Annotated in this window: 46 protein-coding genes (1 of these 46 cut by a window edge); 9 read left to right on the forward strand and 37 right to left on the reverse strand. The window is 63.0% G+C overall.

The window, feature by feature from the left end; all coding sequences use genetic code 11:
• Both C9427_RS24525 and C9427_RS24530 read left to right on the forward strand, forming a co-directional pair.
• Positions 1 to 852, forward strand: the 3' portion of a protein-coding gene (locus tag C9427_RS24525) for a vWA domain-containing protein (protein WP_107651647.1). 282 nt of this gene lie to the left of the window's left edge; only the last 852 of its 1,134 coding nucleotides appear in the window; its start codon lies off the left edge, out of view; it ends in the stop codon at positions 850 to 852.
• Entirely contained in the window at positions 852 to 1,739 is an 888-nt protein-coding gene (locus tag C9427_RS24530; RefSeq protein WP_167434471.1) for an amidohydrolase family protein, read from the forward strand. The genes C9427_RS24525 and C9427_RS24530 overlap by 1 nt, the downstream gene beginning before the upstream one ends.
• A 39-nt stretch (positions 1,740 to 1,778) precedes the next feature.
• Here the strand turns inward: C9427_RS24530 and C9427_RS24535 are convergent, their stop codons facing one another.
• From C9427_RS24535 to C9427_RS24565, 7 genes are all read right to left on the reverse strand, one after another.
• Positions 1,779 to 2,186: a carboxymuconolactone decarboxylase family protein gene (locus C9427_RS24535; RefSeq protein WP_107651649.1), complete on the reverse strand. Its 408-nt coding sequence runs from the start codon at positions 2,184 to 2,186 to the stop codon at positions 1,779 to 1,781.
• Between the two features lie 44 nt (positions 2,187 to 2,230).
• Positions 2,231 to 3,727, reverse strand: a complete 1,497-nt coding sequence (locus C9427_RS24540; protein ID WP_107651650.1) for a sugar ABC transporter ATP-binding protein — start codon at positions 3,725 to 3,727, stop codon at positions 2,231 to 2,233.
• Positions 3,727 to 4,782 carry an SMP-30/gluconolactonase/LRE family protein gene (locus C9427_RS24545; RefSeq protein WP_107651651.1) on the reverse strand — a complete coding sequence of 352 codons (1,056 nt, stop codon included), beginning with the start codon at positions 4,780 to 4,782 and terminating at the stop codon, positions 3,727 to 3,729. Before C9427_RS24545 ends, C9427_RS24540 begins: the two co-directional genes overlap by 1 nt.
• The gene (locus C9427_RS24550; RefSeq protein ID WP_107651652.1) at positions 4,779 to 6,902 is read right to left on the reverse strand and encodes an ABC transporter permease; all 2,124 of its coding nucleotides are present in this window, start codon (positions 6,900 to 6,902) and stop codon (positions 4,779 to 4,781) included. The genes C9427_RS24545 and C9427_RS24550 overlap by 4 nt, the downstream gene beginning before the upstream one ends.
• An 84-nt stretch (positions 6,903 to 6,986) precedes the next feature.
• Positions 6,987 to 8,012 carry a sugar ABC transporter substrate-binding protein gene (locus tag C9427_RS24555; protein ID WP_107651653.1) on the reverse strand — a complete coding sequence of 342 codons (1,026 nt, stop codon included), beginning with the start codon at positions 8,010 to 8,012 and terminating at the stop codon, positions 6,987 to 6,989.
• A gap of 59 nt (positions 8,013 to 8,071) precedes the next feature.
• Positions 8,072 to 9,058, reverse strand: coding sequence for an ABC transporter permease (locus C9427_RS24560; RefSeq protein ID WP_107651654.1), 987 nt, complete (start codon positions 9,056 to 9,058; stop codon positions 8,072 to 8,074).
• Positions 9,059 to 9,349: 291 nt separating this feature from the next.
• On the reverse strand, positions 9,350 to 10,783 hold the full coding sequence (locus tag C9427_RS24565; RefSeq protein ID WP_107651655.1) for a DHA2 family efflux MFS transporter permease subunit: 1,434 nt from the start codon (positions 10,781 to 10,783) through the stop codon (positions 9,350 to 9,352).
• Positions 10,784 to 10,962: 179 nt separating this feature from the next.
• On the opposite strand from C9427_RS24565, the gene C9427_RS24570 reads away from it, so the two are divergent.
• Positions 10,963 to 11,964, forward strand: a complete 1,002-nt coding sequence (locus C9427_RS24570) for an ornithine cyclodeaminase family protein (protein ID WP_107651656.1) — start codon at positions 10,963 to 10,965, stop codon at positions 11,962 to 11,964.
• Entirely contained in the window at positions 11,961 to 13,442 is a 1,482-nt protein-coding gene (locus C9427_RS24575) for an HAL/PAL/TAL family ammonia-lyase (RefSeq protein WP_107651657.1), read from the forward strand. Before C9427_RS24570 ends, C9427_RS24575 begins: the two co-directional genes overlap by 4 nt.
• Positions 13,443 to 13,473: 31 nt before the next feature.
• Here C9427_RS24575 and C9427_RS24580 read toward each other — a convergent pair whose 3' ends face one another.
• The 14 genes from C9427_RS24580 to C9427_RS24645 form a co-directional block, all read right to left on the reverse strand.
• Positions 13,474 to 14,274: a 3-methyl-2-oxobutanoate hydroxymethyltransferase gene (locus C9427_RS24580; protein ID WP_107651658.1), complete on the reverse strand. Its 801-nt coding sequence runs from the start codon at positions 14,272 to 14,274 to the stop codon at positions 13,474 to 13,476.
• Between the two features lie 35 nt (positions 14,275 to 14,309).
• Positions 14,310 to 14,624, reverse strand: a complete 315-nt coding sequence (locus tag C9427_RS24585) for a MocE family 2Fe-2S type ferredoxin (protein WP_107651659.1) — start codon at positions 14,622 to 14,624, stop codon at positions 14,310 to 14,312.
• Positions 14,625 to 14,656: 32 nt separating this feature from the next.
• Positions 14,657 to 15,745 (reverse strand): fatty acid desaturase family protein, encoded by a 1,089-nt coding sequence (locus C9427_RS24590; RefSeq protein WP_107651660.1) that lies wholly within the window; start codon positions 15,743 to 15,745, stop codon positions 14,657 to 14,659.
• A gap of 87 nt (positions 15,746 to 15,832) precedes the next feature.
• Positions 15,833 to 17,014 carry an aldose 1-epimerase family protein gene (locus tag C9427_RS24595; protein WP_107651661.1) on the reverse strand — a complete coding sequence of 394 codons (1,182 nt, stop codon included), beginning with the start codon at positions 17,012 to 17,014 and terminating at the stop codon, positions 15,833 to 15,835.
• Positions 17,015 to 17,024: 10 nt separating this feature from the next.
• Positions 17,025 to 17,807: an ATP-binding cassette domain-containing protein gene (locus C9427_RS24600; RefSeq protein ID WP_107651662.1), complete on the reverse strand. Its 783-nt coding sequence runs from the start codon at positions 17,805 to 17,807 to the stop codon at positions 17,025 to 17,027.
• A 3-nt stretch (positions 17,808 to 17,810) separates the two neighbouring features.
• Positions 17,811 to 18,815: an ABC transporter permease gene (locus C9427_RS24605; RefSeq protein ID WP_245437162.1), complete on the reverse strand. Its 1,005-nt coding sequence runs from the start codon at positions 18,813 to 18,815 to the stop codon at positions 17,811 to 17,813.
• A 61-nt stretch (positions 18,816 to 18,876) separates the two neighbouring features.
• Positions 18,877 to 19,818, reverse strand: a complete 942-nt coding sequence (locus C9427_RS24610) for a sugar ABC transporter substrate-binding protein (protein WP_107651664.1) — start codon at positions 19,816 to 19,818, stop codon at positions 18,877 to 18,879.
• 67 nt (positions 19,819 to 19,885) lie between these two features.
• On the reverse strand, positions 19,886 to 20,800 hold the full coding sequence (locus C9427_RS24615) for a sugar phosphate isomerase/epimerase family protein (RefSeq protein WP_008876802.1): 915 nt from the start codon (positions 20,798 to 20,800) through the stop codon (positions 19,886 to 19,888).
• 42 nt (positions 20,801 to 20,842) lie between these two features.
• Positions 20,843 to 21,931 (reverse strand): Gfo/Idh/MocA family protein, encoded by a 1,089-nt coding sequence (locus C9427_RS24620; protein ID WP_107651703.1) that lies wholly within the window; start codon positions 21,929 to 21,931, stop codon positions 20,843 to 20,845.
• 35 nt (positions 21,932 to 21,966) lie between these two features.
• A complete protein-coding gene (locus C9427_RS24625) occupies positions 21,967 to 23,037 on the reverse strand; it encodes an ABC transporter ATP-binding protein (RefSeq protein ID WP_107651665.1) in 1,071 nt (356 codons plus the stop codon).
• A 3-nt stretch (positions 23,038 to 23,040) separates the two neighbouring features.
• On the reverse strand, positions 23,041 to 24,126 hold the full coding sequence (locus tag C9427_RS24630; RefSeq protein WP_107651666.1) for an ABC transporter ATP-binding protein: 1,086 nt from the start codon (positions 24,124 to 24,126) through the stop codon (positions 23,041 to 23,043).
• Positions 24,123 to 25,082, reverse strand: a complete 960-nt coding sequence (locus C9427_RS24635; RefSeq protein ID WP_107651667.1) for a carbohydrate ABC transporter permease — start codon at positions 25,080 to 25,082, stop codon at positions 24,123 to 24,125. The genes C9427_RS24630 and C9427_RS24635 overlap by 4 nt, the downstream gene beginning before the upstream one ends.
• Positions 25,079 to 25,939: a carbohydrate ABC transporter permease gene (locus tag C9427_RS24640; protein ID WP_107651668.1), complete on the reverse strand. Its 861-nt coding sequence runs from the start codon at positions 25,937 to 25,939 to the stop codon at positions 25,079 to 25,081. Before C9427_RS24640 ends, C9427_RS24635 begins: the two co-directional genes overlap by 4 nt.
• A 79-nt stretch (positions 25,940 to 26,018) precedes the next feature.
• Entirely contained in the window at positions 26,019 to 27,632 is a 1,614-nt protein-coding gene (locus C9427_RS24645; protein WP_107651669.1) for an extracellular solute-binding protein, read from the reverse strand.
• 354 nt (positions 27,633 to 27,986) lie between these two features.
• Here C9427_RS24645 and C9427_RS24650 point away from each other — a divergent pair, with 354 nt between their 5' ends.
• Positions 27,987 to 29,018, forward strand: a complete 1,032-nt coding sequence (locus C9427_RS24650) for a LacI family DNA-binding transcriptional regulator (protein ID WP_107651670.1) — start codon at positions 27,987 to 27,989, stop codon at positions 29,016 to 29,018.
• Between the two features lie 58 nt (positions 29,019 to 29,076).
• Here the strand turns inward: C9427_RS24650 and C9427_RS24655 are convergent, their stop codons facing one another.
• Positions 29,077 to 29,970, reverse strand: a complete 894-nt coding sequence (locus C9427_RS24655) for a heme/hemin ABC transporter substrate-binding protein (RefSeq protein ID WP_245437163.1) — start codon at positions 29,968 to 29,970, stop codon at positions 29,077 to 29,079.
• A gap of 239 nt (positions 29,971 to 30,209) precedes the next feature.
• Between C9427_RS24655 and C9427_RS24660 the strand changes: the two genes are divergently transcribed.
• Positions 30,210 to 32,330, forward strand: a complete 2,121-nt coding sequence (locus C9427_RS24660) for a TonB-dependent hemoglobin/transferrin/lactoferrin family receptor (RefSeq protein ID WP_107651672.1) — start codon at positions 30,210 to 30,212, stop codon at positions 32,328 to 32,330.
• Positions 32,331 to 32,332: 2 nt separating this feature from the next.
• Positions 32,333 to 33,418 carry a siderophore-interacting protein gene (locus tag C9427_RS24665; protein ID WP_107651673.1) on the forward strand — a complete coding sequence of 362 codons (1,086 nt, stop codon included), beginning with the start codon at positions 32,333 to 32,335 and terminating at the stop codon, positions 33,416 to 33,418.
• On the opposite strand, the gene C9427_RS24670 is transcribed toward C9427_RS24665, so the two are convergent.
• The 14 genes from C9427_RS24670 to C9427_RS24735 all read right to left on the reverse strand — a co-directional run bounded on the left by C9427_RS24670 (position 33,415) and on the right by C9427_RS24735 (position 45,642).
• Positions 33,415 to 33,837, reverse strand: a complete 423-nt coding sequence (locus C9427_RS24670; protein WP_107651674.1) for an aconitase X swivel domain-containing protein — start codon at positions 33,835 to 33,837, stop codon at positions 33,415 to 33,417. The genes C9427_RS24665 and C9427_RS24670 overlap by 4 nt on opposite strands.
• Positions 33,834 to 35,081 carry an aconitase X gene (locus tag C9427_RS24675; RefSeq protein WP_107651675.1) on the reverse strand — a complete coding sequence of 416 codons (1,248 nt, stop codon included), beginning with the start codon at positions 35,079 to 35,081 and terminating at the stop codon, positions 33,834 to 33,836. The genes C9427_RS24670 and C9427_RS24675 overlap by 4 nt, the downstream gene beginning before the upstream one ends.
• A gap of 77 nt (positions 35,082 to 35,158) precedes the next feature.
• Complete coding sequence (locus tag C9427_RS24680) at positions 35,159 to 36,223, reverse strand: ABC transporter ATP-binding protein (protein WP_107651676.1); 1,065 nt, start codon at positions 36,221 to 36,223, stop codon at positions 35,159 to 35,161.
• Positions 36,223 to 37,011, reverse strand: a complete 789-nt coding sequence (locus tag C9427_RS24685; RefSeq protein WP_107651677.1) for an ABC transporter permease — start codon at positions 37,009 to 37,011, stop codon at positions 36,223 to 36,225. The genes C9427_RS24680 and C9427_RS24685 overlap by 1 nt, the downstream gene beginning before the upstream one ends.
• Entirely contained in the window at positions 37,011 to 37,880 is an 870-nt protein-coding gene (locus C9427_RS24690) for an ABC transporter permease (RefSeq protein ID WP_107651678.1), read from the reverse strand. Before C9427_RS24690 ends, C9427_RS24685 begins: the two co-directional genes overlap by 1 nt.
• Positions 37,881 to 37,945: 65 nt before the next feature.
• Positions 37,946 to 39,007 carry an ABC transporter substrate-binding protein gene (locus C9427_RS24695; protein WP_107651679.1) on the reverse strand — a complete coding sequence of 354 codons (1,062 nt, stop codon included), beginning with the start codon at positions 39,005 to 39,007 and terminating at the stop codon, positions 37,946 to 37,948.
• A 39-nt stretch (positions 39,008 to 39,046) separates the two neighbouring features.
• Positions 39,047 to 40,039 carry a PfkB family carbohydrate kinase gene (locus C9427_RS24700; RefSeq protein WP_107651704.1) on the reverse strand — a complete coding sequence of 331 codons (993 nt, stop codon included), beginning with the start codon at positions 40,037 to 40,039 and terminating at the stop codon, positions 39,047 to 39,049.
• A gap of 38 nt (positions 40,040 to 40,077) precedes the next feature.
• Positions 40,078 to 41,115: an ADP-ribosylglycohydrolase family protein gene (locus C9427_RS24705; protein WP_107651680.1), complete on the reverse strand. Its 1,038-nt coding sequence runs from the start codon at positions 41,113 to 41,115 to the stop codon at positions 40,078 to 40,080.
• A gap of 1 nt (position 41,116) precedes the next feature.
• Entirely contained in the window at positions 41,117 to 41,842 is a 726-nt protein-coding gene (locus C9427_RS24710; protein ID WP_107651681.1) for a GntR family transcriptional regulator, read from the reverse strand.
• 203 nt (positions 41,843 to 42,045) lie between these two features.
• Positions 42,046 to 42,606, reverse strand: a complete 561-nt coding sequence (locus tag C9427_RS24715) for a hypothetical protein (protein ID WP_107651682.1) — start codon at positions 42,604 to 42,606, stop codon at positions 42,046 to 42,048.
• Positions 42,607 to 43,051: 445 nt separating this feature from the next.
• On the reverse strand, positions 43,052 to 44,401 hold the full coding sequence (locus tag C9427_RS24720; protein ID WP_107651683.1) for a PAS domain S-box protein: 1,350 nt from the start codon (positions 44,399 to 44,401) through the stop codon (positions 43,052 to 43,054).
• A gap of 353 nt (positions 44,402 to 44,754) precedes the next feature.
• Positions 44,755 to 44,958, reverse strand: coding sequence for a DUF2934 domain-containing protein (locus tag C9427_RS24725; protein WP_107651705.1), 204 nt, complete (start codon positions 44,956 to 44,958; stop codon positions 44,755 to 44,757).
• 78 nt (positions 44,959 to 45,036) lie between these two features.
• Entirely contained in the window at positions 45,037 to 45,243 is a 207-nt protein-coding gene (locus C9427_RS24730; protein ID WP_107651684.1) for a hypothetical protein, read from the reverse strand.
• 99 nt (positions 45,244 to 45,342) lie between these two features.
• Positions 45,343 to 45,642: a DUF1236 domain-containing protein gene (locus tag C9427_RS24735; protein WP_107651706.1), complete on the reverse strand. Its 300-nt coding sequence runs from the start codon at positions 45,640 to 45,642 to the stop codon at positions 45,343 to 45,345.
• A gap of 252 nt (positions 45,643 to 45,894) precedes the next feature.
• Between C9427_RS24735 and C9427_RS24740 the strand changes: the two genes are divergently transcribed.
• A complete protein-coding gene (locus C9427_RS24740) occupies positions 45,895 to 46,215 on the forward strand; it encodes a DUF982 domain-containing protein (protein ID WP_107651685.1) in 321 nt (106 codons plus the stop codon).
• A 28-nt stretch (positions 46,216 to 46,243) separates the two neighbouring features.
• On the opposite strand, the gene C9427_RS24745 is transcribed toward C9427_RS24740, so the two are convergent.
• Complete coding sequence (locus C9427_RS24745) at positions 46,244 to 46,573, reverse strand: hypothetical protein (protein ID WP_107651707.1); 330 nt, start codon at positions 46,571 to 46,573, stop codon at positions 46,244 to 46,246.
• Here C9427_RS24745 and C9427_RS33860 point away from each other — a divergent pair.
• Positions 46,572 to 46,793 (forward strand): hypothetical protein, encoded by a 222-nt coding sequence (locus tag C9427_RS33860; protein ID WP_146172585.1) that lies wholly within the window; start codon positions 46,572 to 46,574, stop codon positions 46,791 to 46,793. The two genes, C9427_RS24745 and C9427_RS33860, sit on opposite strands and share 2 nt — an antisense overlap.
• Positions 46,794 to 47,304 lie beyond the last annotated feature (511 nt).

Genomic DNA, 47,304 nt, shown 5'->3' on the forward strand with positions numbered 1-47,304 from the left:
ATCAAGGATGATGGCGGCGCCAACGAGGACCAGATCGAAGCGAAGCAGGATGAAGGTGGCGATCTGTCCTCGGCCGTCGAACAGTTGAGCACACGTGACTTCCAGCGCGACGATGCCAAACTGACCACCTTTCGCCGCAAACTGGCGTCCGCCTTGCCCGCCCGCCGCTCCTTCCGCACCGTGCGCGCCCATTCGCGCGGCAAGCTCGACCTGCGCCGATCGCTGCGCGAAATCGTCAGCGCCGATGGTGACGTCCCCTCGCCGCTTTTGCGCCGCCGCCAGACCGTGCCGCGCAAGCTGCTGCTGCTGATCGATGTCTCCGGTTCGATGAAGCTGCACACCTCGGACTACCTCAAGCTGGCGCATGCCGCCGTGCAAGGCGCGGACCGCGCGGAGATTTTCACCTTCGGCACCCGGCTGACCCGCATCACCGGGGCGTTGCGCATTCGCGACTGCGACCAGGCGCTGGCCCGCGCCGCCGCGCAGGTCGACGACTGGGATGGCGGCACCCGCATGGGGCCGACACTGCTCGCCTTCCTTTCGGTGCCGCGCTTTTCGGCCTTCGCGCGCGGCGCGGCGGTCGTCATCCTCTCTGATGCACTGGAGCGCGGCGACCATGCCGAGTTGGAGACCGCGATGCGCCGTTTGAGCGCCCGAGCCTTCCGCTTGTCGCTGGCGACGCCGCTGGCCGGCGACCCGCGCTTCCGGCCGGCAACTGCGGCCCTGCGTGCCATCCTGCCGGTGCTAGACGATCTCGTCGATGGCTCGTCGATCTCGGGTCTCACCGATTTCATCCTGTCGCTCGCCCGCCCCGCCGCGGCGGCCGCGGCAATCTGGAAAAGGGTTTCATGATGCAGAAGGCGATCGACGCGCATTTCCACATCTGGCGCCAAAAGGACCAGCCCTGGCTGGTCGGCCCGATGGAACCGCGCATCTTCGGCCCCTATGAGCCGATCCGCCGCGACTATCCGATCGAGGAATTTTTGGCCGACCAGAAAGGCGCTGGCGTCGAAAAGGCGGTCTATGTCCAGACCAACTGGGCCAAGGAGGATTTCGAAAAGGAAGTCGCCTTCCTGCAAAAAACCGCCGACGAAACCGGCTGGCCGCATGCCATCGTCGGCTATGCCGACATGACGGCGGACGATGTGCGCCCCCAGATCGACCGGCTGAAAAAATACCCACTGCTGCGCGGCGTGCGCATGCAACTGCACTGGCATGAAACGCCGGCCTTCCGCTTCGCCACCTCAGCAGACCAGGTCATCGACCCGAAGGTGCGGGCCAATGTGGCGCGGCTGAAAGATTATGGCCTGTCCTTTGACCTGCAACTCTTCCCCGCCCAGATGAAGGACGGACTGACGCTGGTTGGCGAGAACCCCGACACCAATTTCATCCTCACCCATGCCGGCATGCTGACCGGCATGGAACCGGAAACCATGGAAGCCTGGAAGGCCGGCCTGCGCACGCTGTCTGCGGTACCCAACTTCTACGCCAAGCTGTCCGGCCTAGGCACCTTCGTCCACCGCAACGACCCGTCGCTGATCGCCTATATCGTCGACAACGCGATCGATATTTTGGGCAGCGACCATCTGATGTTCGGCTCGAACTTCCCGATCGAGAAACTGTGGACCAGCCACGCCGAACTGATCAAGGCGCATCGCGCGGCGGTGGGCAAGCATGGCGGGGCCGCCGAAGCGGATATCTTCTGGAACACGGCGGAGAAGGTGTATCGGCCGGTGTGATTGCCTCCCCTTCTCCCTTGTAGGAGAAGGAAGAACGCCTCACTTCACCTCGAACTCCGGGTCCACCGGGATCTGCATCGCGGTAACCATCTGGTTGGTCTGCCCGGCCAGCCCGATGATCGAGACCAGCTCGCCATGCTGCGCGTCGGTCATGCCTTTGGCGCGCGCCGCAGCAGTGTGCGAATGGACGCAATAGGAGCAGCCATTGGCGGTCGAGACGGCGATGTAGATCATCTCCTTGGTCAGCGGGTCGATGGCGCTCTCGGCGACCATCACCGCCTTGAGCTGTTCCCAGACCCGCTTCAACGAGGCCGGATCATTGGCCAGCCCGCGCCAGAAATTGTTGACGAAGTCGGATTTGCGCGTCGCGCGGATGTCGTCGAACACCGCCTTCACGGCGGGAATCTTTTCCACCTCGGCATCGCTGAGAAGTCTTGTAGTGGCCATGGTGGACTCCTTTTCGTTTTGATTCTGCGTGCGAGGAAATGCAGCTAATGCACGGCCGCGTACATGATCTTTTCCTCCGTCGCCTCTGCCGGCGAGAATTCCTCGACGATGCGGCCCTGCCGGCAGACCAGGATGCGGTCGGACAGGTTCATGATCTCGGGCAGATAGGACGAGATGACGACGACGGCGAGGCCTTCGTCGGCCAGCCGGTTGATGATCTGGTGGATTTCGGCGATCGCCCCGACATCGACGCCGCGCGTCGGCTCGTCGAAGATGACGATGCGCGGCTGCTGCACCAGCCCCTTGCCGATCACCACCTTCTGCTGATTGCCGCCAGACAGCTCGACCACGCGGGCATTGTCGTTGATCGCCTTGATGTTCAGCGTCCTGGTCCATTCGGCCGAGAGCGTCCGCATCTCATGCGCGTTGATGACCCAGGCTTTTTCGCGCCCCGCCGCCAAAAGCCCGCCGAACAGGTTCTCGGCGACGCTCATCGTTTCGAAAATACCTTCGCTCTTGCGGTCCTCGGTGACATAGACGATGCCGTCCGCCACAGCCTCGCTGGGCACGAGATAGCGCACGGGCTTGTCGTCGAGTTCGATCGTGCCGCCGCGCAGGAAATCGCGCTTGTGGATACCGGAGACGATCTTGAAGGTCTCGGTGCGGCCCGAACCGATCAGCCCGAAGACGCCGGTGATCTGGCCCTCGAAGATCGAGAAGGAGGTGTTGCGCACGACATTGCCCATCGAAATGTCCTGCACCGACAGCACTTTCTTGCCGGCCTTGCGCAACCTGGCCTCGTCGCGCTGCTGGTAGAGCTGTCCCGACAGCGTCCGCCCGACCATCGCGGCTATGATCCTGTCGCGGTCGAAGGCCGATGCGTCGTCGGTGATCACCAGTTCACCGTCGCGCAGGATGGTGATGCGGTCGGCGATCAATAGCGCCTCTTCCAGCGCGTGGCTGATGAAAACGATCGAAACGCCGTTGCCTTTGAGCCGGCGGATCAGCGCGAAGAAGTGCCGCTTCTCCTCTGGCGTCAGGGTGGCGGTCGGCTCGTCGAAGATGATGATCTCGGCATTGTGGTGGACGGCGCGCGCGATCTCGACCATCTGCCGCTTGGCCGCGCCCAGCGTCGCCACCATGGCATTGGGATCGACAGGAAAGTTCAGCGACTGCAGAAATTGCTGCGCCGAGATGTAGGTGCCGCGCAGCCGGTTGAGGAATTTTTCCGTGCCGAGATAAAGGTTCTGCGCCACCGTCATCGACGGCACCAGGCTGGTCTCCTGGAAGACCATGGCGATGCCGGCTTCGAGCGCCGCATGTGGCGAGGCGTAGGCGATCTCCTGCCCCTTGTGGATCATCTTTCCCGAGGTTGCGTCAACGACGCCGGCGATGATCTTGGTCAGCGTCGACTTACCCGCACCGTTCTCGCCGAGCAGCGCATGGATCTCGCCCTTGCGCAGATCGAAGCTGACGTTCTTGACCGCGGGCACGCCGCGATAGGTCTTGGTCACGTTTTCAAGGCGGACGATCGGTTCCATCAGAACCCTCCGGACGCAAGATCGATGGCGAGCAGGCAGTCGCCGCCCTTCGAGGCAATGAACAGCCGGCCATCTCTCTCCGTGGCACTGCAAATGCCATGGCGCGTGCCGTTGGCGCGGCTGTGCAGGCTGAATTGCGGCCGCATGTTCCGGTCGAGCTTGACCACCAGCCCGTAGGAACGGCTGGGCGACCATGGCTTGTGGATGCCCATGGTGCGGATGCCGCCGCATTGCAGCGGCTCGAGGAAACTGCGGTTGGAGGCCAGCGCCGGCGCGATCCAGAATTCGGGCGGCACCTCGGCGATCATATCGTCGCGATAATGTGTTTCCTGCAGCACGAACTCGATCAGCCGGTTACGCGGCGCAAACAAGGTCAGCCAGGCGCCGCCGTCGGCGGATGATGACAGCCGGGAGGGATAACCGGGCAGATGCGCCAGTACCGTCGAGCGGCTGCCGATCGTGCCATCGAAACGAAGGAGCTGATGGTGCCAGCTTTCGCTGACCAAAACATCCTTGCCCACCGGGTGCAGCCCATAGGGAAAGGCGATGCCGCCGGCGATCTTGCGGAAGTCGCCGCCTTGGGGTTCGCGCCTCCACAACGAGCCTGACGCGCCCTTCTTCATCAGGTCGGCGGCCCATTGCGCCGGCGCATGCTCGGCCGAACCATTGGCCAGCCACAGCGTTCCGTCCGCCGCATAGGCAAGCGCCGTGATGCAGCGGATTTCGGCGGGAAGCACTGTCTCCTTGCCGGCGACCAGCAGCTTGCCGCTTTCGAGGCCGACCGTGAGGTCGCCGGAATGCGACACAGCGAGCGCGGTGACGGGAGACGGGAATGTCTCGATCACGGCAGGTTCGGCTCCTCCGGCAATCGCAAAGACGCCATTGCCGCTCGAAGCCAGCAGGCGGTCGCCCGTGGCGGCCAGATTGTCGGGCTCGATCAGTACGGAAAAGACCGGCGCATCGTCCAGCACCGTGTTCGGCCGAAAGGCGCCGTCGAGCGGCGGGATGGTCACCGCCTTGCCGCGAAAGATGTCGAGGATCGGATCGAGTATCATGATCTCGTCCCCCAGTAGGAGGCCGGGCTGGTCCAGTTCGGATCGGCGCCGGGAATTCTGTAGCGGCCGATGCGGTTGTTCAGGATGCCGCCGACGAAGAGATAGCCCTTGTGCTCGCGCATCGAGGTGACCATCGGGTGCGCGGCGCCCGAAAGGTCCCCGAGCGCCTCGACGATGCCGCCCGTCTCGTTGAACTTGACCACGCCGCCGGTGTTGATGTTGGGAAACAGCCACTCGTCCTGCGGCAGGCGACGCGTCATGCGCTTGCGCATGTCGGGATGGCGCAGCGAGAGATCGAAGCTTGGCGTGCGCATGCCGAGCCAGGCCATCCAGTAATTGCCGTCGGAGGCACGGTTGATGTTGTCGGGATAGCCCGGCATGTCGCGGATCACGCACTCGGCGGTGCCTGCCTTCGGCCCTTCCAGCCAATAGCGATGCACCCGGCAGGCCCAGCTTTCGGCGAAGAACAGCGACGTGCCGTCATGCGCCATGCACACGCCGTTGGTGTAGCGATAGCCGTCGAGCAACGTTTTCGTCGAACCGTCCTTCGGATCGTAGACGAGCAGCCGCCCGGTGGCGCGGTTTTCGATCGAATCCAGCGCCCAGTCATGGGCGTCGTAGCGCTTGGTCGAGTCGGTGAAGTAGATACGGCCGTCCGGCGCAATGTCGCAATCGTTGGGATCGCGCAGCCGCGCATCGTCGACGATCGAGGTCCACGAGCGCGACGTCTCGGCCGACAGCTGCTTCACCTCGCGCTGCGGCGACACCGAATAAAGCCCCATGGCGCCGACGCAGCTGATCAGATTGCCTGATTTGTCGAAGGCCAGACCCAGCGGAAAACCGCCAATATGAGCAAACACTTCCGAGCGCTTGTAGTCAGGTGCGAAGAAGCGAACGATCTCACCGTGACGGGTGCCGCAGTAGAGATGATCGTCGCGGTCGAGGATGACGTCCTCCGGACCCTCTAGCTCGCCGAGCCCTATATGGTCGGCACCCGACAGCCGGTTGTCGAGTTCGTAAGGCGTGCCGGAGCCGGCGGCGGCCGACTGCGTCGCACCCATCCTGAGATAGACCGGCGCGACATAGACCTCGTTCAGCACCTTGTCGCGGTTCTTCAGCCAGCGGATGTCGATGGTGACCGCGACGGCCAGCATGATGCCCAGCACCATCTGGTTGGTGCCGGTGCCGTAGCCCAGCCGGATCAGCCCATTGGTCATGGTCAGCACGATGATCGCGCCCATCAGCCCCTTGACCACCGAGCCGCGCCCGCCGCCCAGACTGACGCCGCCGACCACCGCCGCCGTCAGCGCCATGATCTCCAGGTTGAGGCCGGTTCCCGGCCCTGCCCCGCTCAGCCGGCAAGCGATGAGAAAACCGCCGAGCGACGCGCAGAAGCCGGAGAACACATAGGTCATGAACACGGTGCGGCGCACGCGAATGCCGGCATTGTGCGCCGAGCGCCGCGACCCGCCAACCGCCAGCACATGCCAGCCGGGCCGTGAACGCGTCAGCGCGATATGGGTGATGACAGCCAGGATGATAGCCGCCCATACGGCGACCGAAAGACCCCAGAAGGTGCCGTCGCCGATGAAATCCAGCACATCCGATGTGGCGCTGGAAAGCTGCACGTCGGCGGCATAAGTGGTGACCAGTATGTCGAACAGAGCCCGACCGAAGATGAAGGTGACGAGTGTCGTCAGGAAGGCGCGCAGCCTGAAATAGCCGATGAGGTAGCCGTTGATCGCCCCGAACAGCAGTCCGGTGGCGATCGACGCTGCAAGCGCCAGCCATACCGACTGTTCGAGGATGAAGAAGACATAGACCGCCGAAAAGCAGGAGAGCGCGAAGATCGAACCGACCGAAAGGTCGATGCCGCCGCCCAGCATGACCACGGTCATGCCGGTGACGAGCAGCGAGAATTCGCCGAGCTGGCGGGTCGAATCTTGCAGCGCCGTCAGCTTGAAGAAGCCTGGAATGAGCGAACCGAACACGCCGAGCGTCGCCACCAGCGCCAGGAACGGGATGGCGTTGTCGGTCCAGCGCTTGGTCAGGATCTCGCCGACCAGATGGTCGGGCACGAGATTGTAGCGCCAGGACTGGAGGCGTTCACGAAAGGACATCGGGCTACTGCTGTGATTGCATGAGGATACGAGGTGGCTGGATTGTTCCGGCCACCTCGTTGAGGCTTGTCTTGAACCTGCGGTTTACTTCGCCGCCGCTTCGGCCTGCAGCGCCTTCAGGTCCCAGCAGCTGTCGGGCTTGAGATCGGCTTTGGTCGTCGCCTTCTCCAGCGTGTAGATATAGGTCTTCGACGTGCCGGCCGGCTGCCCGCTCTGCAGCAGGAACTTGATGATGGCGTTCATGTCGCCCGACTGACGGGCAAGGTCGGTCATGACAACCGCGCCATAGGTGCCGTCCTGCAGCTTGTCGCAGTCGGCGGTCTTCTCGCCGCCGCCGGTGGTGACCAGGAACACCTTGCCCTCGAGCTTGGCGTCACGGATAGCGGCGGCTGCGCCGGTAGCATCGCCGTCCCAGAAATCGATGATGGCGCAGATGTCAGGGTTCTGCTGCAGCATCGTCGTCGTCACGTTGCGCGAGGTCGTGGCATCCCAATTGGAATCCGGCTTGGCCACGACCTTGAAGTCGGGGTTCTTTTCCAGCACCTTCATGATGCCGGCATATTGGTAGAGGCTCGACGAATTGGCCTGGTCACCCTGCACCAGCCCGAGCTTCTTGGAAGAGTTCGGGCCGCAGCCCTTGATCGCAGCTTCGGCCTCGAGCTGGCCGAGCCGGTCCCAGTCGCTGCCGACAAAGGCATCGGCGGGAAAGTTCGCTGGATTGTCGACCAGCAGCACATAGGTGCCGGCGGCCTGTGCCTTCTTCATCAGCTTGGCATAGGAGTTGAGGTCCGGCGAATGGATGATCAGCACGTCCGGCCTGGTGTCCGACGAGATCGCGTCGGTGATCGCCTGCGCGCCCGCATCGACCACCCAGTTCGGATCGCGTGTTTCGAAGGTGCCGCCCCAGGCATCGACCTCCTTCTTCAGGAAATGCGCCCAGCCCTGTGCCAGGTCGAAGCCCATCGCCATCGGGATCAGCATCACGCGCTTGCCCTTGAGCGCCTGCGAATAGGCGGCGGGACCAGGATCCTCGGCGGCAAAGCTTGGTGCGATGAAGGCCGAGACGGCGAATACTGCCGCTGCCGCCATAAATGTCCTGATGATTTTCATGTCACATCCTCTGGTTGGTTATGATTGTTCGCGGCCGGCCCCAACCGTCCGCGTCGGTACTAGATATCGCCCTGCTGGGCGGTCTGCTCGTCGCGCGGATTGATGAAACCGTCGACGATGATCGCACCCAGCAGGATCGCTGCCTTGATCAGGTTCTGGTAAAGCAGCGGTATGTCGATGATGGTCATGGCGTTCAGCAGGATGCCGATCAACGCCGCGCCGACCAGCACATTGCGCACCCCGCCCCGGCCGCCCGAAAGCCCGATGCCGCCGATCACCGCCACCAGCACAATGTCGTAGAGCAGCGTGGAATTGACGATGCGGGTGTTGATCGAATGCAAGCTTGCCGCCGTCAGCAGCCCTGCAACCAGAGCCACGAAGGCCGAAAGCACGTAGCGCAGCACCAGCATCGGGCGCACCGGAATGCCGATGTTGCGCGCAGCAACCGGGTTGTCGCCGGCGAAATAGATGTAGCGGCCCCATTTGGTAAAGCGCAGGAACAGGAAGAAGACGAAGGCCAGCCCGGCGAAGATGAAGACCTCGATCGGGATGTCGAGGAAACGCAGGCCACCCAGAAGCTCGACCCAATGTCCCTGAGGCACCGGCACGGCGTCCTGCGAGATCAACTGCGAACGCACATAGCCGAAGACGAAGGATCCGGTGGCGAGCGTGACGAAGATCGCCGGGACGTCAGCATAGGCGACAAGAAAGCCATTCAAGAGCCCGATGGCGAGAACGCCAGCGAGCACATAGGCGAAAGCCAGCCCGTCTGGCATTCCTGAATTCAGCAATTGCAGATACCAGGCAACCGACATCGCCATGATCGCCACGGCGGACAGGTCGATGCCTCTGCCGATGATGACGATCGCCATGCCAAGCGCCAGGATGCCCAGCACCGACACCGAGCGCACGATGGCGACGAGATTGTTCGGGTCGATGAACCCCGGCAGGCCGATCGCGGCGGCCGCGAACAGCACGACCGCAATGGCAAAGACAATGCCTTCCTGGTTCAGGCTCCTCCAGTTCGGCCAGCCGATTGCATTCATTGCCCGGTGTCGCTCTCGCCCAAGATGGCTACGCCCTGCTCCCTCTGCGGCCATCCGAAATGGAAGCTAATCGGCTCAAGACCAATTCGTCAAATGAATCCGCGTCCAGAAGCGCGGCGCGCGGCGATATTCGCCAAGTGGATGCATCGATTGCCCAGGTTGGCGCAATGGCCGGAAACTCCAACACTTTTGGCAATTGATTATCAGGATCGAAACAACGCGCGAAACGCCTGCTCCAGAACGAAAGGAGCATGGGGAATTTATGTCTGCGATTGGCGGAAAATTTCGATTTCAGTTCCGCGGCAGATGGCCCGAAACCTCGGCGCCCGCGGCCGGCGGCAGCGTCAGGAAGCGGAACGAGGCCACCAGTCCGACGGCACCGATAGCCAGAAAGGCGAGACGGAAATCCACGAGCTCGAGCACGGGCCCGCCTCTGGCGATCTGCGACAGGTTGAGCAGCGCCGCCGCCACCGCCACGCCGAACAGCATCGCCACCTGCTGCAGCATGCTGGACAAGGTCGCGGCCGAACTGCGCTGCTGTGCTGCCACGTCGGCGAAGGCCAGTGTGTTGAGCGCGGTGAACTGCATCGAACGCGTCAGCCCGGCGATCAGCATCAGCGCCACCACCAGCACCTGCGGGGTCCGCGGCGAGATCGCCGCGCAGGCCATGATCGACAGCGATGCGATCACCCCGTTGACGATCAGCACCGGACGGAAGCCGAAACGCCTCAGCGTTGGCGTCGTCACCGCCTTCATGCCGAGATTGCCAAGGAAATAGGCCAGGATCATCAGGCCGGCATCGACGGGGCTGAGGCCGAAGCCGACCTGGAACAGCAGCGGCAACAGGAACGGCGTGGCGTTGATGGCGACCCGGAAGATCGTGCCGGCCGTCAGCGTCGATATGGCGAAGGTCTGCACCTTGAAAGCGGAGAGATCGAGCAGCGGATGTTGAGTACGCGCGAGATGCCGCACCGCCACCCAGCCGACGAGGATGCCCGCGCCAACCAGTGCCACGGTCGGCAAGGCGCCATCTTCCGGATGCGCGATGCGCTCGAGGCCGTAGAGCATTGATGCTAGTCCCACCGACGTCAGCAGGAAGCCCGGCCAGTCGAGCGGCCTGGTCTCGGCTTCACGGTCGCCGGGGATGAAGCGGGCGACCAGCGCCAGCCCGGCCACGCCGAGCGGAATGTTGATGAAGAAATTCCAGTGCCAGGAGAGATAGGTGGTGATGAAACCGCCAAGCACCGGCCCGATCACTGGCGCGAACAGCGCCGGCCAGGTGATCAGCGCCGTGGCGTTGAGCAGCTCGGATTTCGAGGCGTTGCGCAGCACCAGAATGCGGCCGACCGGCGTCATCAGCGCGCTGCCCAGCCCCTGCACCGCACGTGCGGCGACGAACTGGGTGAGGTTCTGTGAGATGCCGCAGGCAAATGACGCCAGCGTGAACAGGGCGATGGCGATGAGGAAGATATTGCGCGCGCCAAAACGGTCGGCGAGCCAGCCGGACAGCGGCACGAACACCGCCATGGTCAGCATGTAAACGGTGATGCCGATGCTCATCGCCACTGCCGGCACGCCGAAGGATTGGCCCATCTGCGGCAGCGACGTCGAGATGATCGTCGAATCCAGGAGCTGCATGAAGAAGGCAACGGCGACGATCAGCGCCACACGGCGCGCCTGTGTCGCGCTTTCGGGCAAGGCTTCGTTCTCGGGAATGGCGGTCATGAACGGAACTGTACGAACTCTTCCCATGCCACTGGGAACCAACAAATTGTCCGGCAAATCGATGACGGACCGGTTTGAACAGCATTTGGGCGCTTCGTCCAGAGAAGGACCAACAAACTTTCGTGTCGCGTCGCGGCCTGTTATGGGATGGCTGGGGCCTCCTTGGAAACCGCGCACGCATGAAACCAATCTACATCGACTACCTCAACGCCCTCGACATCGAAGCCCTTGCAATGACCGATGCCGAGATCATCGCTGCGGTCGAAGCCGGCCTGGTGGCGCAGGGCAACGGCCAGACGGTGATCGAGCCGCGCGTCCATCTCGAGCCGGACCCGTCCTTCCACGGCCATTTCAATGTCTTGCGCGGCTACGTCGCGCCGTTGGATGCGGCCGGCGTCAAGATCGTCGGCGACTATGTCGACAACTATTTGCACGGCCTGCCGTCGGAATTCGGCATCCTCAATTTGTTCGATCCGCGCACCGGCACGCCGCGCGCCATACTCGACGCCACCGTCATCACCGATATGCGCACCGGCGCCGTCACCGCCATCGGCGCTAAACATCTGGCGAAGAAGACGTCGAAGGTGCTTGGCCATATCGGCGCGCGCGGCACCGCCTATTGGAATGTGCGCCTGCTCGACCATCTCTTCGACTTCGACGAGATCCGCGTCCATTCGCGCCGGCCGGAAAGCCGCGACGGTTTTGCCGCGAAGCTTGCGGCCGACCTCGGCAAGAAGGTCACGGCGGTTGCCGACTGGAAAAGCTGTGTCGAGGGCGCCGACATCGTCGTCGAGGCCTCGCGCTTGCCCGAACCGCAGCCGCTGCTCAAAACCGAATGGATCAAGCCCGGCGCGCTGGTGGTGCCATATGGCACGATGAGCGCGGTGGAGCTGTCCTTGACCGATATCATGCAAAAGATCGTCGTCGACGACTGGGGCCAGTGCAAGGGCGGCAAGTTCGGCTCGCTGCGTGCCCATGTCGAGACCGGACGACTGAGCGAACAGACACTGCACGCCGAACTCGGACAGATCGCCGCCGGCCTCAAGAGCGGGCGTCAAAGCGACGGCGAGACCATCCTGTTCTGGCATCGCGGCCTGTCGCTGTCCGACATCGCGCTCGGCAAGGCAATGCTGGCCAAGGCGCAGACACAAGGCATTGGCCAGAGACTGCGCTTCGCATGAGCGCGCTCGTCCTGACCGGCGCCGGTGTCAGCGTCGAGGATGTCACCTCGGTCGCCCGCGACGCGCGGAAAGTGGACGTCGTACCCGACGTCATGGAGCGGCTCGACAAAGCGCGAAAGGTGCTCGATCGGGTCGCCGCTTCCGGCCAGCAGATCTACGGGCTCAACACCGGGCTCGGCGCCAACCTCGGCACTTCGGTGGAGGGCGACGCCAGCGCGTTCCAGCGCCAACTCCTGGAGGGACGCAGCGGCGCGGTTGGCGAAGTACTGCCGGTGGAGACCGTGCGGGCAACGATGTTCGCCCGGGCTGCGATGCTGTCGGCCGGCGGCTCCGGCCTGTCGCCTGCCGTGTTTGACGGGCTGGTCCAGGCGCTCAATGCCGGCGTCCATCCGGTGATGCCGTCGCTGGGCTCGATCGGCGCCGGTGATCTGGTGCTGATGACCGCGATCGCACGCGTGTTGATCGGCGAAGGCGAAGCCGACTACCAGGGCCGGCGCATGCCGGCGGGCAAAGCGCTGATGATGGCGCGCCTGGTGCCCGTAAGCCTTGCGCCCAAGGACGGGCTTTCGCTGATCAACGCGTCCGCCGTTTCCACTGGCAGCGGCGCGTTGGCTGTGGCCGACGCACTGTCCGCCCTCGCGCAGCAACAGCAGGCCGGCGCGCTGACCATGGAAGCGCTCGGCGCCAATCGCACAATCCTCGATCCGCGGCTGCAAACGGCGCGACCTGCTGCCGGCCAGCAACAGGCCGCAAAATCGCAACGCGATCTACTGGCGCGCGAAGAGACGCTGACGCCGAAGACCCTGCAGGATCCGCTATCGATCCGCTGCATGCCGTCGATCCACGGCGCGCTGATCGAGGCGATCGGTCAGGCAAAGCGTGCCGTCGAGATCGAACTCAATGCCGCCGCCGACAATCCGCTGGTGCTCGGCGACGACGGCATGGTGCTGTCGACCGGTAATTTCCACACTGCGTCGCTGGCGCTCGCCTTCGAGACGCTCGGCCTCGCCATCGCCCAATGTGCAGCGGCTTGCGCCGCCCGCTTCATCCAGCTTACCGGCTCCAGCCGCAACGGGCTGCCTAAATATCTGTCGCCGGTCGGCGGCGCCTCGGCCGGTTTCGTGCCCTTGCAAAAGACTGTGGCGGCGATCCTGGCCAGCATCCGCCACAAGGCCAATCCGGTGATGCTTGACTTCTTGCCCGTCTCGGAAGGCGTCGAGGACCATGCCACGCAAACGCCGCTGGCGGTTGCGAAGTGCGCCGAGATGATCGTGCTGTGGCGGCGGCTGATCGCCTTCGAGCTGATGGCCGCGGCACAGGCCGTCGATCTGCGTGACGGTTTGGTGCTGGCGCCGGGAACAAGCGCGATCCATGCCGCTGTGCGCGCGCACGTATCGAGCCTTAGGGAAGACAGGCCCCTCGGACCGGATGCCGAACCGCTTTACGCCTCGCTCGCCGGCGGCGCCTGGCAGGCGTAGCAGCGACCGACGGGCAACAACGTAGGGGCGCTCAGCCCGCGCCGACCTTCTTCATGAACAGGCTGAGTTCGTTGGGGTCCATGTGCACGATGTGCCTGTCTTCCGGGTAGGCGCCGCTGTTGACGTCGGCGACATATTCGGAGAATGCGGCGACGCGTTCGGCTTGCAGGCGATCATACTCGGCGGCGAAATTGCGGTAGACCTTCGAATGGCGGGGCATGTGGCCGCGGTTCTGGCCGAGTATGTCGTCGGCGAACAGATATTGCGCGTCGCAGCCAGTGCCGGCCCCCATCGACAGCATGATCAAAGAAGTGCGCTCCGAGATTGCCTTGGCCACCTCGACCGGCACCACTTCGATCTCGGCGCCAACAGCACCGGCGATCTCCAGTTGCTTGACAGCCTCGAATATCTGCATGGCGGTGTCGGCGGTCTTGCCGACCGCCTTGAAGCCGCCGGTCCAGGTCGCGCGGGATGGAATGAGCCCGACATGGCCGATCACCGGAATGGCGTCGTCAGCCATCCGCTTGATGGTGGCGTAGCCGGCGCTGCAATAGACCGCATCAGCGCCGGCCTTGTAGAGCCGGAACGCCCAGCGGACAAAGTCGTCTGATGTGCCGATCTCGTAGAAATTGTCCCCCGGCATGGTGAACAGGCTGGGCGCGGCATCGCGGTACTCAGGGTTGAGCACCAGCTCCGGTGGCACCGAGACGATATCGACGCCGGCCCGCTCGGCCGCCTCGGCCTCGTCCATCGTCAGCACGCGCAGCATCGTCAATTGCCGCTTGCCCTTGATGGCGCGCAGGTCAGCGATCGTGGGTCTTTTCCGGCTCATCGTTTTTTATCCCCTTGTGATTGCTGTGAAGTGGCTCAGCCGATCTGGATCAGCACCTTGCCGGCCTCGACCTTTACCGGGTAGGTCATCAGATTGACGCAGACGGGCGCCCCCTTGGCCTGGCCGGTCTTGTAGTTGAAACGGCCATTGTGCTTCGGGCATTCAATTATGTCGTCCATGACCAGCCCGTCGGCCAGATGCGCCTTCTCATGGGTGCAAAACCCGTCCGTGGCGAAGAACTCGTCGTCCGGCGAACGGTAGATCGCAAAGGTGCGGCCACCGTAATCGAAGCGAATGACGTCCTCTTCCTCGACATCGTCCACAGCGCATACCTCCACCCAATCGGCCATCTCTATCTCCTGAATCACTGCTTCCGCGCAACCTATTCCGCGGCCGCCGACATGTTCACCTCGTGGAACTCGCCGCGATAGGGCCGTGCCGTCGGCGGCAGCTCGCGCTTGAGGAAGTGGTCCTCGTACTTGAGCTGCTTCAGCAGGACTGGCCAGACCTCACGATAGGCATGCCAGGTCGACGGGTTCGGCACGGGCAAATCGTGCTTGATCAGCTCGTGCAGCCTGGGCAGCGCGTGATAGGGCACCATCGGGAACATGTGATGTTCGACATGGTAGTTCATGTTCCAGTAGATGAACCGGCTGATTGGATTCATGTATACGGTGCGGGTGTTGAGCCGGTGGTCCACGACATTGTCGGCAAGGCCGATATGCTGCAGCAGACCGGTCATCACCATGTGCCAGCTGCCGTAGAGGCGCGGCAGGCCGATCAGCATCAGCGGCAGGAACGACCACATATAGAGGGCGAGTGCTATCGTCACGACATAGATGGCGATATGCCAGCGCGCGGCGGTGACGACCTTCGGCAGCTCCATCTCCGGAATGAAGCTTCTCTCGTCGGGCGAGATCTTGCCGAACGCGTTGCGCACCAATGTCGGCAGCGAATAGCGGAAATCGAGGATGCCTATGAAGGCAAGTGCTGCACGCAGCAGGTCCGGCGGCCGCATCACCGCGATCTCGGCGTCGCGCCCGACGATGATCGTGTCGGTATGGTGGCGGGCATGGCTCCAGCGCCAGGTCACCGGGTTGCGCATCAGCATGAAGCTGGCGATCTGGTAGACCACATCGTTCATCCAGCGCGTGCGAAAGGCAGTGCCATGGCCGCATTCGTGCCAGCGCGAGTCGCTGGAGGAGCCGTAGAGCACGCCGTAGACGAAGAAGAACGGCACGCACCACCAGCTACCCCAGAAATAAATCCCGCCAGCGGCCGAACCCAGAATGGCCACAATCCAGATAATCGTGTCGCGGATCGCTGGACCGTCGGAGCGCTGCATCAATTCCTTCATCACCTTGCGGGGGACATCGGTGTGATACCATTCGGCCGAGGCCAGTCCGGTTTCGATTGCCCTGCGCGTGCTTTCGCCGACCAGGCTGTAATCGCGCTTTATCTTGTCAGCCATTGTGACCTCCAAATCCTGATGGCTGCGAGCCCTCCCCGCTCCGGCCAACCTCGCAACTGGTGTTTTTTTGCATCGTCTTCATCACCATCACGACCTGCCACCGAGCACCGGAAAATTGCCTGACGGCTGCGGATAGTCCTGCTGCGGCTGCCTGGCGATGCCGGCGATCCGGCGCTCCGCCGCGGTAATCTCGTCAGCGCCGTTCAGAACGCGGAACACAGCATCGTAGGAGCGGCTCTCGCCGTGCTCCAGCCAGATCATCTCGCCGCGTTCGCGGGCGGCCAGATTGCCAAGCACATGATGCGTCGAGGGTTCTATCCCCAGCGCATACTGTCCGGCCTGGAAGTTCTGCCACTCATAGGCACAAGGCAACTGGTCCTTGCGGGTGACGACTTCAAGCCCGAGGCCAAGGCGATCGTTAACCACCGCCACCGGTACCTCGCCCTTGGCGTCGGCGCCAAGCTCATGCTGCCAGACCTGCTCCTGGAAACCCAATTGCGGTGCCGGCATCGTGCGGTAACCGACCTTCTGCGCCTCGTAGCGGTCGCCGGCATGTCCTGCCCACACAACATCCCGGATCGGCGCCAGATAGCGCGATCCTTCGTCGAGCACGGGATGGCTGACATTGATGTGGTAAAAGTACATATGCGGCGTGCGGTTGAAGCCGTGATTGACGACACGGTCCGACAGCCGGATCTCGTTGCCGCCGACATCGGCCTCGATCCGCCGCAGCAGATGCAGATCCTCGCCGAACACCGTCGATTGCTGGACGATGGCCTCGGCCCATAGGACGCAGCGATCGCCATCCCAGGCCTCGCCATACCCGGTCAATCTGGCCGGAATGGTGCTGATACGGCCGTGCAGCGAATGGCGCACCGTCTTCTTCGGCGGATAATTGTAGCTGTCGGCCGGCACCTCGTTCATGACAAGGATGTGGTCGAGGCCGCAAGTGAGCAGCAGGCCCGAAAACGACCGCGCCCAGGCCAGCCCCTCCTCGCCCTCATACTCATGCAGGCCGGGATGGCGAAAACCGCTCGGCGAATGCCAGCCGATCGCCTGGCCCCTATAATCGCAATCAGCGATATCGAGCGCCCGGTCGACGAGTGCCGTGAACCGCAATCCCGAGCCGGTGCGGAACTCCAGCATGCGGATGCCGCGCTCAAGGCCGTCGCCAAGCGTCATCAGGCGCACCCCGGCAAATTGCGACAGCATGCCGGAGCGTTCCGAAACCTGCCGGCGCGATAGCGTCCTGCCGTAAAGCTCTACCATGTGACGGCCATCACTTTGTTCTCGTCTCTCGCAGCAGGGCCGACATGTCGGCGCCAGTGATGATGCTTTCCACGGTCAGCAGGTCGGTATCGGCGACCGTCTGCTCGGCGACGATCTCGCCGCGTCGCATGACGATGATGCGGTCGGCGACCTGGAAGACGTGGTGGATATTGTGGGTGATCAACAGCACCGAATGGCCGGCATCGCGCACCTCCTTGACGAAGCGCAGCACGCCATGGGTTTCCTCGACGCCGAGATTGTTGGTCGGCTCGTCGAGGATGATGACCTTAGCGGCGAACTGCATGGCCCGCGAAATGGCGATCGACTGGCGCTCACCGCCCGAAAGCGTCGAGACCAGCGCGTCGGCGTCGAGCTTTTTCGAAATGCCGACGCGCTTCAAAAGCGCCGAAGCGGCATTGCGCAATTTGGCGAGAGCGAGCGGCGCGAACACGCCCAGCCATTTCAGATTGACCGGCTCGCGGCCGAGGAAAAGATTGCGCGCGATGCTGAGATCCGCCGCCAGCGACGTGTCCTGGTGGATGGTCTCGATGCCGAGATCCATCGCGTCGCGCGTCGAGCGGATGGACACCTTCTGTCCCCGGACATAGATGTCGCCGCGGTCGACGGGAAACACGCCGGAGATCGCCTTGATCAGCGTGGATTTGCCGGCGCCATTGTCGCCCAGCAAGGCTACCACTTCGCCCTCATTGAGCGTGAAGGACGCGCTCTTCAGGGCACGGACGCTGCCGAAGGACTTTTGCAGATTCTGTAACCTGAGCACTTCCTGGACCATCGGTCAGCTCCTTGCTGCGTTTTTCTGCAGCAGAGCGTGCAGGATGAGCATGGCGAGGATGATGACGCCGACGAAGATGTTGTAGGCAAGCCCCGGCACGCCGATCAGCACGATGCCGTTGCGGATGGCGCGCAGCATCAGCGCACCGACGATCGTGCCAAGGATGGTGCCGCGCCCGCCGGTCAGCGCCGTGCCGCCGACCACCACCATGGCGATCACTTCGAGCTCGTAGCCGGTGCCGGCCACCGGCGAGGCAGCCGAGATGCGGAAGGCGCTGATCATACCGGCCAGACCCGCCAGCACCGAGGTCAGAATGAACAGCCAGATCTTGACCGCATCGGCCGGCACGCCACGCGCCACCGCCGCGTTGCGATTGGAGCCGATGGCGCTGATCCAGTTGCCGAGCTTGGCGTAGCGCAGAATGTAGATGGCCAGCAGCGACAGGCCGACGAACCACCACAGCGAGGTGTAGAAGCGGAACGAGCCGATATTGAAGCTGCCCGCAAGCAGTGTGACGAAGAAGCCGGGCTGGTCCCAGGATTTCAGCGGAAACCCCTGCGTGATGTAGAGCGCGGCACCTCGCACCACGAGCAGCATCGACAGCGTGACCAGGAAGGAAGAAATGCCGATCTTGGTGACGATGAGGCCGTTGATCGCCCCGATCGCCACGCACAGAATGAGCCCGGCGAGCAGCGCGACACCGATGCTGACCTCGCCATTCTGCACCAGCAGCATGACCACCACCGGCGCCAGGCCGAAAACGGCGCCGACCGACAGGTCGAATTCGCCTGCCGTGAGAAGCAGCGTCATACCGAGCGCGATGATGCCGAGTTCCGGCAGGAACGCCATCATGTTGGAGATGTTGAGCGGCGACAGGAAATTGGCGTCGGCGATGGCGAACACCGCCAGCAGCACGATGAGGATGATGAGCGAGGAGAATTGCGGCGAGCGGATCAGGCTCGACCTGCGCTTGGCCCCGGGCATTTCCTCTTCAGCGGCAATAGTCATGACTGCTTGAACCATACGTCAGAGCGACGCCCGCCGCCTGCGCGGCGGGCGTCAGTTTCCATCACTTGTTGTAGAGTTTCAGGATCGGTTCGACGCTCGTCGCGTCGTAGAGGCTGAACGTGTGGATGTCGTAGCCGATCGGCTCACCCGAGGCGGCGAGCCCGAGCAAGGCGACCGGCATGAAGCCTTGCGCCGACGGAAACTGCCAGGCAGCCGCGTTAACGAAGCCGGCCTTGACGGCTTCCGCGGTCTCCTTGGAATTGCCCCAGCCGACTACCGGAATCTTGCCGGCGGGCACGCCGGCGCCGTCGAACACGCGCTTGACGCTGGCCGCCACGGAATCACCGAGCGCGATGATCGCCGGCGGATTGTTGGCCACCATATAGTCGGTCATCTTGGCGATGATGCCGGCCGGATCGGTGCCGCAATCAACGACGTCGTATTTGATGCCGAGCGGATCGAATACGCTGGCGATGCCTTCGGTCTCGAGCTGCTGGTAGCTGGCTCCCGGCACTTCGACCGGCAGGAACACCTTGTCGCCCTGCTTCACCATCTTGTGGTCGACCAGATATTTGGCCCAGATAACGCCGGCCTCCTTGAGGTCAGCGCCGACATAGGCCTGCCGCCCGGTCGCCGGATCGTCGGTGTTGAAGAACACGATCGGGATGCCGGCAGCCTTGGCCGCCTTGACCTCCTCCGTCCACAGGCCGGGCTGCGCCGAGGTGGTGGCGATGCCGTCGGGCTTGGCCGCAAGGGCCGAGTTGAACGCTTCCTTCTGCGCCGCCATGTCGCCGCCGCTAAAGGAGATCTTGCAGGTCACCTTGAGCTGGTCGCAGGCCTTGGTGGCACCGGCATTCCAATCGAGCCAGAACGCATCCGACGGGCCGCCATGCGACAGCAAATAGAACGTCTTCTGGCCGTCCTGCGCCAATGCCTGTGAGCCGAACGCGACGCCGGCGAATACAGTCGCGGCCGCCGCCAGTTTCAATCCGAATTTCAACATTTCGTTTCCTCCATTGCTGCTTCCTCCCGAACAAGCGCCGCCGCAACGCGGCGACGCAGACCTCCCGTCAAAGGCCGTTGGCGCGGAACTTGCCGTCGAGGAATTTCTTGGCGCGCGGCACATCGTCTTCCGAAAGATGCTCGATGATGACCGGGATGTTCGGATGCTTCTCGGCCAGCCGCTGCAGATAGAGGTCGTAATTCAGCGAACCGAGACCAGGCGCCGGCAGCTCGATCTCGCCGACGCCACGGAAAGTATGGCTCTCGAGCGCATCCTCGTCGCCGATGTCGGCGTGCTTCTCCGACTTGTCGCCGCCCGAGCGCTTGACGTCCTTGGCGTGGGCGATTTTGATCTTGTCGGTCAGCGTGTCGAACACCTGGTTCAGTATCTGGTCCATCCTGTCGATGTTGTGCGTCTCGAAATAATTGGTCGGGTCCATCAAGAGGCCGAGACCGGGATGGTCGACCTGCGCGAACATCTTCACCGTCTCCTCGACCGAGCCGACGACATTGTTGACATAGGTTTCGAGCAGGAACACCGCGCCGTGGTCATAGGCCGTCTGGGCAAGGTCGGCGATCACCTTGCGGCATTCCTCGAAGCCTTCCTCGGTCTTGTTCTTGGGGTGGTGCACCCAGTCGGACTCGGTGTTGTAGGTGCCGGTTTCCGAAATCACGTAAGGCGAGCCGAAATGGCGGGCGTTGCGAATGATCTCTTTGAGATAGCCGACGCGCTTCTCGCGCTCTGCCTTGTCCGGATGGATGATGTTGGTGTAGCCCGACACGCAGCACACCGGCAGATTGTGGTCGCGGAAGACGTCGCGGACTTGTCTCGCCTTGTCCTTGGTGATCTGCCCGGCAGACAGGTCGACATCTTTAAAATGCAGGTCGAGCTGCACCGTGTTGAAATCGAGCGCGCGGATCTTCTCCGCGGTTTCCTTGAGGCCGTACGGGAAATAGCCCGTAAAGATACCTGCCTGCATCATGGTGTGAATTCCTCCCTGTAAGCGATTCGAGTTGCTGGTGATTCAGTTTGTCGAGATTTCGGAAAGCTTGACCGTGCGGCCCTTCTCGATCGAGCGGTAACCCGCTTCGATCAGGGCCATGGTCTTGACGTTGTCGGCGACGGAGAGTGCCGGCGGCTCACCCGTCTTCACCGCATGCTGGAGTTGCTCCATGACGCCGATGAAAGCATGCGGGAACCACATCGTGTCCCAGCTTGGCGTCACCCATTTCCCGTCCGTTGTCTCGGTCGAGGCGTAGGTCAGCGTCGAGGCGGAGCCTGTCGGCCAGCCGATCGTGCCCTTGGCGACTCCCTTCGTGCCATCGACACGCCAGTTGATGTGCTGGTCGTCCTTGTAGCCATCCTGGCGCGGACCCGACCAGACATCCTCCAGCGACACGGCGAGCACGCCTGAGGGAAAACGCATAGTCGACACGGTGATGCCGTCGGAATGATCGAACTTCGTACGCGGATCCTTGCGGGTCAGCGTCGTGATCTCGTCCGGATCGCCGAACAGGAACCGCAGCACGTCGAGATGGTGCACGCTCATATTGGCGAGCGTCAGCCTGTCGTATTCCTCCAGGAAGGTCTGCCAGTGCGGGATCGCGTGCATGTCGATCTGCGCGAAGACGACGTCGCCCAGCGCGCCGCTCTCCATGATCTGCTTCAGCACCCGCATCGACTGGTCGTAGCGCATGTTCTGGTTGACCGAGAGGATCTTGCCGGCCCTGGCCGCCTCGTCGCGCAGTTCGATTGCGTCCTTCAGCGACAGCGCCAGCGGCTTCTGCGCCAGGATCGCCTTGATATGCTTCTGCTTCAGTGCATGGCGGATCAGCGCCGGCTGCTGGTCGGGCGGAAAGGCCAGGTCGATGATCTCGACATTTCTGTCCTCGATCAGTTGTTCCGGCGTGTCGTGGACGGTTGGGATGCCCCAGCGCTTCGCCACCTTTTCGGCGCTGGCCTTGGTGCGCGAGGCGATCGCCACCACTGGAAAGCCGGCCTCCTTGTAGGCCGCCAGATGGCACTCGGCCATGATCATGCCGGCGCCGACGCAGCCGATCTTGTATCCTTTCGTACGGATCTTGACGTCCGGCTCGAAACCTTTGCTCGCCATCTCTTCCTCCCGAAGCTCGTTTCTTACGGCCGCCGTCATCGTGCCAGCGCTCCCCCGCTTTGCCCGAAATAATGCACGCGGGCGGGCTCGCAGGATATCGCCACCACGGCGTCCGGCCTGATGTCGGGCTGACCACGCAGCAGCGCCCTCAGGCGCGCCTGCCCGGCAGCAAGGGTCACCACGGTGTAGCCGCCGAGCGGCTCGACCTCGAACACCCGCGCCGGGCGGCCTGCACCCGCGCGTCCATCGTCCGACCAGGGTCGGACCTTGATGTCCTCGGGCCTCAGCCCGATCTCCATGGCATCGGCCGGAGCGGCCTTGTCGGCGATGCGGATCGTGCCGTCCGCCGCCTCGACGCCGCCCTCGCCGCGCACCGATTTCAGTATGTTCATCATCGGCGAGCCGAGCATGCGCGCCACATAGGTGCTGGCAGGCCGGTCATAGATCTCGGCCGGAGCACCGATCTGTCTGATCCTGCCATTCTCCAGTATGGCGATGCGATCGGCGACCGACATCGCCTCTTCCTGGTCATGCGTGACATAGACCAGCGTCTTGCCTAGCTCGCGCTGGATACGCTTCAGCTCGACGCGCGTTTCCTCGCGCAATCTGGCGTCGAGCGCCGAGATCGGATCGTCCATCAGATAGGCGGCGGGATCGCGCACCAGCGCACGCGCGATTGCCACGCGCTGCCGCTCGCCGCCCGAAAGCTGCGCCGGCGGCTTGTGCAGTATATGGCCGATATGCAGCTTGGCCGCGACATCGGCGACGCGCTTTTCGATCTCGGCCCCGGCGACCCTGCGTTCGACCAAGGGAAAGCGCACATTCTCCAGCGCGCTCATATGCGGGAACAGCGCCAGGTTCTGGAACACCATGGCGACGTTGCGCTCGGCCGGCGACACGCCATTCACAGGCCTGCCGCCGATCAGGATCTCGCCCGTATCAGGAGCCTCCAGCCCGAGTATCAGGCGCAGCAGCGTCGACTTGCCCGACAGCGGCGGCCCGAAGAAGCAGAAGAATTCATTGTCGTTGACGGTGAACGAGGCATCGTCGACGGCGAGCGTGCCGCCATAGCGTTTCGTCACATTGCTGAAGACGATATTGGCCATGGCTCAGCCCGCCTTGATCGCTTGGCCGGTAGCGGCATCGAAGACGCGCACCGAGGACTCGGCCGGAGCGACGATCGCGGTCTGGCCGATCGCCAGCCCGACATCGTTTTCGAACACCGCTTTGACCGCGCTCTCACTCTCGCCAAGATGAACGATGGTACGCGCGCCGATCCGCTCGACGAAGCTCACCGGCATCGACAGGCCGCGGTCGGAGACAGCCACCTGCTCCGGCCGGAAGCCGTAGAGCACATCTGCGCGCGCAGCCCTCACCGCCGGAGCAATCGCATCCGGCAGGGGTGGCGTGACGCCCAGCGGACCGAGATCGACAACCAGGCCACGGTCGCTTTCGGCCGGTCGGCCCTTCAGCAGGTTCATGCCCGGCGACCCGATGAAGCGGGCGACGAAGACATTGGCCGGATTGTTGTAGACCTCGAACGGCGTGCCGACTTGCTGCAAGACGCCGTGGTCCATCACCGCGATGCGGTCGGCCATGGTCATGGCTTCGAGCTGGTCGTGGGTGACATAGACCATGGTCTGCTTGAACTGGCGCTGCAACTGCTTCAGTTCGGTGCGCATGACCGCCCGGAAGGCTGCGTCGACATTGGAGAGCGGTTCGTCCAGCAGGAAGATCGCCGGCTCCATGATCGCCGAACGGCCGATCGCCACGCGTTGCAAGATGTTGACCGACAGCCGGTCGGCCTTGCGGTCGAGTAGCGGCGTCAGTTGCAGCATTTCGGCGATGGCGCCGACGCGGCGGTCGATCTCGGCTTTCGCCGCGCCGCGCATCCTGGGCCCATAGGCGAGGTTCTGGCGCACCGTCATATGGGTGAAGATCGCATAGTTCTGGAAGACGAAACCGACGCCGCGCCGCCCCATCGGCACGCCTTCCATGTCACGTTCGCCAAACAGGATCTTGCCGCTGGTTGGCTCTTCCATGCCGGCAATCATGTTCATCGTCGTCGACTTGCCGCAGCCAGATGGCCCAAGCAACGCCATGAACTCGCCGTCGGCGATGGCGAGATCCATCGTCTTCAATGCGGTGAAGTCGCCGAATTTCTTGACCAGGTTTTGCAGATGGATGGCGCTCATGCGGGCACCTCCCGCGCCCGGGCCATGCGCTTCATCGCAAAGACCGCGGCGATCGACAGCACGATCAATATGGCCAGCGCGATCGCCGCGACATAGCCCCAGATCAGGTCCTGCGTGGTGAGCTTGTAGATGTAGACGGAGATCGTCTCGGTGGCGACGCCGGGACCACCGCCGGTCATGATGTAGAGCGTGTCGAAGATCTTGAAGTTCTCGATCATCCGGATGGCGAGCGCGATGATGACAATCGTCTTCATCTTCGGCAGCACAATGGTGATGAAGCGCTGCCAGGGATTGGCGCCGAGCAGCGTCGCTGCCTTGATCTGGTCTTCGGGCACGCCGACCAAGCCGGCAAGCAGGATGAGAAACATCAACGGCGTCCACTGCCAGATGTCGGCGACCATCACCGCGATCAGCGCCAGCGTCGGGTCGGAGAGCCAGGCGATGGTGACCGGCATGCCCGATATTGCCGACAAAAGGTCGTTCACCGGGCCGCCCGACTGGAACAGCATGAAGAACATGTAGCCGGCCACAGCCGGCACCACCATCATCGGCATCAGCAGGATCGAATAGAAGATGCGTTTGCCGGGAAACTCGTCGGCAAACAGCGTCGCCAGCGCCAGCCCGAGCAGGAACTCGACGGGCACGCAAACGATCATAACGATGGCCGTGCGCCTCAGCGCGCTCCAGAAGCGTGCATCGACGGCAAGGTCTGTGTAATTGGCGAAATTGTTCCACATCGACCAGGCGTTCCACCAGCCGGTGCCCGACAGCGGCGACCAGTCGGTCAGGCTGATGTAGAGCTGCATCAGCAGCGGGAAGACGGCGATGAACAGCACCAGGATCTGTGCCGGCAGCGTCAGCCGGAAGCCGAGCTTTGCGCCTTCGTCCCGCAAGGCCGGCTTTGCCTGGACGGTCCTCATCACGTCCTCCGAAATCGTCGCGGTCGCCGCGCTCATTGCTTGAGCGCCCCGAAGGTCAGCCCGCGCACCAGATGGCGCTGGATGGCGATGCCCATGATGACCGGCGGCACCGCGGCAATGAGGCCCAGCGCTGCCTTGGCGCCGTAGAGCTGCCCGGTCATCGAGGAAGATAGCGAGGCCATGTAGACCGGGATCGTCACCCATTCGCGCGTCGTCAAAAGCAGCGCGATCAGATAGTCCGACCAGTTGAGGATGAAGACGAAAAGTGCCGCACTTGCCAGCGGCGCGCGCATCATCGGCAGCGTGATGCGGGTGAAGACGCGCCATCGCGAACAGCCCTCGACCAATGCCGCCTCCTCGATCTCGCGCGGCATGTCGTCGAAGAAGGTCTTCATCAGCCAGAAGGCGAAAGGTAGCGTGACAATGCCGTAGATCAGCGACAGTCCCCACCAGCTGTCGGTGAAATTGAGGAAAGCCCACATGATCATCACCGGCGTCATCACCGCCATCGGCGGAAACAGGCGCAGCTGGATCAGCGCCAGCGGCAGGTTCTGGCCAGAGCCGAAGCGCGACAGCCCGTAAGCTGCGGCCGTGCCGGCCGACATGGCGATCACCGTGCCGAACGTGGCCGACAGCAGCGACGACAGGATCGGCTTCAGCGCGGTGCGGTCGAGCGCGACGATCAGATTGTTGGTCGATTCACCGAAGACGAACTGGAAATTGCCGAGCGTCGGGTTCTTCGGCCACCAGGTCAGGTCGGCGCCGGTCGCCGACCATTCCGCGATCGGCTTGAACGCCATCGACACCATCCACAGGATCGGCACCAGCGTCACCGCCATGGCCGCGAGGATGGCGGCATAGCGGAATATCTCGAAGGGAACGGAGCGCTTCATCTTGCAGCTTTGCTGGATTGATCGTTGCGGAGGGGAAGAGCAATCACTCCTCCCCTCCATTGCGATCCTGGGAGAAGGATCAGCTGATCGGATCGAGAACGGTGGGCCATGCCTCCTTGTTGGTCTTGATGGCTTCGAGAAGCTTTTCCTCGCCGGTGCGCCGCGCGATCTTCTTCCACTCGGCCTCGGTGTCGGCCATCGCCTGTTCGGCGGTCTTGGCCTTGGTCAGTGCCGCGACGAGGTTCTCGTCGAGCGCATTGTGGAAGGCGGTGGCGCCGGGATAGTTGATGGTCGGCACGGTGCGGGCGACCGTCTCGCGCACCACGTCCATGTGGTAGGCGTGATAGGTCTGGCGGACCAGCGGGTCGGAGAAATCCGACAGCCGGAACGGATCGAAATAGCCGCCCGGATTGGCCGTCATCCAGGCATAGATGCGGCTCGATCCCAGCCATTGCAGGAAGAGGTAGCAGGCCTCCGGATGCTTGGCCTGCGAGGACACCGAGGCCGACAGATTGAGCCACAACACCGAACGGCTGATCAGCTTGCCGTCGATCTCGCGGCCAGGCGGCAGCATCGAGCCGATCTTGCCGGTGACCTGCGAATCCTTGTTGCCGGCATTGTCGAGGAATTTCGGCAGGTTGGAGAAGGCGCAGGTCATGGCGGCACCGCCCTTGGCGAAATTGCCATACTGCTCCGGCCAGCCCCACGAAATCGCATCCGGCGAATGATGAGCGAGCGACTCGACATATTCCGTCGTTGCCGCGATGCCCTGCTCCGAATTGATCAGCGGCTTGCCGGTTTCGTCGAACAGGAACTGGTTGGGCGAGGCCATGGAGACATAGCGCTGGTACCAGTTGGTATAGCCCCAGCCCTGGTTGCGCAGATCGGTCGAGCCGAACAGGCCCTTGTCCGGACGCTGGAAGAAGGCCGCGATATCGCCATGCTGCTTCCAGGTCTTCGGCGGCGCAAGCTCGTAGCCGTATTTATCCTTGAAGGCCTTCTGCTCGGCCTCGTCGCCGAACAGATCAGTACGATAGACCCAGGTCTGGAAATCGCCGTCCAGCGACACGCCATAGGTCGAGCCGCGATACTGGTTGAGCAGCGACACCCCCTTGGCGCCGTTGACATAGCCGCGTTCGGGATCGTCCCACTCCGGCTTGTGCTGGGCGACGAAGTCGTCGAGCTTGAGGATACCGCCGGTCTCGGCGAGGTCGCCGAGGCGGTTCCACTCGACCGCATAGATGTCATAGGCCCCACCCTTGGTGGAAATGTCCTGCATTGTCTTGGTGAATTCCTGGCCGTTCGGCACGCCGACGATCTCGAGCGGAATGCCGGTTTCCTTTTCCCACAGATCCTTGATCGAGGGTGCGCCGGCGGGGAAAGGCTGCGTCAACTGGCCGATCGAACCGTCGGACAGGCCAAGCACGATCTTGGCCGGCGCCTTGCCGGCGCCTTTCATCGCCTTGGCCGCCTCGATGGCGCGACCTTCCGGGGTGTCGGGGCCATACTGATAGCGCTCCGAGCCGTCGAAGCCCGTCGGACCGCCGATCATACCCGGCGCCAGCGCATCGGCGGCATAGGCACGACCTGGACGGATGAATTGCGGGGCAATACCTGCAGCGGCCACGAATACGGCCGCCTTTCCACCGGACGCCAGCAAACGGCGCCGCGACATGCGGATCAAATTTGACATTTAAAGTCCTCCCTCAGGCCCTGTTCCTCCACGGCCCTTATGATGGATATTGACGGCAGTGTAGGAAGCCTGTCAACATCATAAATAATCAAAACACGTCACAATATCGCAAATGAGGGAGAGAATGCAGTCTGTCGAGGTTCCCACATCGCACCCATTGCTTGGATTTGAGGGAATTCAACACCGATCAAGCTCTTTTCCACGCTGGCTGGCGATTTGGTTTAGCCCGGCGGCTTGCGCATCGGCCAAGGCCGGTTACATCATTTCCCATCAGAATCGCTGCCGGCGACGAGCCGTTCTCCGGCTTGGAAGGAAATCTGCGCGATTTTGATGCTTGCAATGAGGTAGTCGACTGTGCGGTCCACCCTGACAGACATAGCCCGCGAAGCTGGCGTCTCCGCCGCCACGGTTGACCGTGTGCTGAACAACCGTCCGGGCGTGCGGGCGCGCACGCGCGAGATCGTGCTCGAGATGGCGCAGCGGCTTGGCTACATCGCTGAGAACTCGAACAGCCCGATCCAGCGCCCCACCTTGCCCGGCGCTGTCATACGGCTTGACTTTGCGCTGCCCGCCGGCACCAATTCCTTCATCAAGATGCTGCACCGGCATATCGAGGCGCAGGCGCAATCGCGACCCGATCTCGATGTCCGCGTCGCCACGATCGAAGGCTTCAATCCGGATCGGCTTGCCCGACTGCTGCACGATCTGCACGGCCAGACGCAAGGTGTCGGCGTTATCGCGCTCGACCATCCGACGGTCCGCGAGGCGATCCGCTCGCTCTCGGCCAGCGGCGTCAAGGTCGTAACCATCGCCTCCGACATTCTGCATGTGCCGAGGGTTGCCTATATCGGTATCGACAACCGCGCCGCCGGCCGGCTCGCCGGTTATCTGCTCAATCGCTTCATGGGCGCCGGGCACCCTGGCAAGGTGGCGCTGTTCGCCGGCTCGCTGTCCTATCGTGGCCATGAGGAACGCGAGATGGGCTTCCGCCATATCCTGACGGAGGAATCCCCCAATCTCGAGATCGTCGAGATGCGCGAAATGCTCGACGATCGGGAGAAGGCCTATTCGGAAGCGTCGGCCCTGCTGGAACGGCATCCGGATCTGGCCGCGATCTACAATGTCGGCGCCGGCAATACCGGCATTGCCAGGGCGCTGAAGGAGCGCGGCCGCGCGCTGTCTACGGTCTTCCTAGGCCACGAGGTGACGGAGGGCACCAAGGACCTTCTGCTCGACGGCACGCTGGACGCCGTGATCGACCAGAACCCGCGCGTCGAGGCCCGCGAGGCGCTCAATATCCTGACCCATGCCGTCAGGGGCTTGCCCTACGAACTGCACCAGCCGCGGCTGCAGGTGATCTTCAGGGAAAGCATTCCGGAGATCTGAGCACAGGTTCCAAGAGAAGCCGCGCCAGAGCACGGCTGTGGAGTCATAAGCGCGTCTCCTAATCCTCGTCCGCCACCTCCGGATACAGCGCCTGCGCCAGGTCGCGGATCGCATCGGCGGTGCGCGGGCCAAAGCCGATCATATAGGCGCCGTCGAGCACGATCAGCGCTTTGTTCTGCGCCGCCGGCGTGGCACTCAGCGCGCGCGTTCCGAACACCTGCTCGGCGGTCGGTCCGCCCTTGCCGTCGCTCATCATCAAGATGACGTCGGGCGCCATTTCGATCAGCTTCTCCTCCGATGCCGGCTTGTAGCCCTTCACGACCTCCATCGGATTGATGCCGCCGGCATAGCGGATGATCGCATCGGCCGCCGTGCCGGCGCCGGCCGCGCTCAGCCGCACCAGGCCGTGGAAGAACACCACCTTCTTGCGGCGCTCCGGCGCAACTTTCGACGCAAGATCGGTGGCCGTTTGAAACGCGCTAAGCACCTCGGCGGAGACCACCCTGCCCTTGTCCTCGTACCCGAGCGACGCTGCGATCAGCGTGATCTTGCGTTCGATGCCTTGCGGACTGTTGTCCTCGGGGATGAAGACGATCGGGATTGCCAGCGACTTCAGCACCTCGACCGCTTCGGGCGGCCCGCTGTCCTCGGCGGCCAGGATCAGATCGGGGCGCAGACCGGCCAACCCCTCGACCGAAAGCTGGCGGCGGTAGCCGACATTGGGTTTTTGGATGACCGATGCTGGATATTTGCTGCCGCGATCGACAGCAATGATTCGCTCGCCGGCGCCAAGCGCATGCACGATCTCGGTGACGTCGGAGCCAAGTGTCAGGATTCTCGTCGCCGGCCCCGGCGTGACGGTGCGCCCAAGCGCATCCACAATGGTCTCGGCGGCCAGCGCCTTGAAGCCGCAGGAAGGCGCCAGGACGGACAGCGCAAGAATGAGCACCATCGCGATCCCCCCCGGTTGAAACCAGTGCATCCACCTGCCCTCACTGCCGATCATGCCGTTCACTCCTGTCCAGGATGCTTTCGCCAATGGCGTGGCCTATAAATTTAAAGTTGACTCATGTCATCATGTTTTAATATGTCACCCATGCCCTGACCGATCGGTCGAGGGATTTCCATCATGCCAGCCAAGGCCGCTCAGCCACCGCCAGCAGTTTTGCTTTGCTTGGGGGCTGGGATCACATGAGACGAACAAACAACACGACCTTGATGGCGAGCACCGCGCTCGCCTTCGCGCTGGGCTTGTGCGCCGCGCCGCAGGCCAAGGCGCAGGAACAGGAAAAGAAGGGCGCCGCCAAGACCGGCCGTCTGGCGCCGGCCAACGCCGCGCAGGACCAGCCGGCGACTATGCTCGATGTCATCACCATCTCGGCGACGATGATCAAGACGGCGGTGATCGAATCGATGGCTGCCATCAGTGCCATCGATCAGGAAGAGCTCGATCGCATCCAGCCGGACACCGCCGCCGACATCTTCCGCACCACACCTGGTGTCGCCGCCTCGATGAACGGCGACGATCCGGCGACCGCCATCAACATTCGCGGGCTGGAGCAGTATGGCCGCGTCGTCGTCACCCTCGACGGCGCCCGCCAGGATTACTGGCGCGTCGGCCACGGTTCTGGGTCGTTCTATGTCGAGCCCGACCTGATCAAGGAAGCCACCGTCATTCGCGGCCCGGTGTCCAACGCCTATGGTTCCGGCGGCATCGGCGGCGTCGTCTCCTTCGAGACCAAGGATGCCGGCGACTTCCTCAAGCCGGAGGAGCGCTGGGCGCTGAGCGAGAAGCTCGGCTATGAGGACAATGGCGACGGCTTCACCACCAGCACCACCGGCGCCTATCGCTTCAGCGAAGACGCCGACATCATCGGCAACCTCATCTACCGCGACCGCGACAGCTACACCGACGGCAATGGCGATATCGTACCGTGGACCGGCGAAAGCATCACCAGCGGCTATATGAAGGCGACGCTGCGGCCGGCCGACGGCCACGAGCTGAAGCTTGGCGCCATCCTGCAGCGCTACAACGACCAGATCACCGGCTCGAGCGGTTCAACCTCGCCGACACTCAGCCGCTACGACACCAACACCACCAACCAGACCTACACGGCAGCCTATACCTGGAAGCCTGATGACAATGAGCTGATCGACTTCAGCGCCAATGCCTACCACAACCGCACGCGCGCCGAGCAGACGCAGGTCTGGCCGATTTCCGCGATCGGCAATTTCCGCTACTACGACGTCGCCACGACCGGCTTCAACGTGAAGAACTCCTCGCGCTTCGACGCCTGGGAGATGGCCCACACGCTGACCTACGGTCTCGACTACTACTATCTGGAGGCCTCGTCGGAAGCCGCGCATTTCGGCGCCGGCGAGCAGCAAGGCTATGGCGGCTTCCTGCAATGGCAGGGCGACTATGAGAACTGGCTGCAGCTCATCGCCGCCATGCGCTATGACGGCTACCAGCTCGACGGCGAGACCAACACCGTGCCGCCGGAGCAAGCCTCGATCTCCGGCAACCGATGGTCGCCGCGCCTCACCGTAGGCGTGACGCCGCTCGAAGGCTTTCAGCTCTACGGCACCTATTCCGAAGGCTACCGGGCGCCAGGCTTGCAGGACGTTTATCGCGGCGGCGGTGCGCATGGCTCGGGTGACACCTACCAGCCCAATCTGCTGCTCCAGCCCGAAACGGCGAAGAACTGGGAGGCCGGCGTCAACCTGAAGTATGACGATGTGCTGACATCAGGCGACCGGCTGCGCGCCAAGGTCAACGTCTTCCACACCGATATCGAGGACTATATCGACGTCGACCTGACCGTATTGCCGCGCACGGCGATCAACATCGGCGATGCGCGGCTTAGGGGTATCGAGGCCGAGGCCGTCTATGACTATGGCTGGGGCTTCGTGAACCTTGCAGGCGCGCTGATCGACGCCAAGATCGTCAGCGGCGTTTATTCCGGCCAGGCGCTGAACAACACGCCGCTCGACCGCTTCTCGGCCACCATCGGCTTCCGGATGCTGGAAGACCAGCTCACCGTCGGTGCGCAATATCTGAGCGTCGGCAAGATCACCCGGACAAGCCGCACCAATCCGAACGCCGTGCCGGTGGTCAATGACGGCTTTGACCTGGTCAATGTCTTCGCCAACTGGCGCATCAACGACCACGCCAGGCTCGATTTCGCCGTCGATAACGTCTTCGACACCGCCTACACCGACCCGCAAAGCGCATGGTCGACGTCGGCGGCAACGGAACAGGGCAAGGGCCGCACCTTCAAACTGGCGCTGACCGGCAGGATCGGAGGTTGAGCGTGGGCGAGGCACCGGTGAGCGGACTGGCCTGCGAGGCGCGCCTGAACCTGCGGCATCTGCCGCATTATATGGATCGTATCAGCGACAGGCTGCAGAGCTTCGAGGCCGACGCTTCACGTGATGGGCAGCGGATCGACTTCCGCTTCGCCTTCGGCGGCGCCTCCTTCGATATGGAGAAACAGGTGATGCGGGCCAATGCCGCCGACCGCGACGGCCTTGCCCGCATCAAGGACCTTCTGGCCACCGCGATCCAGGTCTATGCCAGGGAAGAAAACCCGGAGATCGTCTGGACCGGCGATCTCGCTGACGAGACCCGCCTCGCCCAGTTTCGCGAGATGACCGTGACTGACGTTCGCGACCTCACCCCGCATATGCGCCGTATCCGCTTTGCTGGCGAGGATCTGGAGCGTTTCGCGAAATTCTGCGGCATGCACATCCGCATGCTGTTCCCGACCAGCGAAGTGCCCGATCCGCTCTGGCCCATGCTCGGCAGCAATGGTCTGCCGGTCTGGCCTTCGGACGACAGGCGTCCGGTGGCGCGCGTTTACACCATCCGCGCGCTCGACGTGGCCAACGGCGTCATCGATGTCGACTTCCTCGTCCATCCCGGCGAGAGCGTCGGCGCCGCCTGGGCAATGCAGGCGGCACCCGGCATGAAGGTCGGCATCATGGGGCCGGTAGGCCGTCCGGTGCGGCCAGCGTCATGGTATGTGCTGGGTGCCGATGAAACCGGCCTGCCGGCGCTGGCGCGGCTGTTGGAGACGCTGCCCGACGAGACCAAGGGCGTGGCCTTCGTCGAGATCGCCGACGAGGCCGAAAAGCAACCCATCGACAATGCCACCGGCATCGAGCTGCACTGGCTTTCGAGAAACGGCGTGCCGGCGGGCGAAGACCAGCGGCTCGCCGATGCCGTCCAGTCTGTGGCATGGCCCCACATCGGTTCGGCCTTCGGCTGGTTCGCCGCCGAAGCCGCTGCCGCGAAAATCGTTCGCGAACACTGGCGCGGCACACTGGGGCTCGGCCGCGACGAGACGCTGGCGGCCGCCTATTGGCGGCGGGGCGCGGCCGGGCTTATGGCGGGTTAGATCCTGATGATCGCCCGGGCATCCTCGCCGAGGCCGATCGCGATCCTATGGCCCGAGACAATGCCGGATATGTCGCAGACGACCAGCGGCACACTCATACCATAGAGGAATTCTGCGACGATCGCGCCGACGGCAAGGATCGGATCCGGCCGTTCCATGAGGATGCCGGCCGGCGCGGTGCCCCTGCGGATCGCCTCGGCCAGAACCGAGGACGAGGAGGACGAGCCCCGCCCGCTCGGCATCACCAGGATCTTGCCGGCGACGTTTTCGCCAAGGCCAGGATGCGAATGGTCGATGATGTCGCCCGTTTCGGCGTCGATGCCGCCCCAGAAGCTGAGTGGTTGCGAAAGCACCAGCGCCGAGCCCTGCGCCGAGCCGGCCAGCTGGAAAATGCCGGTGCGTCCGACACGCCTCGTCATGACACGCTCCGCAAGACATGGCCCACCGCTGCCGAACGGATGCAATCCCTTATGTCGGCGAAGGCAACGGACACGCCGATATTGCCGGGCGCGTAATGCGCCCATTTGCCGGAATTGGTCATCACCACGCCGTCGAGACGCTCAATGATGGCGGTGACATAGGTGCAGGTGTCGGCAACCGGAATCAGGCCGAACGCCTCCATGCCGGCCAGCGCGCCCTCGTCCTGCAATCGTGTCAGCGTGGCACGTCCGGTATTGACATAGATCGGGATGCCCCTGCTCGGCGCAAGCTCGCGCAGCAGCGGCAACAGCCGCATCCATTCCTCATGCGAGAAATGCGGCGTGCCGAGCGACACCGCCGCCAGCGGCGCGCCGTCGGGTACGCTCGACAGTTTTGCCAGCGCGTGGTCGATGTCAGCGCGCGTGATGCGGATCGTCTCGTCCGGCGCCATGCCGTGAAACGCCTCGTCGATTGTGTTCGCTTCCGGCGTTATGCTCACCGCATGGAACAGCGCCACGGCGCCCGTCGTTGCCGCTGCCGCACCCAATGCCTTCAGCTGGTCCTCGTCGCGCGGTTGCGGCAGGCCTGAAATCACCGGGATGCGGTCGCCACTCGCTCGCCCGATGATCAGTCCGACGCCGACGAACAGGGCGTCGCTCGGTTCGAAAGCGCCGGTCAGCTCAAACAGGATTTGACCGCGCCGGTTTTCGCTCAGGTGCAGCCCCCAGGACGGCGCTCGCCCGGTCATGGCGCAGCACAGGTCGATGAAATCGCCATAGCGGTTGGTCCGCGCGCCGATCACCGAATTGGCGAACACGATGGCGTTGGATTCACCCCAGGCGATCTGCTCGCCGAAGCCCGGTCGGAACCGCGTCTGATAGGGCGCGCAGGTGAAGGTCGCCTGGCAGCCGAGTTCCAGATGCGCCTTCATCAGCCGCCGCGCCGGCGCCTCTTGCGCAGCCGGCATCTTCACCATGCCGGGATGGATGAGATCGAACGAGCCGACGTTCAGCGTCGTCGGCACAAGGACGCGACCGTTGCCCTCGACCAGCCTCTCGACGAAATCGAGACCGGCCTTGCCGTGATAGAGGCAACCGTCGATATGGGCGCCAGAAATATCGAGCAGCTTCGGCGCGCCGACTGCGTTGGAGAACGCGACCAGGATCTTCATGGCGGCAGCAGCTGCGGGGCCGTGCTCGCCCTGCAGCATCGATTGGTCGTCCGCGCTCAGTTCAAGCATCATCGGCTGTTTCGCTTTTCGCAGCACCCCGACAATGCTCTCCCCGATTGCGGGCCGGCTGGCAAGTCCACCGGCCTGATCTAGCTCACGGCGATCAGCACCGTGCTCTCCGGCGACCAGCTGAGCACCACCTCCTGGCCCTCGGCCAGCCGTTCGATGCCGGTGTTCTGCACGATAACCTTGATTGTCTGGCTGTCACGCTCGACGAAATAGGTGCTGTTGTTGCCGGCGAAGATGCGCTTGGAGACTTGGCCCTTGAGCATATTGGTATTGTGATCGGCAATCCCGTCACCGGTGGCGATGCGGATGCGTTCGGGCCGCACGGCGCAGCTCGCCTTGGTCCCTGCCGCCAGCGACACGCCAGCTCCGGCGGCAATCGCCGTGCCGTCCGGCAGTCGGATGCCGGTGCCTGTGGTGTCGCCGCGCAGTATGTTGGCATCGCCGAGGAAGGTGGCGGCGAACTCGCTCTTCGGGCTGTCGTAGATCTCCTCCGGCGGCCCCTCCTGCACCAGCCTGCCCTCGCGCAAAATGCCGATGCGGTCGCTCATCGTCAGCGCCTCTTCCTGGTCGTGGGTGACGAAGATGGTGGTGATGCCGATCTCGCGCTGGATGCGTTTCAGCTCGATCTGCATGTCGACGCGCAGCGCCTTGTCGAGCGCACCCAATGGCTCGTCGAGCAAAAGCACGCGCGGCTTGGTGACGATAGCGCGCGCCAGCGCGACGCGTTGGCGCTGACCGCCGGACAATTGGTGCGGTCGCCGGCTGCCGAGCTTGCCGAGCTGCACGAGGTCGAGCGCGCGCTGCACCTCGGCGGCAATCACCGCCTTGACCTCGCCGCGCACCGACAGCCCGAAGGCAACATTGTCGGCGACGCTCATATTGGGAAACAGCGCATAGTTCTGGAATACCATGCCGATCCGCCGCTTCTCAACCGGCACCCGCTCGACACTTTCGCCGCCAATCGCAATGCGGCCGGTATCAGGAAAATCGAAACCAGCGATCTGCCTGAGCAGCGTGGTCTTGCCACTGCCCGACGGCCCGAGCAGCGCATAGAAGCCGCCATCGGCGAAATCGATCGAGACGTCATCCAGCGCCTTGTGCGCCCCAAAGCTGCGCGACAAATTCGACACCTGCACACCGGCCATTATTTCTCTCCGCCGAATTTGAAGAAGCGCGCCGTAAGCAGCATCAGCGCCATCGACACCACGATGATGATGGTCGAGACCGCGTTGATCTCAGGCGTAAAACCCTTGCGGATCGCCGCGTAGATTTCGACGGGCAGCGTCGTCTGGCCAGGCGTCGACAGGAAGTAGGAGACCACGAACTGGTCGAACGACACGGCGAAGGCAAACAGCCCGCCGGCGATGACGCCCGGCATGATCCAGGGCAACGTCACGCGCCGCGTCACCTGCCACTGATTGGCGCCGAGCGAGCGCGCCGCTTCTTCCAGCTCCGGTGCGAAGGTCTGCAGCCGGGCCGAGACGACGACGATGACATAGGGCAGCGCCAGGGCGACATGGCCAAGCAGGATGGCGAAGAGGCCGCGCCCGATGCCGACGCCGAAGAAGAAGATCAGCATCGCCGTGCCGGTGATCAGCCACGGAATGGCGATCGGCGGAAACAGCAGCGCCTGCAAGAATTTCTTGCCGCGGAAGTCGTAGCGGAAAAGCGCCAGCGACGCCGCCGAGCCGAGTACCACGCAGATGATTGTGGTGATGATCGCGATTTCGAGGCTGTTTCGCGTGGCCGAGATCAACTGCTCGTTCTGCCACAGCGCGGCGTACCACTCGGTCGTCCATTCGAACGGCAATTGGTAGAAGGGCGAAACGTTGAACGACATCAGCGCCATGATGATGATGGGCAGATAGAGAAAGGCGAGCAGCAGCCAGATATAGAGCCGGCCGAGCCATTCGAGGATACGCGTCGTCGCCATCACGCAGCCTTCCGCAACACCGGTGCGGCCGACGCCAGGATGACCAACACGACGGCCAGCAGAATGAAGGAGAGAGCAGCACCCAGCGGCCAGTTGAAGACGGCAACGAACTGGTCTTCGATGACCGTGCCGTAGAAGGTGCCGGTGCGGCCGCCGAGAATGCGCGGTTCCATGAAGGAGCCGACAACCGGTACAAAGATAAGTGCCGCGCCCGCAACCAGCCCCGGCATGGAGAGCGGGATGATCACCCGTTTCAGCATTTGCAGCCGCGAGGCGCCGAGCGAGCGCCCGGCCTCGATCAGCGAGTCATCTATGGCCTGCAGCGTGAGATAACAGGTCAGCACCATATAGGGTACGTAAGAGTGCACCAGTCCGATGATGACAGCCGGATAGGAATACATCAGATCAATGCTGATCTTGAACGGCAGCACCGCGTTGAGCGCGGTGTCGAGGATGCCGCCTTCGCGCAGCACCATCGCCCAGGAGAATATGCGCACCAGCCCGTTCGACCAGAACGGCAGGATGACGAGCAGGAAGATCGCCTCGCGGCTGCGCCCCTTTAGCACCTTGGCCAGCACATAGGCCGCGGGGTAGCCGATGACGATGCACCATAGCGTCACCTCGAGACCCAGGCGCAGCGAGGCCCAAAGCAGCGTCGGATAGAGGCTTTGCGAAAAGAAGGCCGCATAATTGCCAAGCGTGAGCGCCCACGGCTTTCCCGACAGAGGCAGGTCGGTCATGAAGGAGAAGAAAACCATGGCCGACAGCGGCAGGAAGATCGCCACCGTCAGCCAGAGATAGGCGGGAAGAAGCAGCGGCAAGGCCGACCTCAGCCCGCTGCGCGAAGCGGTCGCACCCTGTGCCGCCATGATACCTCCTCCCCAGGATCGGAAGAACCAGCCGGCGAGGACCGCCGGCTGGTTGGGACGTCAATCTATTTCACGTCGACCTTGAGCTGCTGCCACAGCGCCAGATAGGCCTCGCGCTGGGCATCGGTGATCGGCGCCTGGAACTGGATGCGTTTGGCGACATCAGGATCGCCCATCACCTTGCGGTTGAAGGCGTCCTCGGGAAGGGCTTCCACCGCCTTGGTGTTGGCCGACACCGGCGCACCAACCTTGGTGACCCATTCGACATAGAATTTCGGATCGATCATGTAGTTGATGAAGGCTTCGGCCCCAGTGACATTCTTGGAGCCGACCGGAATGGAAAAGGCGTCGAGCCAGGCGACCGCGCCTTCCTGCGGGATGACCAGCGATACCGGCAGCTTGAAATGCGTCTTGGCGCGATCGGCCGAGCCACTCCAATAGGTGCCGATGTCGATCTGGTTGGAAGCGACCATCTGATTCCAGTCGTTCTCCGAACTCCAGAAGGTCTTGATCTGCGGCATCAGCGAGGTCAGCTTCGCCTTGACCGCTTCCATATCCTTGATGTCGTTGATGTTCTGGCCAGTAGCGATGGCGCCGAACTGGACCGCCTCGACGGCGTCATCACGAATGACCACGCGGCCCTTGTGAGCTTCGTTCCACATTTCGGTGATGCTGGTCGGTGGCTTGTCGAAAGACTTCTCGTTGATGGCGAGCGCCGTCAGGCCCCACACCCATGGCACGCCATAGACCTTGCCGTCATGGTCGAGCATCGGCGAGCCCGCCTTGTCCTTGCTGATGTCGGCATAGTTCGACAGCTTGGACGTATCGATCGGCTGGATCAGCTTTTCCGCCATCGCCTGGTCGTTGAAGGCGGCGTTGATCATGACGACGTCATAGAGGCCGGGATTGGTCCTGAGCTTGGTCAGCATTTCCTGTTCGGAATTGAAGAAGTCGTTGACGACCTTGTTGCCGGTCGCCTTTTCGAAGGCCGCAATCGCCCACGGCTCGTCGGCGCCGTAGCCCTTCCAGTTGAGCACGTGCACGTCGGCGGCAGTGGCGGCCAGTGTAAGAACGGAGGTGAAGACGGCGGTCGCCGTCAGCAATGCAGTCAGTTTGGGCATGCGCATGTTCGTTCCTCTCTTTTGCTTGCCCGGTTCCCGGGCTTGTCACGTATTCAGGCAGTCAGGCATGGGCCTTCCGGTCCGGCCGTCAGCTCCGGTCGACGGACCGGCGATGTGGCCCAGGAATGTCTTGATTTCTGCGTCCGTCGGCGCCGAGGACCCGCCAAGGCGAGTGACCGACAGCGCCGCCGCAGCATTGGCGTAGCGCGCCGCCTCGAAAGCCCGCAGACCGCGCGACAGTGCACTGACAAAAGCGCCGATATGGGTGTCGCCGGCGCCATTGGTGTCGATTGCAGTGACCTCGAAGCCAGGAATTGTCTGTGTGCCGCCGTCGGCCAGCCGCACGAAACAGCCCTTTGCGCCGGCGCGAACGATGATGCCTTCAGCCTTCGGACAATGGCTGGAAAGCAGCCGGGCGGCGATTGCCTCGACATCGCCAGGGCCGGCGATCTCGACCGCTTCCGTCCTGTTGCAGCTCAGCCAGGTCGTACGGGCAAGCACCCGATCAAGAACGGCACGCGGAATGTCCGCGATGACCGGCGTCGGGTCGAACACGAAGGCAATGTTCGCTGGCAGCGCCTCTATCCAGTCGGCCAGCGCATCGCGGCTGCCAGGATAGCTCAGCGTATAGCCGGAGGCGAATACCCAGTCGTCCGGCGCAACCCGGACCGGCGCCATCATGTCGAGGCTGAGCACGCTCTCGGCGCCCGGCCACGAGACGAAAGTGCGCTCGGCATCGCCGCTGATCATGGCGACGCAATTGCCGCTGTCCATGATGGTTGACGCCTGCGTCAATGTCGTGATGCCTTCGGCAGCCAAGGCATCACGCAGGAAATCACCATTGGGTCCGGTGCCAAGCTGGCCGCCGAAAACGACCTTCATGCCGGTGCGGCTGGCCGCGACCATCATGTTGAAACCGCCACCGGCGACCCGCGCAAAGCTGGATGCCGTCTTCTCTGTGCCCGGTTTGGGTAAGGCATCGATCCGGTAGACATAGTCGACCACCGCACTACCGATATGGACAAGGCGCCCGCTCATGTCAGGCTGAGCTCTGTTCATGTCAGGCTGAGCTCTGCTCATGCCGCGGCATCCTTGCCGGAATCGGCTTTGGCCGCGCGTGCCGCGACGAGATCCGTGGCCAGCGCACGCACCTGCTCGATGTCGAGCCCCTTGAGCCTGGCGATGTGCCGTTGCGGCAGCCGGGAAAAGCCGGTGCAGGCGCCGGCCATGCCGGCGGCGATAGCGCCGATCGTGTCGGTATCGCCGCCGAGATTGGCGCTGATGATGGCAGCCTGCCAGGGATCGCCACCGGCGATCTCGAGCACGGCGAAGGCAGCCGGAACCGATTCCTGGCTGGCAACACCGGTGCCGACCAGATCGGTGATCAGCCGGATGCCGTCAGCGGCAGGCTTGCCACGAACGAGGCCCCTCGCCCAGTCGATGCGCGCGGCAATGTCGCCGCCGGTAACCCAATGGCCGAGTGTCGCGCCACGCCTGGCTGCTGTGGCTGCATGGTCCAAAGCGGCGCGCCAGTCACCGCCGGCAACGCCACTGCTGACGGCAGCTGCGACAGCTGCCGCCGAAGCGATGGCGACCGAGGTGTTGTGCGTTGCTCGACATGTTTCCGCAACCTTGGCGACCAGTGCGTCGAGCGGCTCCAGCGGCATCATGATGCCGACTGGCGCAATACGCATGGCCGCGCCATTGGTGTCGCCGCCGCTTCCCGCTTCCTCGGCCGGCATGCCGTCATTGATGGCGTCGATCGCACGCTTGGTCGACGGACCGAGCAGATCGTAGCTGCCACGCGCCTTGACGTCGCGCTCCCAGTCGAGCAGCGCATTGACCCAGCGCGTATGGTCGAAGCGATCACCTGAAGCGACCAAGATGCGGCCGAGCAGCAGCGCCTGTTCGGTGTCGTCGGTGATGGTGCCGGCCGCCAGCCCCTTCGACACCGGGTGGTCGGCGACGGGTACGACGAAATCCTCGACATGGCCGTAGAGCTCGGCGATGCGCCCGGGCGACAGGAGCTGTGTCGGCATGCCGAGCGCATCACCCAGCGCGCCGCCGATGAGCGCGCCCATAGCCCGGTCGATCGTCTCGGTCCCATCCATCATCTCAGAACTCCAGATGAAGGGCGAAATGCGCCGGGTTGAGCAGGCTGGTGACGAACTCGATGGCGCGCCCGTCGGCGGCACGCGTCAGCCGTCGCGTGCGCAGGAACGCCGTCCCTGGCGCGCAGTCGAGAATCGCCGCGTCCCCGGCGCTCAGCATTTCGATGTCGACCCATTCCTCGCCGTGATCGGGAACAAGCCCCGCACCGCGCAGCGTTTGGTGCAGCGTGCCCTCGCGCAACCCGCGCAGGGGCACGTCCTCCAGCTCCGGCGACAGCGGCAGACGGCTGCGCTCGATCGAGATGGCATGGCCGTCATCGGCGTTGCTGCGCACCCGGTCGACGGCGATGAAGAACGGGCTGTCGACGCCGAGCTTCGTTGCCAGTTCGGCATCCTGCATGACTTCGAGTCTGAGTGTGCGCGTCTCGGCATTGGCGCCGGCGTTGGCAAGCGCCCGCGACCAGCCGACCGCGTCGTCGACGGGCATGCCATCGAAGGTGACGAACGAGCCAATGCCGACCTTGGTGGTGATCAGCCCGCGGCTCGACAGTTCCTCGAGACCCTTGCGGACGGTGTTGCGGCTGACGGAGAAGCGCTGGACGAGTTCGTTCTCGCTCTGCAGGCGGTCGCCGAAGCCGAGCACGCCGGAGCGGATCTCATGTTCGAGAACAGTCGCGATCTGTTCGGGCTTGCCTGTTCCGGGAGACGAGAAGGTCACGCGGCGCACCATAGGAGAATACCTGTTCAATGAACCTGTATAATCCTGTTCAATACCGCTCGGCAACAGCCCTTGTCAACGCGGCGGCTTTCCGCCGTATCATGATACGAAAAGCCCGCCACCTGCGTGACGGGCTTTCCAACGGACCGGAGGCTAGGAGAGTGTGGACGAAGCCTCGCGGCTGGTTCGACACTTCCCTTCCGGATGGCGTCTGATCAGCGGCGCGCGATCAGCAGGCACAGTTGGCGAAGGTCACGATCATAAGTGCCTCCGCTGCTGAGCACGTCCACACAGCGCTTCTTCATTCTCACCAGCTGGCCGCTCGACATGTCGGCAACCACCGATGGCAGGCTCGGATTGCTGGGATTGGACGGGTTGCTCGGATTGGACGGGTTGCTTGGATTGGTTCCACTACCGATGCCGATGCCAAGACCGGCATTGATGCCGCTTCCGACGCCGACACCGGCACCAGCGGTGATCCCGCTGCTGCCGCCGACAGACGCACCGAGACCGGCATTGACGCCGCTCGAACCACCAACCGATGCGCCGAGGCCCGCATTGACGCCACCCGAGCCGCCCACCGATGCACCGGCACCGGCTTTGATCCCGCCACCACCGCCGACAGACGCACCGACACCGGCATTGATGCCGCCGCTGCCGCCCACAGATGCACCGACACCAACGCCGATACCAGCAGCGTTCGCCGGCAGTGAAAGTATGAAGATGACTGCGCTACCCGCCAACACACCGGTGATTGTTTTGATCTTGAACGCCATAACACTCTCCATGTCGTAGTTGCCTAAAAGCAACCGCACGCATCGCCGGTTGCATTTCTTACTACGGTCGGGAAAGGTTTACAGTTTCTTCTGAAGAAAGATTCTTCAAATCAATAGTATACAACAATCAAATACAGTTCAGAGGATTATGTTAAAATTTTCTAGAAATACTGTAGAAAGCAACCATCCAGAAAGCGTCTTGAGAATATCCGAGGAAACAGCCTGTACCGAACAAGCTGCATACAACCTTGATATTCAGGCGTCATAAAGGGTCGCCTGCTCGCGCAGAATGCGATGGAAATGGGAAGCGATGATCAAGGTGTGGGTGGTGAAACGAGAAGCTGGACTACAGGAAAAGGATGGCCCATCCGATAGCCGGCGTAGATTGGATGCCGCCCCCGTCGATTGGCTCAAGTCGCGAGCCGGGATTCGTACCAGCCGGACTTCATCCTTCTTCGGCGACAATGTCGGAAAGAGACATTTCCACAGAGCGCAACGGCGCTTCGAGCGTCCAGATGATGCCCTGCTTGTCGAACTCCAGCCGTCCGTTGCCACTGAGTGCCTCGGGTGCGACCCGCTTGAGGACGACGGTTCCGAAACCGCGCCGCGCGATCGCATCCACGACCGGCCCGTCCAGCTCGCGCCAGATCAGGCGAAAAGTGCCGGCGCCGTCGGTGGCAAATGTCACATCCCACTCGATTTCGACATGTCCGCCGTGGCGGGACAGCGCTCCGTACTTGGCCGAATTGGTGGCCAGCTCGTGGAAGGCAATACCAAGGTATTGCACGGCGTTCGGCTGGAGTACGACCGCCGGTCCGGTCATCGACACGCGAGATTGCACTGCGAACGCCTTGAGTTGTGCCCGTACGAGCTCGCCGACCGTCGCGCCGCGCCAGTCGGCGTTGACGAGAAGATCATGGGATTCCGAAAGTGCCGTGATGCGTTCCCGGACCTGCGCCAGGAATGCCTCAGGAGTGCTCGTCAGCTTGCTGGTCTCGCGGATCATCGAGATGATGACCGAATACTGGTTTTTGACGCGATGGTTGACTTCGCGCATGAGGAGACGGATACGCCGCTCGCTCTCCTTGGAAGCGCTGATGTCGCGCGCGATCTTGGAGGCGCCGATGATCCGCCCTATGCCGTCGCGGATCGGCGAGACGGTGAGTGAGACTGGAATGAGCGTGCCATCCTTGCGCATGCGGACCGTTTCATACGATGGAACGCGCTCGCCGGCGCGGATGCGGGTGATGATCGAGACTTCCTCGTCGAGATGGCCTGGCGGGATGAGGATGGTTACCGGCCGGCCGATCGCCTCGGCCGGCATATAGCCGAACAGGTGTTCTGCCGCATCGTTCCAGCTGGTGATGATGCCATTGATATCCTTCGAAACAATGGCGTCCATCGATGACTCCACAATGGCGGCCAGTCGCGTGCGGGCTTCGTCGGCCATTGTCTGAGTACGCAGATCGAGCAGCGTGTTGATGGCACCCACCACCTCACCCGCTTCGTCGCGAAGCAAGACCGGATGTGCGCTGAATGGGATGAGTTGGCCATCCGCCCGCTCGGCGATCGCCTGGCCCCAGAGAACATCACGTTCTTCGAGCAAGGCAATGGCCATCGGGCATTCATCATGCGCCATTGCCCTTCCGTCAAGATGGCGAAGTTTCCACGAACCGCACCATTGATCCTGGCCGATGATGGGACGGTGCCCCCACAGATCTGCCGCGGCTTCATTGAAGAAAGTGATCCGGCCCTGTTTGTCGGTGGTGTAGACGGCGACAGGCAGCGCATGCATCAAATCGATGGAGGGCACCTCTGGAATGCCGGCCCTCGCTTGTTGGATGACGTTCACGTACTCCCCCGCCCCACTCGATTTCTAACGGATTATCACGACTGCTGAAATGCACGGAAGTGGTTTCAGTTCCCGGCAGGGATGGCCATCGATGTTGCTTCTGATGCCTTTGTCACAGGCGCACTGGAGGTTCCTGGCCCGGGCGGTTCAGTCTCACCAACCGTCAACGACAACCACTGCGGCAAGTAACCCGGGACGGACAACCCGGATTCCAGCAATTCAAGTTTCTGCCGCGGCACGGGCCGAACTCCGTCCGCGGCAGAGCCGTCATATGTTTTAAGCGTTCCGACTGAGTGCTAGGTTGACGCCTTTTTCGGCTTGCTGCCCTTGGTGGCAGCGGGCTTCTTAGGCACCGATTTCGCTTTCGGCTTGCTGTCCTCGCTGTCGATCTCTCCGGCGGCCTGGTCCCAGTGCTGCTGATGCGCGCCATCGGGCCGGCCGGCCTGTTCCCAGATCGCGTGTGCCCGCTTGCGAATGCGTTCCTGCCTCTCGTCCGTCACTGTCGTCTCCATCGGTTCCATTCAAATCCGTGAGCAACAGCTGTTTTAGCTGAAATTTCGATCGGCGTCTTGGGCAGCTCAGCCTTTGTCCGACAGAACCGCGACACCAAGCAACGCCGCCTTCTTCCTGATCAGCCCCGCCAGATCCGCGTCCGAGCGCTCCGTTCCGGTTCGCTCACGCACGACCTCAATCACCTCCTTCATCGACAAGAGGCCGGTTCCCCGTTCTACAAGCAATTTGTCGACGACCGCGACCACATTGGGCGAATCGACATGCGGCAACATGGAAGTAGCTCCTTCATCCCGAGACAAGACGAACACTCCTGCGGCCAGAGGCAGCCCGCCGCTCTCTCATTCGTCTTCTAGAGAGAACGGCGGATAAGGTCAGTCTATGACCTGCACAATTCTGCGGGTGCCGGGGTCGACCAGCACGGTATGATTGTCGACGACCACATATCTGTACTCCACGTCGGGGATCGACTGAAGCTCGACCGTGTCGGGCAAAGCGGAACCGACATTGAGTTCCACGCCCAGCAGATTGACCGATGCCAGCGGGTGCTTGTGCACATGTTCGCGAATGATGGTCTGCTGTTCGGGTGTGACAATCACCTGATCCGCAGCGGCCACGCCTATGCCGGCCAGCAGAACCAACCCTGCAGCGGCAGGGATAAGGTGGATTTTCATCATCTTCTCCTGTTGCTGTTGGCAGGCTCGCCATTCATGGCCTTGAGAGCATCACTGCCGAGAAGGGCGAGCCCTGTGAGCAAACGCCGGTGCATCTCTCTTGTTCCGTAAGTCGAGACTAATTGATCATCGGTCGCCGGCCGCCGCTATCAGCTTCGCAATTCGTCACAACCTGATCGATGGCATCCCTCGGGAACCGTAGCGGCCAGATCCGCATTGAAGGGCGCTGCGATCCTGTCTGGGAGGTCTTTTATGGATGACATGCTGTTCCACACCCCTGTGGCGATTGCCGTCGGTGCCGGCTTCAAGCGCGAAATCGCGTCACTCGCTGAAATGCAGAATTTTCTCAAGGAATGGTCTCCGGCGCGGCGCGGCCCGGTCTACGAAACAGCCGTCAGGGCTTGCAATGCGGCGCGCGCCGGGCACTTGACCGTCGATCAGGCGCGGCGGGCATTCATCAGCTTCGCCGAGGTGACCGGCATGATGTGGACCGGCGTCGATCCGGTCACGACGCTGCGTGAGGCCAAGAGCGCAAGGAGCATTCGCCCCACGACCACGCGACACCCGCATTGAGGCCGGCGATTTCAGGCGCGAACCGTGCCTACTGCTTGGGTGGCTGGGCCGGCACTTCGCCGGGCTTGATCACCGGGGTCTTACCTTCGTCCGGTGGTGGCGCGGCCAGACCTTGATCGCCCGTCGGTGGTGGCTGGAGCACGCCGTTGCAACGATCGAGCGTGTCGGACAGGCTGTTCTTGTTGCTGCCATCGTTGTTGACGGGCGGCTTCTGTTGGCCATTCTGCGGATCGGCCTGGCAACGTCCGGACTGGAACGGGGCTTGGTTGTCCGTCTGATCGGGGGTCTGGGCAGCAGCCGGTGTCGCCAGGGGCAAGGCGAATGCGCCCGCGACAAGCAATATGTGGAGAGGTTTCATGTCCAGCTCCTTTCTTTGCAAGCTGCCTTTCTTTGCGAACTCCTTGCCAAAGAAAATGGGCGGCGATTGGTTCCGGCGTGCGGCAACGAACCCCAGTCCGGCGTCCTTATCAGGGTGCGTTGCTCCTGTTCGGGCCGACACGATAGTTTCCAGCGATGATGAGGGATGGCATGCGCTTTCGGTGCTCTTCGCCGACGGCACGGCGCAAGAATTCAAGTAGCCCATTCAAAGAGAACTGGCCAATTCATGGCTGACAATGCCATTGGGAAATCGTTAATCAGCGATTGCTACTATACCGGTCATGACCAAGAATCTCGGCAATGCGCAGCGGAACATTCCTAGGGCAACCGTGAAAAACTCACTCCTTAGCCGATTGGCGCCGGTCTTGTTTCCCCTGGCGGTCGTTGCTCTTGGATATATGATCGGCCGGCAATTCTTCGGATTCTAATGCATGTCGCGCAAAAGTGTGCAGCGGTTTTGCGATGACGACATGCATAAAACAAGAAACTGAGGCGATTGAATCCGTTTCGATGCGAACTCGAAGCCGAATGCTTCTCAGTCCGGCAGATCGAAAGCCGGCTCCTCGCAACGATGGACCAGGCACTGTCCGTCACGTGTCTTGACGTAGGCGGCGGTTGGCACTTCCGGCCAATCGCACTCATTGCCGAATTGGCGGACATATCGATCGTAAGTGTTGCGGCCAGTGGTCAGTACGACCGCGTGATGGCTCT

It is taken from the genome of Mesorhizobium helmanticense (assembly GCF_003034915.1).
Taxonomy (GTDB): Bacteria; Pseudomonadota; Alphaproteobacteria; order Rhizobiales; family Rhizobiaceae; genus Mesorhizobium; species Mesorhizobium helmanticense.

Excerpts from the sequence above, each read along its gene's own strand:
- C9427_RS24530 (WP_167434471.1), top strand. The coding sequence starts at position 852 with ATGCAGAAGGCGATCGACGCGCATTTCCACATCTGGCGCCAAAAGGAC.
- C9427_RS24535 (WP_107651649.1), bottom strand. The coding sequence starts at position 2,186 with ATGGCCACTACAAGACTTCTCAGCGATGCCGAGGTGGAAAAGATTCCC.
- C9427_RS24540 (WP_107651650.1), bottom strand. The coding sequence starts at position 3,727 with ATGGAACCGATCGTCCGCCTTGAAAACGTGACCAAGACCTATCGCGGC.
- C9427_RS24545 (WP_107651651.1), bottom strand. The coding sequence starts at position 4,782 with ATGATACTCGATCCGATCCTCGACATCTTTCGCGGCAAGGCGGTGACC.
- C9427_RS24550 (WP_107651652.1), bottom strand. The coding sequence starts at position 6,902 with ATGTCCTTTCGTGAACGCCTCCAGTCCTGGCGCTACAATCTCGTGCCC.
- C9427_RS24555 (WP_107651653.1), bottom strand. The coding sequence starts at position 8,012 with ATGAAAATCATCAGGACATTTATGGCGGCAGCGGCAGTATTCGCCGTC.
- C9427_RS24560 (WP_107651654.1), bottom strand. The coding sequence starts at position 9,058 with ATGAATGCAATCGGCTGGCCGAACTGGAGGAGCCTGAACCAGGAAGGC.
- C9427_RS24565 (WP_107651655.1), bottom strand. The coding sequence starts at position 10,783 with ATGACCGCCATTCCCGAGAACGAAGCCTTGCCCGAAAGCGCGACACAG.
- C9427_RS24570 (WP_107651656.1), top strand. The coding sequence starts at position 10,963 with ATGAAACCAATCTACATCGACTACCTCAACGCCCTCGACATCGAAGCC.
- C9427_RS24575 (WP_107651657.1), top strand. The coding sequence starts at position 11,961 with ATGAGCGCGCTCGTCCTGACCGGCGCCGGTGTCAGCGTCGAGGATGTC.
- C9427_RS24580 (WP_107651658.1), bottom strand. The coding sequence starts at position 14,274 with ATGAGCCGGAAAAGACCCACGATCGCTGACCTGCGCGCCATCAAGGGC.
- C9427_RS24585 (WP_107651659.1), bottom strand. The coding sequence starts at position 14,624 with ATGGCCGATTGGGTGGAGGTATGCGCTGTGGACGATGTCGAGGAAGAG.
- C9427_RS24590 (WP_107651660.1), bottom strand. The coding sequence starts at position 15,745 with ATGGCTGACAAGATAAAGCGCGATTACAGCCTGGTCGGCGAAAGCACG.
- C9427_RS24595 (WP_107651661.1), bottom strand. The coding sequence starts at position 17,014 with ATGGTAGAGCTTTACGGCAGGACGCTATCGCGCCGGCAGGTTTCGGAA.
- C9427_RS24600 (WP_107651662.1), bottom strand. The coding sequence starts at position 17,807 with ATGGTCCAGGAAGTGCTCAGGTTACAGAATCTGCAAAAGTCCTTCGGC.
- C9427_RS24605 (WP_245437162.1), bottom strand. The coding sequence starts at position 18,815 with ATGACTATTGCCGCTGAAGAGGAAATGCCCGGGGCCAAGCGCAGGTCG.
- C9427_RS24610 (WP_107651664.1), bottom strand. The coding sequence starts at position 19,818 with ATGTTGAAATTCGGATTGAAACTGGCGGCGGCCGCGACTGTATTCGCC.
- C9427_RS24615 (WP_008876802.1), bottom strand. The coding sequence starts at position 20,800 with ATGATGCAGGCAGGTATCTTTACGGGCTATTTCCCGTACGGCCTCAAG.
- C9427_RS24620 (WP_107651703.1), bottom strand. The coding sequence starts at position 21,931 with ATGGCGAGCAAAGGTTTCGAGCCGGACGTCAAGATCCGTACGAAAGGA.
- C9427_RS24625 (WP_107651665.1), bottom strand. The coding sequence starts at position 23,037 with ATGGCCAATATCGTCTTCAGCAATGTGACGAAACGCTATGGCGGCACG.
- C9427_RS24630 (WP_107651666.1), bottom strand. The coding sequence starts at position 24,126 with ATGAGCGCCATCCATCTGCAAAACCTGGTCAAGAAATTCGGCGACTTC.
- C9427_RS24635 (WP_107651667.1), bottom strand. The coding sequence starts at position 25,082 with ATGAGCGCGGCGACCGCGACGATTTCGGAGGACGTGATGAGGACCGTC.
- C9427_RS24640 (WP_107651668.1), bottom strand. The coding sequence starts at position 25,939 with ATGAAGCGCTCCGTTCCCTTCGAGATATTCCGCTATGCCGCCATCCTC.
- C9427_RS24645 (WP_107651669.1), bottom strand. The coding sequence starts at position 27,632 with ATGTCAAATTTGATCCGCATGTCGCGGCGCCGTTTGCTGGCGTCCGGT.
- C9427_RS24655 (WP_245437163.1), bottom strand. The coding sequence starts at position 29,970 with ATGGTGCTCATTCTTGCGCTGTCCGTCCTGGCGCCTTCCTGCGGCTTC.
- C9427_RS24660 (WP_107651672.1), top strand. The coding sequence starts at position 30,210 with ATGAGACGAACAAACAACACGACCTTGATGGCGAGCACCGCGCTCGCC.
- C9427_RS24670 (WP_107651674.1), bottom strand. The coding sequence starts at position 33,837 with ATGACGAGGCGTGTCGGACGCACCGGCATTTTCCAGCTGGCCGGCTCG.
- C9427_RS24675 (WP_107651675.1), bottom strand. The coding sequence starts at position 35,081 with ATGATGCTTGAACTGAGCGCGGACGACCAATCGATGCTGCAGGGCGAG.
- C9427_RS24680 (WP_107651676.1), bottom strand. The coding sequence starts at position 36,223 with ATGGCCGGTGTGCAGGTGTCGAATTTGTCGCGCAGCTTTGGGGCGCAC.
- C9427_RS24685 (WP_107651677.1), bottom strand. The coding sequence starts at position 37,011 with ATGGCGACGACGCGTATCCTCGAATGGCTCGGCCGGCTCTATATCTGG.
- C9427_RS24690 (WP_107651678.1), bottom strand. The coding sequence starts at position 37,880 with ATGGCGGCACAGGGTGCGACCGCTTCGCGCAGCGGGCTGAGGTCGGCC.
- C9427_RS24695 (WP_107651679.1), bottom strand. The coding sequence starts at position 39,007 with ATGCGCATGCCCAAACTGACTGCATTGCTGACGGCGACCGCCGTCTTC.
- C9427_RS24700 (WP_107651704.1), bottom strand. The coding sequence starts at position 40,039 with ATGAGCGGGCGCCTTGTCCATATCGGTAGTGCGGTGGTCGACTATGTC.
- C9427_RS24705 (WP_107651680.1), bottom strand. The coding sequence starts at position 41,115 with ATGATGGATGGGACCGAGACGATCGACCGGGCTATGGGCGCGCTCATC.
- C9427_RS24710 (WP_107651681.1), bottom strand. The coding sequence starts at position 41,842 with ATGGTGCGCCGCGTGACCTTCTCGTCTCCCGGAACAGGCAAGCCCGAA.
- C9427_RS24715 (WP_107651682.1), bottom strand. The coding sequence starts at position 42,606 with ATGGCGTTCAAGATCAAAACAATCACCGGTGTGTTGGCGGGTAGCGCA.
- C9427_RS24720 (WP_107651683.1), bottom strand. The coding sequence starts at position 44,401 with ATGCATGCGCTGCCTGTCGCCGTCTACACCACCGACAAACAGGGCCGG.
- C9427_RS24730 (WP_107651684.1), bottom strand. The coding sequence starts at position 45,243 with ATGTTGCCGCATGTCGATTCGCCCAATGTGGTCGCGGTCGTCGACAAA.
- C9427_RS24735 (WP_107651706.1), bottom strand. The coding sequence starts at position 45,642 with ATGAAAATCCACCTTATCCCTGCCGCTGCAGGGTTGGTTCTGCTGGCC.
- C9427_RS24740 (WP_107651685.1), top strand. The coding sequence starts at position 45,895 with ATGGATGACATGCTGTTCCACACCCCTGTGGCGATTGCCGTCGGTGCC.
- C9427_RS33860 (WP_146172585.1), top strand. The coding sequence starts at position 46,572 with ATGTCCAGCTCCTTTCTTTGCAAGCTGCCTTTCTTTGCGAACTCCTTG.
- C9427_RS24745 (WP_107651707.1), bottom strand. The coding sequence starts at position 46,573 with ATGAAACCTCTCCACATATTGCTTGTCGCGGGCGCATTCGCCTTGCCC.